This window comes from Actinomycetospora chiangmaiensis DSM 45062 (assembly GCF_000379625.1).
Classification (GTDB): Bacteria; Actinomycetota; Actinomycetes; order Mycobacteriales; family Pseudonocardiaceae; genus Actinomycetospora; species Actinomycetospora chiangmaiensis.
This window is the reverse complement of record NZ_KB903227.1, coordinates 1-55,923: the sequence shown is the minus strand read 5'-3', so window position 1 is coordinate 55,923 and position 55,923 is coordinate 1. Positions and strand designations below refer to the sequence as shown.

Here is a 55,923-nt window from a genome sequence, read left to right as displayed (position 1 = left end):
CACGGGAGCCTCGATGCTGCTGCTGGACACCGTCGTCTTCGGGACGACGGGTGCCGCCGACAACCACCGCCGCGCCTTCGGGTGGGCGGTGCGGCGGACACGCCACGCGGTCCTCCCGCCCCGGCTCGGACCGTGCAGCGTGTGCGGGACGGTCGACACGACGGGCCCGCGGGAGCCGACGGTGCTGTTCCTCGGCGCCCCCGGGGAGCGGAAGGGCTTCTCCGTCCTGGTGGCGGCGTGGGAGCGCAGCGGCGCCGCGGCGCGGGGCTGGCGCCTGCTGGTGGCCGACCCGGAGGGCGACCGCGAGCTGGGCGACCTCCCCGACGGGGTCTCGGTGCGGGTCGCGCTCCCACGGGCGGAGATCCACCGCCTGCTGCGCACCGCCGCCGTCGTCGCGATGCCGTCGGTCCGCCGCCCGGGATGGCGGGAGCAGATCGGGCTGCCGCTGGTCGAGGGGCTCGCGCACGGCTGCCGGGTGGTCACCACGACCGAGACCGGTCTCGCCCCGGACCTCGGCGACCACCCCCACGTCGTCCTCACCGCCCCCGGCGACGTCGACGACCTGGCCGCCGGGCTGCACCGTGCGATGGCGCCGTCCGGGCGGTCCGGGACGTCCGGGTACGTCGGCCACACCAAGCGCGACGTCGTGGCGTGGTGGCTCGCTCAGGTCGGCGGGTCGTCCGGACGCTCGCCGTCGTAGAGCCGGCGCAGGATCTCGTCGTCCTCGCGGACCGGCCGGTCACGGTCGAGCCGGCCGAGGACGACCTGCTGCCACACGGCCATCACCGCGTCGTGCGTCGCGGGGCGCAGGGCGTCCTCGACGGCGTCGGACAGCTCGGCCTCGGAACCGGTCGGTCCCGGGACGTCCCGCTCCGGGTCGGGTTCGTGGGTCACGGCCCACCTCCGTCGGTCTCGGACCGTCCAGCATGACCCCACCCCGGGCCGCCGTCGAACCGATCACCCAGCCGGCCGGTTCCGAGAGATAGTTGACGGTTGAACTATGTCGGCCTACCGTCGAGGACGTCGATCCCAGGAGGTCAGCATGAGCACCACCCAGCACCTCGCCGCCGACCGTGCCGCGCTGCGGGCGGAGTTCCTCGCCCCGGCCGACGAGCGGCCCGCCTCCAGCGCACGGGGACTGCACCACACCGCGCTGGTGTCCTCGGACGTGCGCCGGACGATCGAGTTCTACCAGGGGGTCCTCGGCTTCCCCCTGACCGAACTGATCGAGAACCGCGACTACCCCGGGTCGTCGCACTTCTTCTTCGACATCGGCAACCAGAACCTGCTCGCCTTCTTCGACTTCCCGGGGCTCGACCTCGGGCCGTACGCGGAGGTGCTGGGCGGGCTGCACCACGTCGCGATCTCGGTCGACCCCGACCGGTGGGAGCGGCTGCGCGAGGCCCTCACCGCGGCCGGCGTCGAGCACGTGGTGCACAGCGGCGTGTCGATCTACTTCCGCGACCCCGACGGTGCCCGCATCGAGCTCATCGCCGACCCGCTCGGCGAGATGTACGGCGAGGTCGTCCTCTAGACCGTCTCCGGCACCGTCACCGCCGCAGCGTGTCGCCGGGGGAGCCGCCGAAGGTCTGCCGGTAGTACACGGAGAACCGTCCGGGGTGGGCGAAGCCCCAGCGGGCGGCGATGGCGGCGACCGTGTCGCCCCGCGTCGGGTCCGCGCCCTCGAGCTCCCGGTGCGCGGCGTCGAGCCGGACCCGACGGAGGTACTCCAGCGGCGTCTGGTCGCGGTGCCGACGGAAGGCGGCCTGCAGGCCCCGCGGCGTGACGCGGGCGGCGGCCGCCACATCCGCCAGGCCGATGTCCTCGGCCGCGTGCTCCTCGATGTAGGCCACGGCGCGCCGGACCGTCGCGGGCTCGGGGGCCGCGGGAACGGGGGCGACGGGGTCGACCAGGCGGTCGAGGGCGGTGTTCGGGACGGCCAGCACGGTCGCGAGGGCCAGGCTGCGGAAGGCCTCGCCGCGGACCAGGGGTTCGTCGGCCAGGGCGTCGTCGGCCAGGACGTGCTCGGCGATCCAGCGTCGGGTGGCGTCCCAGTAGCGCACGCGCTCGGCCCGTGCCCGGCCCCGTGCCCGGGAGTGGAACCGCACCTGGTGCGGTTCGAGGTCGCTCATCTCCGCGGCGACCCGCGTCAGGGCGGACAGGTCGAGGCGGGCGAAGTCGAACCGCACGTCCTCGGTCAGCTGCTGCTGCGGCCGGTCCGGACGCACCCAGTACAGCTCGTCCGTCGCGAGCACGTGCTGGTACGACCCGTCGTCGTACGAGAGGGAGCCCGCGCGCATGAGGCCGACGAGCAGGGTGTCCTCGCGGAGCACGAACCGGTTCTCGATGAGCCCGCCGTAGTGCAGCGAGTCGAGCCCGAGGCCCCCGGCCTGGACCACCGTCGTCGTGAAGGCGAAGCGGTCGGGTTCGCCGTGCAGGATGGGCACGTGGTCCCCGTAGGCGCCGGCGAGCACGGCGCGGGCCTCCTCGAAGTCGCGCGTGCCGAACGATGCGCGCATCAGGGGAGCCGCCACCTGGGCCACGTCCGAACCTCCTCGCCACCGACCCCGACCGTGCACCGTGACCAGCGATGCTGTCCGAGCCACGTCCGCCCTGTCCAGCCCGCGCAGGGGTTGCCCCCGACATTCGGCGGGGTTCCCGGGCCGCCGGGGTTTCCGCCGGGCCCGGTGTCGGGCACAGGGCGGGCGTGCGTGACGAGGAGTACCGCGCCCTGTCCGAGTGGCTCGCCGAGAGCCCCGCAGGGGTCGGCGCGGAGACGGCCGAGGGGGAGCTGGCCGCCGACTGGCAGCGGTCGGTGACGGCGGCTCGGTGGGCCCGGCTCTCGCCGGCTGCCGGCGCCGCGGGTCGGCCCGCCGCCACCGGCTGAGCGGTCCGGTCGCGCGCGATCCCCTCCCGCGCGGCTCTGGCGCCGGGCCGGGCGGCCCGCGATCATGGGCGCGTGAAGTACGGGGTCGTGCTGTTCGCCACCGACGAGACCATCGCTCCTGCGGCCCTCGGGCCGGCCCTCGAGGAGCGGGGGTTCGAGTCGCTGTTCGTGCCGGAGCACTCGCACATCCCCGCCCGCCGCGAGAGCCCCGCGCCCGGCGGCGGCGACCTGCCGCGCCACTTCTCGCGCACCATCGACGTCTTCGTGACGTTGGCCGTGGTCGCCGCGACCACATCGCGGCTCACCCTGGCGACGGGCGTGGCCCTGCCGGCGGAGCGGGACGTGTTCCACACGGCCAAGCAGGTCGCGAGCCTCGACCTGGTCTCCGGCGGGCGGGCGCTGTTCGGCGTCGGCGCCGGCTGGAACCGCGAGGAGGCCGCCGACCACGGGATCGATCCCCGCAGGCGCGGCCGGATCCTCGACGAGAAGCTCGCCGCGATGGCCCGCATCTGGGCCGACGACGAGGCCGAGTTCCACGGCGAGTACGTCGACTTCGACCCGGTCTGGTGCTGGCCGAAGCCGGTGCAGACCCCGCCGCCGGTCTACGTCGGCGGCGACAGTGACGCCGCGCTGCGCCGGCTGCGCGACCACGGCCAGGGCTGGCTGCCCGACAGCGGTGACGTGGCGTCCTATCGCAAGGTCCGGGCGTGGCTCGACGACGAGGGCCGCCCGGACGTCCCGTTCACGGTCTTCGGTGCCGACGCCGACAGCCTCGACCCGTCCGGCCACGACGAGGTGGGCGTCGACCGGATCACCTTCTGGGTCGACCCGGGCCCCGAGCGCGAGGTGCTGGCCCGGCTCGACGCGATCGCGGAGCGCTGGATCCGCTGATCCCCGTCACCGCAGGAGGGGCGCCACCTGCGCGGCCACGGTGGTGAGGTCCTCGACCCACGTCGCCAGCCGGTCGCGCCGGAAGCGGGCGGTGGGCAGCGCGATCGACAGGGCGGCGCCGCTCGGACCCGGCACTGCGATGCCGATCGCGGTCAGCCCCGGCACCGTGCGCCCGTCGTTGACCGCGAACCCCTGGCGCCGGAAGCGCCGCAGGTCGCGCAGCAGGGCCTCGACGTCGGGCACGGGGGAGCCGGGGCGCCCGTAGCGCGCCCGCACCTCCTCCTCCGGCTGGCCCGCGAGCACTGCCCGGCCGCCCGCCGTCAGGTGCGCCGGCAGCACCTGGCCCGCGCGCCCGGTGACCATCAGCGGGTGCAGGGACTCGGCGGACGCCACGAACCGCACCTCGTCGCCGTCGCGCACCATGGCGTGGGTCGTCTCGGACACCCGCACGGCGAGCGCCTCCAGGTGCGGGAGGGTGGCTTCGCCCTGTGAGTACTTTTCCGTGTCCAAACACGGAAAAGTACTCACAGGGCGAAGCCACCTGGAGGCGCCATGCCGAGGACACGTGAACCCGCCGTCTCGACCCGGGACCGGATGGTCGACAGCGCCGCCGTGCTGCTGCGCGAGTACGGGACGGCGGCCACCACCATCGACGCCGTCCTCGCGCACAGCCACGCCCCGCGGGGCTCGGTCTACCACCATTTCCCCGGCGGCCGGCGTGAGCTGGTCGCGGCCGCGGTGACCCGCTCCGGCGACGCCATCACCGACCGGATCCGCGACTACGTGGCGACCGCGGACTCCCCGGCGGCGATCCTGCGGCGCTTCGCCTCGCTGTGGCGCTCCCGGCTCGTCGCGACGGGCTACCGCGAGGGCTGCGCGCTCGTCGCGGTCGCCGTCGACCACCCGGCCGACGAGCACGAGCTCGCCGAGCTCGTCCGCGGGATCCTCGACGGGTGGGCCGGGGAACTGCGCCGCGGGCTGGTCGCCCAGGGGGTCCCGGACGGGCGGGCCGCCGCGCTCGCGTCCGTCGTCCTCGCGTCGGTCGAGGGTGCGGTCGTCCTCTGCCGGGTGGAGGAGAGCGCGGCGCCGCTCGACGCGGTCGTCGCCGAACTCGAACCGCTCCTGGAGTCGGCGGCGCACCAGACATTGCGGTGAGCCCTGTCGGGTACAGCCGCTCCGGGCGCGGACCCACCGTGCCATTCCGGAGGGAGGACCATGGCAGGCATCGCGGACAAGGTCGACAAGGCCTGGGAGTCCAAGGACATCAACGAGATCGCCGACGCGCCGGTCGACGCGCTGCAGGGCGTCTCCGAGGCCGACGCGAAGCACCTGAAGGACGCGTTCAACATCAAGACCGTGCGGGACCTGGGCACGAACAAGTTCTTCCTCTGGGCCCAGGGGATCGCCAAGCTCGCGGAGTAGGCACGTTCCCGACGGCGGGTCGCGCGACCCGCCGTCGGGACCCGTCAGCTCTCGAGCGGCGTGAGCGCCGGCAGGTTGACCACGATGGCCTCCTGCGTGGTCCGGGAGATGACGACGACGGCGGGTTCGGCCGGGTCGGGGTTCTCCTCGCGGTGGGGCACCCACGGCGGGACGTAGACGTAGTCGCCCGGCGCGGTCTGCAGGATGACCTCCTGCTCACCGTCGTGGAAGACGAAGCGCGGGCGGCCGGAGACGACGTAGATCGAGGTCTCGGACTCGCCGTGGTGGTGGTCGGACGAGGCGGTGTCGGGCGCGACGTGCGTCTCGCCGGTCCAGAGGGCGGACGAGCCGACGGACTTGCCGCTGACGGCCTCGAGCCGGCGCATCCCGCCGGACTGCGCGGTGTCGCCGGTCAGGTCGGCGGACCGCACGAGGTGGACCCGGGTGTGGGCCGGACGGTCCGGGAGGTCGGGGTGGAACGGCTCGGACACGGGGCGGCTCCTGCGGTGCGGTGAGACCCTTCGACGTCGGTGAAGCTACGGCACGAGGCGGGCGTCACCGGGCCGGATCTCGTCAACACGCACCGCCGTCACACCCCGGCGGGCACCCTCGCCGGAGTCGTCGAGGACCGGAGGGGACCGCATGGAGGCCGCCGCGTGGCGCGACGCCGCGTCGCTGCGCACCGCCGCACGTCTGCTCCAGGAGCTGCAGGCGCGGACGCCCGGCGGTGAGTGGGAGGTCGCGGGGCTGCTCGCCTCGCGACCGGAGATCGTGGCCCGGCACGTCGACGGGACCTCCGAGCACGTCGCCGAGACCCGTGCCCGCACCTCGACGTGGATCGCGGCCCTGGCGCCGTCGCTGGCGGCACCGCTGGTGGCGTGGCTGCTGACGACGGCGGACGCGGTCGAGACGGGGCGGGCGTCCGCCGAGGTCGCCGACGCGGCCGCGACGTTCGCCGACGCCGTGACCGACCGGATCGGGCGGCGCTAGGCGGGCAGGACCCGCCGTCGGGATGGTCGTCGACGCGACCACCGCCCGCGGCTCTCGTACCGTGACGATCGTGGCCCGTGGACTCGCCGACCTGTGGAGGGCCGTGTCCGGGCCGCCGATGCGGGCCTGGGAACGGGTCCCGATCCGGGTGCAGGGGCGGATCACCGTCGGGCTGCCGCTGGTGGCGGTCGTGATCTCGGCCTGCCTGGCGCTCAACGGCAACCTGACGCGGGTCGCGATCGAGACCGACATCCAGCGCGAGTTCGAGATGACGGTGGCGCTCGGGAATCTGTCGTCCCTCATGGTGAACGCCGAGACCGGGATGCGGGGCTACCTGCTGACCGGGCAGCAGGAGTTCCTCGAGCCGTTCGCGCAGGCGACGCAGCAGCTGCCGGGGGCCTTCGGGGAGCTGACGGCGCTCGTGTCGGACGAGCCGGGGGAGCGGCCCCGGGACGAGATGTCCGCCCGCCTCCGGGAGCTGGAGTCGTCGGCCGGGCAGCAGATGGCCGACCTGTCGTTCCAGCAGCAGTTCGTCGCCGGCGGGCGCAGCCCCGACGACCCGGAGATCCGTCGGCACCTGGAGTACGGCAAGGGCCTCATGGACCGCATCCGCGCCGAGGTGGCGGACCTCCAGGGCCAGGAACGGGTCCTGCTCGACCGGCGGATCACCGACATCAACGACATCCGCATCCGCGACTACGTCTCGGTCGCCCTCGCGCTGGTCGCCGCGCTGGCCACCCGGTCCCTCGCCTGGTTCCTCTTCCGGCGCGGCATCCCGCGCCGCGTCGACCGGCTCACGACGTGCCTGCGGGGCCGTCGGGAGGGCTCGCCGTCGGAGCTGCCGGAGCCGACGAAGCGGGACCAGATGGGGCAGCTCGAGGTGCTCCGCTCGTGAGCACTCATGGGGGCTATAGGCCCATTGAGTGCTCACGAGCGCGGAGCGCACCCCGGCTTCGCCCCCGCCGTCGCCGACAGCTGCCGCAGCGCGTTGTCGACGACCTCGGTGAGGGCCGGGTGGATCCAGTACGGCCGCCCGGAGAGCGCGGCGGCGTCGATGTCGAAGGTCATGGCCAGGGCCAGCGGCTGGATCAGCGTCGGCGCCTCGGGGCCCATGATGTGCGCGCCCAGGATCCGGCCGGTGCCGCGCTCGGCGAGCACCTTGCAGAACCCGGTCTCGTCCTCCATGGCCCAGCCGTAGGCGACGTCGGCGAAGTCCACCTGCGCCACCTCGTAGTCCAGGCCCTCGTCGCGGCACTGGGCCTCGGTGCGCCCGACGGTGCCGATCTGCGGGCTGGTGAACACCGCGGCGGGGACGAGGCCGTGGTCGACCTCGCGCAGGTCGTCGGGGTGCAGGAGGTTGTGCGTGACGACCTCGGCCTCGCGGTTGGCGACGTGCTTGAGCTGCACCGGGGAGCTGACGTCCCCGAGCGCCCACACCCCGGGGACCGACGTGCGGCCGGCGGCGTCGACGGCCACGCGGCCGTCGTCGTGGGTCTCCAGGCCGGCGGCGTCGACGTCGAGCGAGTCGCCGTTCGGGGCGCGACCGACGACCACGAGCAGGGTGTCGGCCTCGATCGTCGTGTCGTCGTCGAGGACGAGCCGCAGGGCCCCGGGCCTGCCCTCCAGCGCGGTGACCTCGCGGCCGAGGTGGAGCTCGTAGCGCTCGCGCGCGATGTCGGTGAACGCGGCCGACACCGACTCGTCCTGCGGGCCGAGGAGCTGGTCGGCCATGTCGATCATGACGATCTCGCTGCCCGCGGAGTGGAAGACGTGGGCGAGCTCGGCCGCGATGTACCCGCCGCCCAGGACGGCGAGGCGCCGGGGCAGGGAGTCGATCCGCATGATCGTGTCGGAGGTGTGGAACGGCAGCCCCGACTGCTCGATCGGGGGCGGCACCACCGGCCGTGCGCCCGCCGCGATGACGATGCGCTCGGCCTCGATCGCGGCGGACCCGCCGTCGTGCAGGTCGACGACGAGGGTGCGCGGGCCGGTGAAGCGGGCCTCGCCCGCGTACACCGTGATGTTGTCGCTCTCCTCGCGGCCCTTCCGGCCGTCCGCGGCGATCGGGTCGAGGCGGCCGAACACGCGGTCGCGGAGGGCGGGCCAGGCGATGCGGTCGAGCTGCGCGTCGACGTCCCAGGTCGCGGAGTCGCGCACCGTGTCGGCGACCTCCGCGGTGTAGGCCAGCATCTTCGTCGGGATGCAGCCGCGGTTGAGGCAGGTGCCGCCGAACTCGGTGGCCTCGACGATCGCGACGTCGAGGTCCGCGAACTCGTCCGAGACCACCATGTTGCCCGAGCCCGAGCCGATCACCACGAGATCATGTCGCCGCACCGGGTCACCGTAAGTCGCGTTCCGTGAAGCCCGCGCGTTCAAGCCGGGATGTGCGGGACCGGCGGTCCCGGTTATCGTCCGACGGTGCCGTTCCCGCTGCTCGCGACGCCGTTGGAGATCGGACCGGTGCGATTGCGCCACCGGGTGCTCATGGGGTCGATGCACACCGGCTTCGAGGAGCGGCCGGGCGGGCACCGGCGCCTCGCCGAGCTCTACGCCGAGCGGGTGCGCGGCGGCGTCGACCTCATCGTCACCGGCGGGCTCGCCCCGGACGCGCGGGGCCGGCTGCACCCGCTCGCGGCGACCCTGACCCACCGCGCGCAGCTCCGCGGTCACCGGCGGGTGACCGACGCGGTCCACGACGAGGGCGGCCACGTCCTGCTGCAGCTCCTGCACGCGGGGCGCTACGCGTTCCACCCGCTCGCGGTCTCCGCGTCCCGCCGGAAGGCGCCGATCGCCCCGTTCGGGCCGTGGCGGCTCTCCCACCGCGGCGTCGTGCGGACCGTCGAGGCGTTCGCCCGGGCGGCCCGGCTGGCGCGCGAGGCGGGCTACGACGGCGTCGAGATCATGGGGTCCGAGGGCTACCTGATCAACCAGTTCCTCGCCCCCGCGACCAACGGGCGCGACGACGCCTGGGGCGGCTCACCCGCCGCGCGGCGCCGGTTCGCGCTCGCCGTCGTGTCCCGCGTGCGCGAGGAGCTCGGCCCCGACGCCGTGCTCTCCTACCGCATCTCGCTCGCCGACCTCGTCGCCGACGGGCAGACCTGGGACGAGGTGGTCGCCCTCGCCCGCGGGGTCGAGGCGGCGGGCGCGGACCTGCTGAACAGCGGGATCGGCTGGCACGAGTCCCGCGTGCCGACGATCGTCACGTCGGTGCCGCGCGCGGCGTTCACCGACCTCACCGGCCGGCTCCGCCCGCACGTCGGCGTGCCGGTGGTCGCGTCCAACCGCATCAGCACCCCGGCCGACGCGGAGGCCGTGCTGGCCCGCGGCGACGCCGACCTGGTGTCGATGGCGCGGCCGTTCCTCGCCGACCCGGAGTGGGTGGCCAAGGCCGCCGCCGACCGCGCCGACGAGATCAACGTCTGCATCGGCTGCAACCAGGCGTGCCTCGACCGCACCTTCGCGCTGCGCAGCGTCAGCTGCCTGGTCAACCCGCGGGCCGGCCGGGAGACCTCCCTGGTGCTCGCCCCGGCCCGTCGTCGACGCACGGTCGCCGTCGTCGGGGCCGGGCCGGCGGGGCTGGCGGCGGCCGCGGGCCTCGCCGAGCGCGGGCACCGGGTGACGCTCTTCGAGCGCCGCGACCACCTCGGCGGGCAGTTCGACCTCGCCCGACGCATCCCGGGCAAGGAGGAGTTCGCGGAGACGGTCCGGTACTTCGCCGGTCGACTCGAGCGCTCCGGGGTCGAGGTCCGGCTCACGACGAGCCCCGGCGCGGGGGAGCTGGCCGGGTTCGACGACGTCGTGCTCGCCACCGGGGTCCGCCCCCGGTTGCCCGCGATCCCCGGGATCGACCACCCGAGCGTCGTCACCTACGACGAGGCCCTGCGCGACGCCGGCCGCCTCGGCGACCGGGTCGCGGTGATCGGCGCGGGCGGCGTCGGGGTCGACGTGGCCACCTTCCTCACCCACCACGCCGCACCGGACCTCGATGCGTGGCGCGCGGAGTGGGGCGTGGCCGCGCCGTCGTCGTCGGCCCCGCGGGGTGGGCTCGTCGACGCCGCACCCGCGCCGCCGCTCCGGCGGGTCCACCTCGTCCAGCGGCGCCGCACCCGCGTCGGCAAGGACCTCGGCACGACGACGGGGTGGGTCCACCGCGCGGGGCTGCGCGCGAAGGACGTCGACACCGTGACCGGCGCGCGGTACGAGCGCATCGACGACGACGGGCTGCACCTGCGGGTCGGCGACCGCCCCCGCCTCCTGGCCGTCGACACCGTGGTGGTGTGCGCCGGGCAGGAGTCCGTCCGCGACCTGGTCGACGAGCTGTCCGACCGGCACGTCCGGCTGCACGTGATCGGCGGCGCCGACGAGGCCGCCGAGCTCGACGCGGAACGCGCGATCCGGCAGGGGACGGAGCTGGCGGCCGCCCTGTGAGCCGTGGTCACCGGCCGGGCGTCACTCCACCGCCACGAGCCCCCGCGCCCGGGCGGCGCGCGCGAAGGCGTCGACGGTCGCCCGGACGCTCGGGCGTTCCGTGGCGTGGGGGAGGTGGGCGAGCACGATCGTGCGCTTGAGCGGGCGCTTCAGCGGGACGACGTCGATCCCCGACGACGGGAGGAAGGCCCGGCCGAGGTCGCTGGCGAGCGTGACGCCGAGTCCGGCGGCGACCATCGCGAGGGCGGTGGCGAGCCCGTCGACGCGGTGCCGGACCTCGGGCTCGAACCCGGCCCGACGACACGCGGTGCGGACGGCGCGGCCGTAGTAGCTCTCGGCGCCGGAGATGATCCAGGTCTCGCCGGCCAGTTCGGCCAGGTCGATGCCGGGGCGGTACGCCGTGCCGGCGGGCGCCGCGAGGTGGATGCGGTCCTGGCCCAGCGGGACCATCGTGAGCCCGGGCGCCCACGGCTCCGGGGCGTCGGGGTAGTCGAGGATCAGCGCCAGGTCGAGGTGTCCGTGCCGGACGTCGAGCACCGCCTGGTCGGGGTCGGCCTCGAGGCTCTCCAGCGTGATCCCCGGGTGGTCGGCGGCGAGGTCGGCGATGACGGTGGGCAGGAGCGCGGCGGCCGCGGCCGGGAACATCCCGACCGACAACCGGGCCGAGAGGTGCCGGCGCGCGTCCTCCACCGCGGCGACCGCCCGGTGCTCGGCGGCCAGCAGCAGCTCCGCCTGCTCGACGAGGACGCGGCCGACCTCGGTGAGCCGCACCCCGCGGCCGACCCGTTCGAGGACCGGGGCCCCGACCTCGACCCCCAGCGCCTCGACCTGCTGCGACACCGCGGACGGCGAGTAGTGCAGCGCCGCCGCGGCCGCGTTGACCCCGCCGCGCCGCGCGACCTCCCGCAGGGTCCGCAGCCGGCGCAGGGACAGTTCCATGCAGCACATCCCAACAGTTCCGTGCGGGTTTGTCCGCTGGTGCCGAACGGTCGGCGCGGGTAGAGGTGGTGATCATGCGATCGACGCACGGCCAGGTCCTCGTCCCCGGCGGCACCTTCGCGATGGGCGACCACCACGGCGACGGCGACCCGGCCGACGGGGAACGGCCGGTGCACCCGGTCACGCTGTCGTCGTTCCACGTCGACGCCACCACCGTCACCAACGCCGCGTTCGCGCGCTTCGTCAAGGAGACCGGGTACGTCACGGACGCCGAGCGCTGGGGCTCGTCGGGGGTCTTCCACCTGGCCTTCACCGGCTCGCGCGAGGACGTCCTGACAAGCGTCGACGGTGCGCCGTGGTGGCTCGCCGTCCGTGGCGCCTGCTGGCGCCACCCCGAGGGTCCCGGCTCCTCGATCGGCGACCGGGCGAACCACCCCGTCGTCCACGTCTCCTGGCACGACGCCCAGGCGTACTGCGCGTGGGCGGACCGGCGGCTCCCGACGGAGGCGGAGTGGGAGTACGCCGCCCGCGGCGGGCTCGCGGGCGCCCGGTTCCCGTGGGGCGACGAGCTCGGCCGCCGGTGGGCCCTCAACATCTGGCAGGGCCGGTTCCCCACGGAGAACACCCGGGAGGACGGCTTCCTGACGACGGCGCCGGTCAAGACCTACCGCCCCAACGCCTATGGGCTCTGGCAGACCGTGGGGAACGTCTGGGAGTGGTGCGCCGACCGCTTCGCCGCCGACTGGTACGCCCGGTCGCCGGAGCGGGATCCGCAGGGGCCGGACGAGGGCGATGCGCGGGTGATGCGCGGCGGCTCATACCTCTGTCATGACTCCTACTGCAACCGCTACCGCGTCGCGGCCCGGACCTCGAACACCCCCGAGTCGAGCTCGGGCAACCTCGGGTTCCGGTGCGCTGCGCGCAGGTGAGCAGAAAGTGGGCGCATAGCCCCACTTTCTGCACACCAGGCGCAGCCACCTAGTGCGACGCCATGACCCGCCGGTGCAGCTCCGCGGGCTGGGGGTCCGCCGCGAGCGGCGCGAGGTCGACGCGCACGGTGTGCACGGTGCCGGTGAAGGCGTTGTCCCCGGCCGCGTAGTCCTCGGTGACGGGGGTCCCGAGGTCGACGCCGACGTCGAAGGTCTCGTCGAACGAGAAGTAGTACGGGATCGTCGCGGGCACCCGCACCGACCCGACGTCGTGGGAGTCGACGCGCAGCGTCGCCGTCCCGCCCCGGCCGACCCCGCCGCCGTCGTAGGCGAGGTCCATCCGCAGCTCGTGGCGCCCGGGCGCCAGCGGGAGCGGGGCGCGGACGGTGTGCCGCCGCAGGCCGAAGTAGTTGTAGACGTAGCAGGCGCGGCCGCCGCGCACGTAGAGCGACCAGCCGCCGAACCGCCCGCCCTGCGCGACGACGACGCCCTCGGCCCCGCCCGCCGAGACCTCGATCTCGGCGACGATCGCGTGCGAGCGGTTCTTGACGTTCGGCACCGTCTCCTCGATCAGCCGGCGCACCGAGCCCCGGTAGGTCACCGAGGTGCGGTCGCCGACGAGGTCGAACCGCCCCGCGAGCTGGGGGTTCTCCCGCTCGGTGACGCGGTCGTCGAGGGGCAGGACGTGGTGCTGCACCGCCTCGACGAAGAACATGTCCTGCAGCCGGGCGAGGGTGGCGGGGTGTGCGGCGGCGACGTCGTGGGCCTGGCTCGGGTCGGTGGTGGTGTCGTAGAGCTCCCAGACGTCGTCGTGGAAGCTCCTCGCCCCGGTCGGGACCATCTCCCACGGCGTCCCGTGACGGGTCACCGCGGTCCAGCCCTCGTGGTAGATCCCGCGGTTGCCGCACATCTCGAAGTACTGCGTGCGGCGGCGGTCCGGGGCGTCGGGCGCTCCGAAGGTGTAGCGCATGCTCGTGCCGTCGACCGGCTGCTGGACGACACCGTCGACGCTGGTCGGAGCCGTGATCCCGGCACAGTCGAGGATCGTCGGGAGCACGTCGATCACGTGGTGGAACTGGTGGCGCACCCCGCCGCCGTCGGCGATGCCGCGCGGCCAGTGCACCACCAGGCCGTCGCGGGTGCCGCCGAAGTGCGACGCCACCTGCTTGGTCCACTGGTAGGGCGTGTTCATCGCGAGCGCCCACCCCACCGGCGCGATCGGGTAGCTCGCCGGCCCCCCGATCTCGTCGAGGTGGGTGAGCATCTCGGCGGGGACGTCGACGAGCCCGTGCCCGAGCCGGTGTTCGACGTGCGTGCCCTCGATCCCGCCCTCGCCCGACGCGCCGTTGTCGCCGAGCAGGTAGAGGAACAGCGTGTCGTCGAGCTCGCCGAGCTCCTCGAGGGTCGCCACGAAGCGGCCGAGCTGCGCGTCCGCGTGCTCGGTGAACCCGGCGAAGGTCTCCATGAAGCGGGCGCCGAGGGCACGGCGGGTGTCGTCGAGGTCGTCCCAGTGCGGCACGGAGTCCGGCCACGGGGAGAGTTCGGCGTGTTCCGGCACCACGCCCAGCGCCTTCTGGCGGGCCAGCGTGGTCTCGCGGAGCCGGTCCCACCCGTCGTCGAACTCGCCGCGGTAGCGCTCGCGCCATTCGGGGGCGACGTGCAGCGGGGCGTGCGAGGCGCCGAAGGCGAGGTAGGTGAAGAACGGGCGGTCGGGCGTCAGGGTCCGCTGCGTGTGCACCCACTCGACGGCGTGGTCGACGAGGTCCTCGGACAGGTGGTAGCCGTCCTCGGGGCGGCGCGACGGCTCGACCGGGCGGGTGCCGTCGAAGAGCAGCGGATACCAGTGGTTCATCTCGCAGGCCATGAAGCCGTAGAAGTGGTCGAAGCCCTCGCCGGTCGGCCAGCGGTCGAACGGCCCGACCGGGCTGATCTCCGACGGCGGGGTCTGGTGCCACTTCCCGAACGCCGCGGTGCTGTACCCGTTGCCCTGCAGCACGCGTGCGAGCGTCGCCGCACTGCGGGGCCGGACACCGGTGTAGCCGGGGGCGGACGTCGCCATCTCCGTCGTCGCCCCCATCCCGACGGCGTGGTGGTTGCGTCCGGTCATCAGCGCCTGGCGGGTCGGGGAGCACAGGGCCGTGACGTGGAACCGGCTGTAGCGCAGCCCGCCGTCGGCGAGGCGCTCCGCCGTCGGCATCCGGCAGGGGCCGCCGTAGGCGCTGGAGCTGCCGAACCCGAGGTCGTCGAGCACCACGACGACGACGTTCGGGGCGCCGCGGGGCGGCCGGGTCGGGCGCACCGGCTCGAACGTCCCGTCGTGCTCGCCGGCCCCGACCGCGGTGACCACCGGCTTCGCGGGCTCCGGCTCCGGCAGCACCCGACGACCAGACACGAGGTGTCTCCTTCAGCGTGAGGGCACGCGACGACTCCACGTGCCCGGGGGGGACCCGCGCCGATCCGCGGAGCGACGATGCCCCGGGGCGCGGTGCCCCCAGGGTCGTCCGGCCGACCGTTCACGTCCACCGGACGTTCGCGCACGATGTCGTTCAGTGGACACGCACGGTCAGGACCGGGCCCGTCGCGGGCGCGCCGAGCGCGGCGGGGCTTCGCGCATGTGGTCGCGCACCGGGGTCAGCAGTGCCGTGAGGGTCCGGGCGTCGTCCTGCGAGAGCTGCGAGAACAGCAGTCGGTCCACCACCGCCTCGTGTCCGGGCATCACCGCGTCCACGAGGGCGCGCCCGGCGTCGGTGATCGCGATGGTGACCCCGCGCTCGTCGTCGGGCGAGGGGTTCCGCACGACGAGCCCGACCTTCTCGAGCAGCCCCGCCTGGTAGGTCAGGCCGCTGCGGCTGAACACGATCGCGTCGGCCAGGTCGGTCATGCGCTGACGGCCGGCGGGGGAGAGCTGCAACCGGCGGAGGATCTGGAACCGCACGAACGTCAGGTCGCCGTCGGCCTGCAGTTGCTGCTCGATGGCGTGGCGCAGCAGCCCGGACACCTCGATCAGCGCGAAGTAGGCGCGCAGTCGCACGGGGTCCACGGCGTGCGTCGGCTCGGTCACAGTCCCAGTGTCACCTTGCTTCGAGTTCGAAGCAAACCTAGTGTCGGCGATGCTTCGACTTCGAAGCATCGTGATGACGAGAGGCGAGGCGCGCCATGAAGGCAGTGCGGTTCCACGAGTACGGCGGACCCGAGGTGCTGCGTCACGAGGAGGTCGACCTCCCCGCGCCCGGCGCCGGCCAGGTGCGGCTGCGGGTCGCGGCGACCACGTTCAACCCGGTCGACGACGGCATCCGCGGCGGGTGGCTGCAAGGGCCCTTCCCCGTGGTCCTGCCGCACACCCCGGGCATCGACGTCGCCGGCACGGTCGACGCGCTCGGCGCGGGTGTGAGCGGGTGGCAGGTCGGTGACGAGGTGGTCGGCTTCCTGCCGATGCTCGAGGACGGGGCAGCGGCGGAGTACGTGCTCGCGCCGGCCGAGGTCCTGGCCACGGCGCCGCGCGGTGTCCCGCTGACCGATGCGGCCGCGTTGCCGTCCGTCGGGCTGACCGCGTGGCAGGCACTGGTCGACGACGCGAAGGTGACCGCGGGGCAGCGGGTGCTGGTCAACGGCGCCGGCGGTGCCGTGGGCGGGTTCGCGGTGCAGCTGGCGAAGAACGCGGGCGCGTACGTCATCGCGACGGGCAGCCCGCGCAGCCTCGAGCTGGTGCGCTCGCTGGGGGCCGACGAGGTCGTCGACCACACGAGCGTCGACGTCCTCACCGCCGTCGGCGCGCCGGTCGACGTGCTGCTCAACCTCGCGGGCATCGGCGCGGAGCGGCTGGCCGGGCTCGTGACCCTGGTGCGCGACGGCGGCGTCGTGGTGAACACCGTACCCGCCACCCCGGCGCCCCCGGACGAGCGGCGCGGGGTCCGGGCGGTCGACGTGTTCGTCCGCAGCGACGCGGGTCAGCTGGCGGAGCTCGTGGCCGCCGTCGACCGCGGCGAGCTGCGGGTGGAGGTCGCCCGTCGGGTGCCGCTCGCCGAGCTGCCCGCGGTCCACGCCGAGGCCGACGCGGGCACGCTGCGCGGCAAGGTCGTCGTCGTCCCGGAGTGAGCGCCTCCGTCACCCCCGGGACGGACGTCGTTCGCTGTACAGGTCTTCGTTCCGCGTCGTAGTCTGCCGACTCCGGTCCCCCCCCACGGCCTGGTGTCGGTGGGCGGGCCGGTGACGACGAGCCGGTGTTTGACCCCCCAGGCACCGGCCGTGAGCGGCGCTCGCGATCGGGCGTGTGAGGACCGGAAGACCGGGGGTGCACGTGGTCGAACGCGGCGATCTGTCGTGGCTGCAGGACGTCCTGACGGCGACCGCCGAGCAACTCGTCCGACGACGGAGCGGGACGACCACCGAGGGTTCGGAGGCGGAGCAGGCCCTGCGGCGGCTGACCGACGCCGCGGTGCAGCACGTGCCCGGCGCCGCCTACGCCGGGCTGACCGTGCGCGCCCCCGGCGGCGGGCTGACCTCGCGGGCCCCGAGCGACCCGGCGATCGAGGTGTTGGACCGGGCCCAGGCCGAGCTGGGCGAGGGACCGTGCGTCGACGCGCTCGAGGCCGGGGCGGGCAGTGTCACCGTGGTCGAGGACTTCGCGGCCGAGGCGCGCTGGCCGCGGTTCGTGCCCCTGGCGCGGGAGGCCGGGATCGGGTCGCTGATCTCGTTCGCCCTGGCCCCGCAGGACGCCGAGCCGGGCGCGCTCAACCTGTACGGGCGCCCCGGGACGGCGTTCGACCCCACGGCCCGGGCCGTCGCCGCCGCGTTCGCCACCCAGGCGTCGGTGGCCATGTACGGGGCGCGCCGGGTCGAGCAGCTGACGCACGCCATCGCCACGCGCGACGTCATCGGGCAGGCCAAGGGGATCCTGATGGAACGGTTCTCGCTCGACGAGCACCAGGCCTTCGACCTGCTGGTCCGCTCGAGCCAGGACGCCAACATCAAGCTCCTGGGGGTGTCGCGCTGGTTGGCCGACGAGGTCGCCGGGCGCGCCCGGGTGTGGAGCGGTGTGGACGGGAGCGCGCTCGGGCACGAGGCCTGACGGCGCGGGCCGTGGCCGGAGTGGTCGTTCGTTCCGCGGGTAGTCTCTTCGTCGAACGGTCGACATGCACGGCCGATGTCCGGTGGACGGCGGCCCGGGTTCGGCCGCCTGCCACGGCCGTGCCCGGCCCGCGACGACCTCCGATGGCCCGTCGCCGCCGGGGGGACGGCGGCCGGTGCCGAGCGAGGAGCAGCGTTGTCCGACGTCGATGACGATGTCCCGTTCCGGCTCGACGACTCCCTGCGCCTCGCCGCCCTCCGGCTGCGGCGCCCCGCCGAGCCCGGGTACGACGGCCTCGACGCGCTGCTCAGCGTCTGCGCGGACACCGTCCCGGGTGCGGACGCCGCGGCCATCTCCCACACCGGCCACGGCCGGGTCCACTCCACCCACTGCACCGACCCCGCCATCGCCGAGGTCGACGCGTGGCACGGCCGGTCGGGGCGCGGGCCGCTGCTCGACGAGGCACGCGCGGCGCCACCGTCGCTCGCGGTGCTGGTGGTCGACGACCTCGCCGTCGAGCTCGGCGACGGCGCGGTGAGCGTCCCGTTCCCCCCGCCGTTCCGGGCGCTGCACTCGACCACGTTGCGCGCCCGCGACGGCCGTCGGACCGCCCTGGACCTCTACGCGGCGGACCCCGACGTGCTGGGGCTCGACACGACGGTCCTGGCGGACATGTTCGCGCGCCGGGCACGCACCCTGCTCTACGGCCCGCACGAGCCCCTCGACGTCCGGTACCGCCTGGCCCTCATCCTCGTGCGCCGGGCGCTCGACCTGTCCCCGGGCGAGGCCGAGCACCTCCTGGTGCCGCACCTGCAGCGCCGCGGCGCCGACCCCGTGGACGTCGCCGAGTCCCTCGTCGACCGCCTGGACGGGGGGTGCGGCCGGATGTGACCCCGACGTCCGTCGGTCGATCCGTAGGCTGGCGCCGTGGTGAGCGGGACGCCGGTCGAGGGCGCGTGCGACGCGATCGCCTCGACGACCCGCGTCGAGGCGGTGGCCGCCACCGGCCTGCTCGACACCGAGCCCGAGGAGGCGTTCGACCGCCTCACCCGGCTCGCGTCGGCCCTGCTCGACGCCCCCATGGTGTTCGTGACGCTGGTGGACGAACGCCGGTCCTACTGGAAGAGCACCACCGGCTTCGACGCCGGCCCGCCGGAGCAGCGGCAGAACCACGTCGAGGAGTCGTTCTGCCAGTTCGTCGTCAGCGCCGGGGCCGAGCAGGTCATCCCCGACACCCGGGCCGACCACCGCACCCGCGGGATGGCGGCGGTGGACGCGCTCGACATCGGCGCGTGGGTGGGGCTGCCCATCCGCTCGGCCGACGGCGAGGTGCTCGGCACCTTCTGCGCCATGGACACCCGCCGGCGGGACTGGAGCGAGCAGGACCTCGAGGTCCTGCGGACGCTCGCGCAGGCGGCCGGCGGTGAGATCGCCCTGCGGGTCGCCCTGCGGCAGACCCAGCTCGCCTACGCCGAGGCCGCCCGGCACGCCGCCAACGCCGAGCACCACGCCGCAGAGGCCGAACGCAACGCCCGGCGCGCGGAGCAGAGCGCGGCCGAGGCCACCGAACTCGCCGAGACCCTGCAGCAGTCCCTGCTGCCCGCGGACGCCCCGCGCATCCCCGGTATGGAGGTCGCCGCGCGGTACCGGCCCGGCGGCCGCGGCGCGGAGGTGCTGGGCGACTTCTACGACGTCTTCCCCGTCACCGGCGGCTGGGGCGTGGTGATCGGCGACGTCTGCGGCAAGGGCGCCTGGGCGGCCCGCACGACCGCGCTCGCCCGCTCCACGGTGCGCGCGGTGGGGCACACCGAGGACAGCCCCGAGGCGGTGCTGACCGCCCTCAACGAGGTCCTGCACGTCTGGTTCAGCGAGCGGCGCAGCTTCGTCACCGCCACCTACGCGACGATCACCGCCCGCGAGGGTGCGGGGCTCGACGTCGTCGTGGTGACCGGTGGGCACCCGCCGTCGTTCGTGCTGCGCGCCGACGGCGAGGTGGTCCGGCTGCAGGAGGGCGGCCGGGCGCTGGGGATCCGGCCGGACGCACGGGTCGCCCGCGAGGAGACCGCGCTGTTCCCGGGCGACAGCCTGGTCTTCTACACCGACGGGATCACCGAGTCCCGGGTGGTGGGCGGCGAGCAGTTCGGCGAGGACGGCGTCGCCCGGGCCCTGGCGGAGCTGCCGCCCGGGCCGGGGGCGGAGACGGTCGCCGACGCGATCGCCAGCGCCGCCCTCGAACACGCCGGCGGCGCCGTGCTCGACGACACGGCCGTGATCGTCGTCCGCAGCCCCGCCGGCTGACGCGGGCACTCGGGACCTGACACACGCCCGTCCCCACCCCGCCGCCGGATCCGGCGTGTGGTCACCGAAATGTCAGGGGCACGAGGTGCCGCTGGGAGCACCTCGTGCCACTGACGTCGCGACATCGCCGAACGGGGCTTGCGCCGGGCGGGGTGGGTGACGTATCTCCGGGTCCGTGACTCAGCACGTGACGAAGTTGGAGCTCGACGACCTCGGCCTCGCCGAGGGCCTTCCCCGACCGTCGGGGAGCCAGGACCGCGTCGAGGACGTGCCGTACCGCGCGGTCGAGTTCTGCGACGACGAACTCCCGGCCGCCCTGGAGCGGTGCGCCGGCTGGCTGCGGGAGACGGAGACCTGGCTGGGCGAGGCCGTCGACGTCATCGCCATCCATCTCGACTACGACGACGCCCAGGGCTCGCCCTACTTCAAGGTCAAGGTCCTGTGCAACGAGGAGGACCTGGCCGGGGCGCCGCTCGCGGCCCGCGAGGACACGTCCCGGCGGACGGCCGGCTGACCGCTCGCGGTCGCCGGTGGGTGCGGCGGTCGGAGGACGGGCCGGATCTTCAGCAACGGCGGGCCGGAAGGTCCTTGCCCGCCGCGTCGGCTGCTCGCATCCTCTGCGGGTGGGCGGGTCCGTTCGCCGCTTCACGGAATGATCACATTGGTCCGAGCGCGTCTCACCAGGAGCACGACCGGACCAACTTCGGGCGGATCGGTAACCACCCAGTACCGCCGGACGAGGGACCTCGTTGTCCGGCCAGGTCAGGAACACGACCGTGTTCCGACCCGTCACTGCGCCCCTCCAGGAGGCACCATGATCATCCTCGGCATCATCCTCATCGTCATCGGCTACATCGCCCCCGTGCCGGCCTTCGTCGCCACGATCGGCTGGATCCTGCTCGTGGTCGGCCTGATCCTCACCATCCTCGGCGCCGTCGGGCGCGGGGTCGGTGGGCGCAAGACGTACTTCTGATCGACCCCCGCCCGGCCGGCCGGCGACGGTCCGGCCGGCCGTGGCGGGCCGATTCTTACCCCGCTCCGACCCGGAGCACGTCCCCGCTTCACCGCCCGCGATGATCGTGGGTCCGGCCGGTCGCCCGACCGTGCCGAGGACGACCGCGAGGGACGACCGCATGACTGCGACCGGGACGACCGCCCGTGTCTCCACCCTGACGAGCAAGGTCCCGGAGATCACCCTGATGTTCTGGGTGGCGAAGCTGCTGACCACCGGCATGGGCGAGACCACCTGGGACGCGCTGGACATCGCGTTCGACCAGGGCATCGCGGTGGCGATCACCGGCACGCTCTTCGTCGCCTCGATGGTCATCCAGTTCGCGCGGCGGTCCTACGGCGCCTGGTCCTACTGGTTCGCGATCGTCATGGTCTCGGTGTTCGGCACGACGGTCGCCGACCTGGTGCACAACGACTTCGGCGTGCCCTACACGGTGTCGACCTCGGTGCTGTTCGTGCTGGTCCTCGCGGTGTTCGCGCTGTGGTACCGGGTGGAGGGGACGCTGTCGATCCACTCGATCACCACCCGTCGTCGTGAGGTCTTCTACTGGGCGGCCGTGCTGCTGACCTTCGCGCTGGGTACGGCGGCGGGGGACTGGACGGCCTCGACGCTGCACCTGGGCTACCTGCCGTCGGGCATCCTGTTCGGCGTCCTGTTCCTGCTGCCGGCGCTCGCGTACCGGTTCCTCGGGGCGAACGCCATCGCCTGCTTCTGGCTCTCCTACGTGCTCACCCGGCCGTTCGGTGCGTCGTTCGCGGACTGGTTCGGCGGCCCGCCCGGGCGCGGTGGGCTCGCCCTCGGCATGGACCGCACCGCGATCGTCCTGACCGTCCTCATCGTCGCCGTGATCGCGTACTTCGCCGTCACCAAGGTCGACCGTCCGCGTGCGGTCGCGGGGGCGAGCGGGGACCCGGTCCGGTGACCACCGCCGCCACGACCCGCTCCGCCCCGGCGTTCGTCACAGGGCTGCGTGGGCACGGCGACCGGACCGCGGTCATCACCGCGGACGGCGCGCTGACCTACGCGGAGCTGGCCGACCGGGTCGACGAGGCGGCGGCCGCCCTCGCGGGGGACCGGCGGCTCGTGCTGGTCGCGATGGCCGCGACGGTGCCCGCCCTGGTCGCCTACCTGGGCGCGCTGCGGGCCGGCCACGTCGTGCTGCTCGCCCCGGCCGCCGACCCGGCGACGACGGCCGAGCTGACGCGGGCGTGGCGCCCGGACGTCGTCGTCGACGGTGCCCTCACGACGACGGGTGCCGCCGGCCCCGTGCTGCACGAGGACCTGACGCTGCTCCTCGCGACGTCGGGCTCGACCGGCTCGCCCCGCCTCGTGCGGCTCACGGCGTCCGCGCTGGACGCCAACGCCGCGGCCATCGCCGACTTCCTCGACGTCCGGCCCACCGACCGCGCGGCCACCACGCTGCCGCTGCACTACTGCTACGGCCTCTCGGTCGTCCACGCGAACCTGCTCGGCGGGGCCGCGCTGCTGCTCACCGACGCCTCCGTCACCGCCCCGGCGTTCTGGGACGCGGTGCGCGAGCACGCCGTGACGAGCCTGCACGGTGTGCCGCACACGTTCGCGCTGCTCGAGCGGGCCGGGATCGACCTCGACCTGCCGCACCTGCGCTACGTCACCCAGGCCGGCGGGCGGCTCGCGCCGGACGAGGTCCGCCGATGGGCGGCCCGGGGCGCCGCCCACGGGTGGCGGTTCGTGGTGATGTACGGCCAGACCGAGGCCACCGCACGCATGGCCTGGCTGCCCCCTGAGCTCGCCGCGTCGGCCCCGGAGGCCATCGGCCGGCCCATCCCGGGCGGAGCGCTGCGCATCGACGACCCGGACGCCGACGGAGTCGGGGAGATCGTCTACTCCGGCCCCAACGTCATGCTCGGCTACGCGGAGACCAGCGCCGACCTCGCGCTCGGGCGCACCGTGACCGAGCTGCGCACCGGTGATCTCGGCCGCCGCCGCCCCGACGGGCTGTTCGAGGTGACGGGCCGCCGGTCCCGGTTCGTCAAGCCGTTCGGGGTGCGCGTCGACCTCGACGCCGTCGAGTCGTTCCTCGCCGCCCGCGGACACGTGGCCGCCGTCACCGGCGACGACACGGGCCTCGTCGTGGCGGTCGAGGGCAGGGCGACGACGGCGGTGCACGGCGCGGTCACCGCCCGCCTGCACCTGCCCGACACGCTGGTGAGCGTCGTCGGCGTCGACGCGCTCCCGCGCCGGGCCAACGGCAAGCTCGATCATCCCGCGGTGGCCGCGCTCGCCCGTCGTCCGGAGCCGTCCCGACGACGGGTCCCCGCGGTCCGCGAGGTCTTCGCCCGGACCTTCCCGGGACAGGTCCTCGACGACGACGCGACCTTCGTCGACCTCGGCGGCGACTCGCTGACCTACGTCCAGGTCTCGGCCGACCTCGAGCGGGCCCTCGGACACCTGCCCGACCGGTGGGACACCACGCCGCTCGGGGAGCTCGCCGCGCGGACCCCGGTGCGCCGGTCCCGGTGGGCCGACGTGGAGTCGGCCGTGGTGCTGCGGGCGCTGGCGATCGTGCTGGTCGTCGGCGAGCACGACCACCTCTGGACCTGGCTCGGCGGCGCCCACCTCCTGCTCGCGATCGCCGGTTGGACGTTCGCACGCTTCGTGCTGTCCGGCGGGGACGGCGTGACCGCGCGCGTGCTGCGCTCCGCCGCCCTCGTCGCCGTACCGAGCTCGCTGTGGATCCTCGGGCGGTCGTTCGTGACCGGCTCCGTCCAGCACCAGGACGCCCTGCTGCTCGGCGGGGTGTTCCACCCGCTCGTGCAGGGCTACTGGTTCGTCGACGCGCTGGTGCAGATCCTGGTCGGCGCCGCCCTGCTGCTCGCCGTGCCCGCCGTGCGGCGGTTCGAGCGCCGGCGGCCGTTCGCGTTCCCCGCGATCGTGCTCGCGGCCTCCCTCGCGCTGTGGGCGGTCCCGAGCGCCGACCCGACCGTGCCCGGCGACCTCTACAGCACCCACCTCGTGCTCTGGCTGTTCGTCCTCGGCTGGATGCTGCAGCGCGCCTCGACGCCCGCCCAGCGGTGGGCCACCGCTCTCGTGACGATCGTGCTGGTGACGGCCTTCTTCGGGGTGGAGTACGAGCGCGCGGCCGTCGTCGCGGGCGGGCTGCTGGTGCTGCTGTGCGTGGCCCGCGTCCGCATCCCGCGGCCGCTCGTCGGGCCGGTCACGGCGATCGCCGGGGCGTCGTTGGGCATCTACCTCACCCACTTCGCGCTGCTCGGGCTGGCCGACGTGGGCGTGCCGCCGGCCGCCCTGGTGGTGCTGGGCCTCGTCGTCGGGATCGTGACGTGGCGGCTGGGCCTCGCGGCCGTCCGTCTCGGCGTCCGGGCGCCGACGATCCGCCGGGTGCCGTCCCGGCGGTGACGGTTTCGCCGGGGTTTACACGCCGGGCCTATCCGTGATCCCCCGCGCTTCCTAGCGTGCTCGCCATCGCCGGCGGTCGGTCGGCCCGACGGAGGTGAGCCGGGGATGACGTCGACAGCGACCGGCGAGGCGCCCCGGTGACCCGGCGGACCACGCTGTCCGGGCACACCTACGAGTTCGCCGACCTGAAGGCGCTGCTCGCCGCGGCGACCCCCGAGCGCTCCGGCGACGCGCTGGCCGGGGTCGCGGCCGCCTCGGAGCAGGAGCGGGTCGCGGCGCAGTGGCTGCTGGCCGACCTGCCGCTCGCGACGTTCCTCGAGGAGCAGGTCGTGCCCTACGAGGACGACGAGGTCACCCGCCTGATCGTCGACACCCACGACGCGGCCGCCTTCGCGCCCGTCGCGGGGATGACCGTGGGCGAGTTCCGTGAGCACCTCCTGCGCCCCGAGACCGACACGACCGCCCTGCGCGACGGCCTCACCCCCGAGATGGCGGCGGCGACGAGCAAGCTCATGCGCGTCCAGGACCTCGTCTCGGTCGCGCGGCGCACGCCCGTCGTCACCGCGTTCCGGTCGACGATCGGGCGGCCCGGCACGCTCGCGACGCGCCTGCAGCCCAACGACCCGACCGACGACCCCCTCGGCGTCAGCGCGGCCATCGTCGACGGCCTGCTGCACGGCTGCGGGGACGCCGTCATCGGCATCAACCCGGCCACCGACTCCCCGCAGCGCACCATCGACCTGCTCGGCCTCATCGACGACGTCCGGCAGCGCTACGAGATCCCGACGCAGAGCTGCGTCCTCGCCCACGTCACCACCACGCTGCAGATCCTCGAGCGCGGCGCTCCCGTCGACCTGGTCTTCCAGTCGATCGCCGGCACCGAGGCCGCCAACGACGGCTTCGGCGTCACCCTCGACCTGCTGCGCGAGGCCCACGAGGGCGCGCTGGCGCTCGGCCGCGGCACCGTCGGCACACAGTGCATGTACTTCGAGACGGGCCAGGGCTCGGCGCTGTCCGCGAACGCCCACCACGGGGTCGACCAGCAGACGCTCGAGGCCCGGGCCTACGCGGTGGCGCGGGCGTTCGACCCGTTGCTGGTCAACACCGTCGTCGGGTTCATCGGGCCGGAGTACCTCTTCGACGGCAAGCAGATCATCCGGGCGGGCCTCGAGGACCACTTCTGCGGCAAGCTCCTGGGCCTGCCGATGGGCGTCGACGTCTGCTACACGAACCACGCCGAGGCCGACGCGGACGACACCGACGTCCTGCTCACCCTCCTCGGCGCCGCCGGCTGCCCGTTCGTCATCTGCGTGCCCGGCGGCGACGACGTGATGCTGCACTACCAGTCGCTCTCGTTCCACGACGCGCTCTACGCCCGGCAGACGCTCGGTCTGCGACCCGCGCCCGAGTTCGCCGACTGGCTGGCCCGGATGGACATGATCACCGACGACGGCCGCGTCCGGGACCTCCCCGCCGACGCCTCCAGCCTGCGGGCCCTGACGGCGGGTGTCCGGTGAGCGACCCCCTCGACGCGCTGCGGCACGCCACCCGCGCCCGGGTCGCGCTCGGCCGGGCGGGCGACGCGATGCCGACCGGTCATCTCCTGACGCTGCGCCAGGCGCACGCCGCGGCCCGCGACGCCGTGCACGACCCGCTCGACGCTCCCGCTCTCGCCCAGGAGATCGAGGGGGCGCTCGGCGTCGAGGTCCGCTGCGTGCAGAGCGCCGCGCCGGACCGGTCGCGCTACCTGCAACGCCCCGACCAGGGGCGACGCCTCGCCGAGGGAAGCGACCTGCCCCACGGCGAGCACGACCTCGTCGTCGTCGTCGGCGACGGACTCTCACCCCTGGCGATCCACCGCCACGCCGTCCCGATGCTCCGGGAGATGCTCGCCCGCCTCGAGGGATGGCGGGTGGCGCCGGTGGTCGTCGCGACGCAGGCGCGGGTCGCGCTCGGCGACGAGATCGCGACGGCGGTCGGCGCGCGCAGCGTCCTCGTGCTCATCGGGGAGCGACCCGGCATGAGCTCGACCGACAGCCTCGGCGCCTACTTCACCTACGACGCGCGCCGCGGCCGCCGCGACTCCGAGCGCAACTGCCTGTCCAACATCCGCCCGCCCTACGGCGTCGACTACGCCCCGGCGGCGGACACCCTCGCGATGCTCATGGCCGAGGCCCGCCGGCTGAAGCTCTCGGGCACCGCCCTCAAGGCCGACCCCGCGCTCGTCGCCGCGCCGGAGGAGCCGTCCTGACGGCGGGTCAGCGCGCGTAGCGCTCGCGGGCACGCTCCCGGGCCTTGGCCGCCTCGATGTCACGGTCCTTCGGCGGGGCGGTGGTGACCAGCTCGTCGAGCAGGACGCGGGTGCTCGCGGTGATCTCGGCGACCGCCCGGGCGAAGGCGTCCTCGTTCGCCTTCGAGGGGCGTGCCGATCCGCTGATCTTGCGCACGAACTGCAGCGCGGCCTCGTGCACCTCGTCCTCGGTGGCCGGGGGCTCGAAGTTGTGCAGGACCCGGATGTTGCGGCACATGGGTCGATGGTGCCCCAGACGTGCCCCGATCCGGCAGGGCTGCGACCCGCCGTGACCCGTCTTCCTCCCGGCCCGTCACCCGGAGGAAGCAGCGTCGTTGCACCGGTCACTGGTATGCGACGCGGCACCCGCGCCGCAGGAGTGGGAGGCCCGGCCACATGTCCGTCCCGGCACGCGGGATCGCCCGCAACCTCGTCATCGCGGGCTCCGTCACGGCGGGCCTGCTCGGTGGCGGCGCCGCTGCCCTCGCCGCCCCGGCCGCACCGGCGGCTCCGGCGGGTCAGGTCATCCCGGCGGCGTGCGGCGACACCGTCACCGCCTCCCCGGGCGACCAGGTCCGCATCACGTCGCGGACGGGCAAGCCCTACACCGTGAACGTCACCCAGTCCTCGCCGTCGACGCAGGTCTGGTCGGCCGGTCCGCTCTGCCAGGTGCGCGTCGACGCCGTGCAGCGCCCGGTCGCCGCCCCGATGTACGTGGCCCCGCCGGTGGCTCCGATTGCCCCTGTGGCGCCCGCCGGGACTGCTCCGGCCGGTGCGTTCGCGCCCGCCCCGGTCGCCCCCGTCGCCCCGGTCGCCACCGTTCCGCGCGCCACCGCGCCCGCCCCCTCGCTGCTCGGCCCGGCCGTCGCCGGCGCGCCGCTCGCCACCGCGCCGGGCCTCCCGTTCGGCGCGATGCCGCCCGTGGCGTCCGCGCCGCTGCCCCCGATCGCCCAGGACCCGACGGCCGCCGTCAGCCGCACCGCCGAGGGCCGCCCGGACACCGGCGACGGCCCCTCGGACGTCCCGCTCGTGCTCGGCGCCATCGCGGTCGGCGCCGTGGCCGCCGGGGCGATCCGCTACCGGATGCTCCACAAGCAGATGACCGCGGAGCAGCCCGCCGGGCCGGCCCCCGAGCCCGCCGGTCGGCACGCTGCCCCCGCCGACGAGGTCGCGCCAGTCCCGCCCGTCGAGGAGGAGGCGACGCAGTTCGCCCCCGCGCCGATGGCGTACGAGCCGACCGCGTTCGACCCGACCGTCGCCCAGCGGACGCCCTTCGAGGACGCGGCCTTCGGCGCCGCCCCCTTCGCCGCGGCCTTCGATCGTGCGCCCCACGACGACGACCTCATGGAGACCGCCTACGTCGAGCGGGTCGCGGCCGTGCGGCCGTACTTCGCGGCCGACGTGGACCCCTACGGATACGACGACGACCCCTCCGCCGACACCACCGTCGTCGAGCGGATCCCGGCCGCACGGGTCTGACCCGCCGCGTGCAGGGGCATCGGTTGCCCCTGCGCGTCGCGCGCACAGTTCTGCGTTGGTGCGCCTGGGTGCTGTCGACCCCTGCGCGTCGCGCACGCAGTTCTGCTCGCGTGGGCGTGGGTTCGGTCGACTCCTGCGCGTCGCGCACACAGTTCTCGGCCCGTACGCCTGAGTGCTGCCGACCTCTGCGCGCCGCGCACACCATTGCGGCGCGCGAGGCGAGGACGTGCTGACGCCCTCGAGCGCATCGCGTCGCGGTCGGCTTTCCGACTTCGGTGGCATCGGGTGCCCGGTGGCGACCCCGGTGCCACGGACATCCGAGCCCGCACTCGAGCGCGCCCACGTTGCGGCCCGCTTCGCCGATTTGAGTGGCATCGGGTGCCCGGTGGCGACCCCGGTGCCACTGACGTCCGAGCGGGCCGTCCAGGGCCCGGTCCCCAGGCGACGTGCGGCCGCGGGAGCGCTCACGACCGGTGCCTGTGCAGGCAGGCCCACTCCGCGCCGCCACGCATACGAGTCCGTGCCTCGGAGACCGTCCCCGGCGGATTGTGCGCGTGACGCGCAGCGGTCAGGAGTCGGAAGGTCGGGATCGTGTGCGTGACGCGCAGGACGAGCAGCACCCGCCGTCGGGAACGAGACCCGGCTCAGGGGGACGACGTCTCCCCGTCGGCGAGCACCTCCTCGAGCCGGCTGAGGGCGGTGACGGCGGCCGGCCAGCCCGCGTAGAACGCGAGGTGGGTGATGGCCTCCACGATCTCGTCGCGGGAGAGGCCGTTCTCCATCGCGCGGTTGAGGTGGAACGGCAGCTGTTCGATGCGGTAGAGCGAGACCAGCGACGCGACGGTGATGAGGCTGCGGTCGCGCTTCGAGAGGCCGGGGCGCTCCCAGACGTCGCCGAAGAGGACGTCGTTGGTGATCTCGGTGAGCTTCGGGGCGAGCGGGTTCGTCACCAGGGACCGATACCCCGCCGGTCGACGTCGATCACCCGGGTACGGGGAACCCCGAACGCGGGGCGGGTGGGAGACGCCGGCGGTGGTGCGGCTCGTCCTGGCCGACGGGATCGGCCTCGAGCTGCAGCAGTTCGGGCCGACCGAGGGGCGGGACGGGCTACCGGTGACCCGCACGCCGGGCGTGTCCCACCTCTGCGTGCAGGACCCCGACGTCGCCGGGCTGGCGGACCGGATCGTCGCCCACGGGGGCCGGCTGCTCACCGGGCACCGCGAGTTCTTCCCCGGCCGCAAGCCGTTCTCGCTGGTCTACTGCGCCGACCCGTTCGGCAACCTCATCGAGATCGACAGCCACAGCTTCGAGACGACGTACTCACCCGTGTCCTATCCCGAGGACGTCTGACCCGGGCCCCTCACGCGAGCCGGCGCTCGACCTCGGCGGCGAGGGCGAGCAGCAGCGCGTCGCCGTCGGGGCCGGCCTCGAGGGACAGCCCGACCGGCAGCCCGGCGCCCGTCGTCCCGGCCGGGAGGCTGATCGCCGGCATCCCGGCCGTGGACCCGGGGGCGGTGTTGCGGATGGTCGTGACGAAGGTCGGCACCGCGCGGCCGTCGAGCTCGGTCGTCTCGTCGTCCCCGAGCGGGGGAGCGGGCAGCGGGACGGTCGGGTACACGAGCGCGTCGACGTCGCGCAGCGCGGTCGCATAGGCGGCGCGCAGCCGGTCGCGGGTCGCGAGCGCCTCCCGGTAGACCTCGTCGGTGACGCTGCCGGAGGCGGCGAACTCGCACGCGCCACGGACGTCGGGCGAGGCGATCCGCGCGAGGACGTCGGCGAACGTGAGTTCCCGCTCGGGTCCGGGCAACGTCGCGAGGTAGGCGGGCAGGTCCCGGACGATCTCGTGGAAGACGATCGGGAAGCCGCACGCGGCGTCGAGCTCGTGGGCGTCCGGGACCGTCGTCTCCACGAGTTCGACGCCCGCGTCCGCGAGCTTGTCGAGGGCACGACCGACCACCGACGCGACCTCCGGGTGCAGGTCGTCGAAGAACCCGGCCCGGGGCACACCGAGGCGGGGCGCGCGTCCGGGCAGCGTTGCCACCGCCGTCCCGGTGACGAGTCCGTCGACGAGGGCGACGTCGGCGACGGTGCTCGCGAGGACGCCGGCGGTGTCGCGGGTGTGCGAGATCGGGACCGCGCGGTCGTCACCCCACCGGCCGACCGTCGGCCGGAAGCCCACGATCCCGCAGTGCGCGGCCGGGACGCGCAGGGAACCGCCCGTGTCGGTGCCGAGGGCGATCGGGACGATCCCGGTGGCCACCGCGACGGCGGAGCCGCCGGACGACCCGCCGGGCGAACGGCTCGGGTCGTGGGGGTTGCGGACCGGGCCGAACGCCGCGTTGTTGGACGTGATTCCAAGGGCGAGCTCGTGCAGGTTCGTCTTGCCGATCACAGTGGCGCCGGCGGCCCGCAGCCGCTCGACGGCGTGGTGGTCGCGACCGGGACGCGATGCCCGCAGCGCGGGGGTACCACCCGTCGTCGGGAAGTCGTGGGTGTCGAGGTTGTCCTTGACCGCCACGGGGACGCCCGCGAGCGGCCCGTCGGCGCCGGGCGTGACGTCCTCGGCGACGGCCAGGAACACCCCGAGGTCGTGGCTCCCCCGCGCCGCAGCGAGCGCCTCGGCGAGGACGGCCTCGGGGGAGGACCCGGCGAGGCGGCGGCGGACCTGGTCGAGCGACGTCGGCGTGGACACGGGGACATGTCCTACCCACCGGCGCCCGCGTCCGCCAGGGTCCGCCCGTCGAGCCTAGGTGAACAGGCGCGGCAACAGGTCCCGCGCGTTCGCCCGCAGGTCGTCGACCGCCGCGTCGGATCCGTCGAGATGCCGCGCGAGCGCCTGCCCGAACACCCCGTCGAACAGGGCGTACGCGAACGACGGCGAGACCGTCGGCGCGCGGCCGGTCAGCTCGGCGTAGCCGCTCACCACACGCCAGATCATGGCCTGCAGTGCGTCGTCGATCTCGGCGACCTCGGCGCGGAAGGCGGGCTCGAACAACGCCTGCGAGCGCAGGTCGTACCAGAGCCGGTGCAGCAGCGCGTCCTCGCGCAGCGTTGCGGCGAGGCCCTCGCCGCAGGCCGTCGCGAGGCCCTCGGCGGTGTCGGCGGCCGAGACGACGCCGTCGTAGCGCTGCACGCAGGCGGCCTTGTAGCGCTGCACGCAGTAGGTGATCAGCTCGACCTTGTCGCGGAAGTAGTAGTGCAGGACGCCGTGCGAGAACGACGTGTTCTCCGCGATCGTGCGCAGGCTCGTCCGGGCGTAGCCGAGGTCGGCGAGGGTGACCAGCGCGGCGTCCGCCAGCTCACGGCGACGGTCCTCGAACTTGTCCGCCGGGGACCGCCGGGCGTGCGCGGGAGAGCTGGTCACGGCGGCCACCCTACGGGCGTCACTCGCGCTTCTGACCAGTCGTCCAGGAATTCCTTGACAGTCGTCCAGGGTCGCGCCATGGTCGTGATCCGGCGCACAGTGGCGCCGCCGAACGGAGGTACGGCGCGGGGATGAGCCTGAGCTTCTACCTGGACAAGGGCGCCTCGCTCGACCCCGACGCGCCGTGCCTCACCCTCGACGGGGACACCCGCACCTACGGCGAGGTCGTCGAGCTCTCGCAGGCGGTGGCCCGGGCGCTGCGCCGCTCGGGGGTGGCTCCCGGCGACAAGGTCGGCATCCTCTCGGCCAACGACCCGACCGCGTTCACCTGCGTGTTCGGCATCGCCCGCGTGGGCGCGGTGTGGTGCCCGATCAACCCGCGCAACGCCGCCGCGGAGACCGCGGACCTGCTCGACCTCTTCGACTGCTCCGTGCTGATCCACCAGCCGGCGTTCGACGACCTGGTGGCGACGATCGCGCCGGACCTGCCCACGCTGCGGACGGTGGTGCGGTTCGGCCCCGCCGACGGCCGCGCGCAGGCGTTCGACGCGTGGCTCGACGCCGCCCGCGACGACCCGCTCGACGAGGCCGCCCCCGTCGTCGCCCTCGTGGGCACCGGCGGCACCACCGGGCGGCCCAAGGGCGTGATGCTGACCGACCGGAACCTCGAGGTGATGTCGGCGATCACGCTGATGAGCTACCCCTTCGAGGGGCGCCCGGTCTACCTCGCCCTCGCGCCGCTCACCCACGCGGCGGGCGTGCTGTGCTTCCCGGTCCTCGCGCGCGGCGGCGAGGTCGTGATCATGGCGAAGCCCGACGTCGGGCGGTTCCTGACGCTCATCGCGGCGCACCGGGTCACGCACACGTTCCTGCCGCCCACCCTGATCTACATGGTGCTCGGCCACGCGGATCTACCGGGCACGGACCTCTCCTCGCTGCAGTGCTTCTGGTACGGCGCGGCCCCGATGTCGCCGACGCGGCTGGCGGAGGCACTCGAGCGCATCGGACCGATGGCCCAGCTCTTCGGGCAGTCGGAGGCGCCGATGATGATCTCGACGATGGCACCGGCCGACCACCGGCGTCCCGACGGTTCGATCCACACCGAGCGGCTCTCCTCGGCCGGGAGGCCCTCGCCGCTGGTCACCGTCGCGATCCTCGGGCCCGACGGGCAGCCGGTGCCCCGCGGCGAGCGGGGCGAGATCGTCGTGCGCAGTGCCCTCGTCATGGCCGGCTACTACCGCGACCCGGCGGCCACCGCCGAGGTCTCGGCCCACGGCTGGCACCACACCGGCGACATCGGGTTCCTCGACGACGAGGGTTTCCTCTTCATCGTCGACCGCGCGAAGGACATGGTCATCACGGGCGGGTTCAACGTGTACTCCGCCGAGGTGGAGCGGGCGTTGATGGCCCACGACGGGGTCCGGGACTGCGCGGTGGTCGGCCTGCCCGACGAGAAGTGGGGCGAACGCGTCGTCGCGGTGATCCAGCCCCAGCCCGACACCACCCTCGATCCCGCCGAGCTGCTGGGCTTCGTCAAGGCCCGGGTCGGCAGCGTGAAGACCCCCAAGCAGGTCGAGTTCTGGCCCGACCTCCCGCGCTCGACCGTCGGCAAGGTCCTCAAGGCCGACATCCGCACCACGCTCGCTCGGCAGCCCTGACGGCACCGAGCCCCTGATCCGGGGTCCCGCGCGGGCGGGACCTCCCACACCGACGTGAGGAACGAAGGATGACCGAACTGGCAGGCAAGCGCGTCTTCGTCACCGGCTCCGGCGCGGGCATCGGCAAGGCGATCGCCGCCCTGTTCACCCAGAACGGCGCCCGGGTGGTGGTCAGCGACCTCGACCCGGCCGCCAGCAAGAGCGCCGCCGACGAGGTCGGCGCGGCCGGCGTCGCCGACTGCGACGTCACCGACGAGGCCCAGGTCCAGGCGGCCATCGGGAAGGCGGTGGAGATCCTCGGCGGGCTCGACGTCCTGGTGAACAACGCCGGCATCGAGATCTCCTCGCCACTGCTGCAGCAGTCGACCGAGAGCTTCGACAAGATCTGGGCCGTCAACGTGCGCGGCCCGTTCGTGGCGATGAAGGCGGCGATCCCGCACCTCATCGAGTCCAAGGGCAACATCGTCAACATCGCCTCGGTGGCCGGGGTCGGCGGCAGCCCGCTGCTCGGCTCCTACTGCGCCACGAAGGCGGCCGTCATCCAGCTCACCCGCGTCACTGCCGTGGAGATGCGCCCGACCGGCGTCCGCGTCAACGCGGTCTGCCCGGGCTTCGCCGACACGGCGATGGTGGAGCGGCTCGTCCCCGACTTCGAGGCGGCCACGCAGATGCCCTTCGCCGACCTCGTCGCGATGAAGCAGGGCCGGCTGGGGACGCCGCAGGACATCGCCGAGGTGGCGTCTTTCCTCGCCTCCGACCGCGCCTCCTGGGTGACCGGCAGCCACTACGTCCTCGACGGCGGCCTCACCGCGTCGCTCGTCTGAGCGCACGCCCGACCGGGCCCCCGACAACGCACTCCGGGGGCCCGGCCGACGCGGCGTCAGGGCGCCTCGAGGAGCGCCCGGATCTCCTCGACGACCGCGTCCGGGCGGTCGAGGGCGACCAGGTGCCCGGCGTCGTCGAGCAGGCGGGGCGGGGGAGCGCCGAGCGCGGCCGCCAGGTCCCCCTGGCCGGCGACCCACCGTGCCCGGCCACGACCGGAGCCGGCCGCGCCGACCAGCACGCGGACGGGGACGCCGGGGGCGCCGCGCTCGCGCTGCCACGCGCGCACCGCGGCCTGCAGCGCCGCGTGCCCGAACCAGGCGTCGACCGTGGTCCGGGCCCAGCCCCGCGACCCGTAGACCTCGCGCACCACGGCCGCGGACAGCCGGTCCCGACGACGGGTGGAGGTGGCCCGGACGCCCAGCCGGCGGACCACCGGCCCGAGCACGGCGGCGATGCCGGTGGCGAGGACCAGGTCCGCGAGGAGCCGCCCGACCCGGACGAGCCCGGCGGGGGCGAGGCGGACCGAGCGCTCGTGGGACGCGTCGACCAGGACGGCGCCCGCGACGCCGGTGTCGGGGTCGTGGTCGCGGCCGCGGTACAGCATGGCCTGCACGTGGAGCCCGCCCGAGGAGTGGCCGACGAGCAGGAGCGGCCGGGCCGCGCCCTCGAGGCGCCGGGCGAGCCGGTCCGCGACCGCGTCGGGCGTCCAGTCCGCCCGGGTGCGCAGCGGGGGAGCGTCCGCGGGGTCGACGACGAGGACCGTGACCTCGGCGGACAGGGCGTCGACCACCGCGTCCCACTCACCCGGCGCCGACCCGAGCCCCGGCACGACGACGACGGTGCGCGCCCTCACCGCCGGCTCCAGTGCGACCCGCCGAGGACCACCAGCCCGATCGTGACCAGCACCGCGGACAGGGCGAGCACCTGGACCCGCTGCACCCACCCGACGACGTCGTGCAGGCCCAGCCCGACGGTCTCCTGCAGGACGACGACGAGCCCCGGCGCGGCGACCAGCACCAGCCCGACGAGCAGCGCCCCCTCGCACGGGGACGCGCGTTGGTCGGCGCCCCGGTCGGCGGACCGGGCGGTCACGAGCAGCGCCACCGCGACGAGCGCGGCCGCATCTGCCACGACGCTGGTCACCTCGTGGACCCCGAAGGCCAGCGCCGACCGGGACGCCTCCGCGGCGGCGCACGCGGCGTCCGCGGAGGGGGCGCACGCCATCGGGGCGGCGACGTCGAGGAAGGTCGCCACGCCGAACAGGCCGAGCGCGCCACCGGCCCAGCGGACCGCGACGAGGCGGCTGCCGCGGACCACGTGGATGCCGGACACCACGACGACGATCCCGACGACGGCGTCCACCACGCGGAACGCCGCCCCGTGCGGCTGGTCCAGCGCGGCGAGCTCGCTGACGTAGGACCGGCCGGGGTCGAGGTCCGTGTCGAGGAGCGGGGCCACGAGGAACGCGGAGTAGACGACCCCGGCCGCCACGGTGGCCGCGCCGACGACCCGGTCGGTGTCGCCCGCCCGCTCGTGGGTGGTCATAACTCCTCCTCCCGCGCCCCGACCCCCCTCGACCGCTCAGATACCCACCCGTGTCCCCCGATCGACGCGGACATCTAGGCTGCCCGACGACAAGCGCTCGACCCCGGAGGCGCGACATCGCGCCGCGCGGAGGAGGGGCAGTGGCGACCACCCTCGACGGCGCTGCGGCGCCGCTCTCCGTGCTGCTGGTCGAGGACGACGACGCGGACGCGCTCCTGGTCGCCGAGCACCTCGCCGACGCCGAGGTCGCAGGCGGTTTCCAGGTCTCCCTGCACCGGGCGCGGTCGCTCGCCGAGGCCGACCGGTACCTCGACCGCGTCGAGTGCGTCCTGCTGGATCTCGCGCTGCCCGACGGCGAGGGACTCGACGCCCTGAAGCGGGTCCTGCGCGACCACGGCGGACCGGCCGTCGTCGTCCTGACCGGCCGGCACGATTCCGAGCTCGGCACCCGCGCCGTCGCCGCCGGGGCCCAGGACTACCTGCTCAAGCACCACGTGGACGGCGCGTCGCTGGAGCGGTCGCTGCGCTACGCCGTCGAGCGGGTCCGCGGCGAGCGGGTCCGCCAGCAGCTGTGGGACGCCCAGTCCCGCGCCGAGGAGAACGTCCGCCTCGAGCGCGGGCTGCTCCCGAACCCGTTGGTCTCCGACCCCGACGTCGCCATCGCCGTGCGCTACGAGCCCGGCGGTGGACGGCGGTTGCTCGGAGGCGACTTCTACGACGCCGTGGAGGGGGCGGACGGGACCCTGCACGTGGTGATCGGCGACGTCTGCGGGCACGGCCCCGACGAGGCGGCCCTCGGGGTGAACCTCCGGATCGCGTGGCGGACGGTCGTCCTCGCCGAGACCTCGGGCACGCAGATGCTGCCGACCCTCGGGCGCCTGCTCGTGCACGAGCGGGCGCGCACCGGCATCTTCGCGACGTTGGCCGTGCTCACCGTCGACCCCGACCGGCGGCGGGCGCGCCTGCGCCTCGCCGGGCACCCGCCACCCGTCCTGATGCAGCTCGACGGAGGGGTGCGGCCGCTGCCCGTGAGCCGGCTCGGGCGCCCGATCGGGATCGTCGCCGACGACCGGTGGGAGGACCTGGAGATCGAGCTCCCGCACCGGTGGGGGCTGCTGCTCTACACCGACGGGCTGGTGGAGGGCCGCCCGGTGCCGTCGTCGGTGGCCGAGGGGGAGGACGTGCTCGGGACCGACGGCCTGCTCGCGGTCGTCGAGCGGTGCCTGCGCGAGGAGACGGACGAGGGGTTCGAGGCGGAGCGGATGCTGGAGCGGGTCATGACGCAGGTCCGGGCACTCACCATCGAGCGGATCGACGACGTCGCCGCCGTGCTGGTGGTGTCGGGCCGGTGAGCGCCGGGGTGTCGGTCGGCGCCGCGGTGTCGGAGCGCGATCCGCTGGCCCGCCGGTCGCTGCACCGCCTGCTGGTCACCGCCGGGGCGGTCGGCGCCGCCCTCCTCGTCGTGATCGGCGTGGTGAACGGGCTGGCGCTCGTCGCGCTGGCGCGGGAACGGGCGGCCCTGCGGGACGTGGTCGGAGCGGCCGCGCTGGAGCGGGCGAGCGCGGCGGCGCGCACCGTCGACGTCGTCGGGCTGATGGCCCTGGTGGTCCTCTTCGTCGGGCTGGTCGGGCTGCTGCTCTGGCTGCGGCGGGCCGTCGTCCGCCCGACCGAGCAGCTCGCCGCCGAGGTGCGCGACGTCGCCTCCGGGGACCTGCAGCGCCCGATCGGGGTCCGCGGGCCCCGCGAGATCACGTCGTTGAGCCGCGACGTCGACGCGATGCGGCGCTCGCTCCTCACCGAGATGGCGGCGATCGAGCAGGCCCGGGCCGAACTCGACGCCCGCGGCCGGGAGCTGGAGCGGTCGAACTCCGACCTCGAGCAGTTCGCGTACGTCGCGTCCCACGACCTGCAGGAGCCCCTGCGCAAGGTCACGAGCTTCTGCCAGCTCCTGGCGCGCCGCTACGGCGGGCAGCTCGACGAGCGCGCCGACCAGTACATCGAGTTCGCCGTCGACGGCGCGAAGCGCATGCAGGTGCTCATCAACGACCTGCTCGCCTTCTCCCGGGTGGGCCGCGCGGACGGCCCGGTGGAGGTGATCGACAGCGGCGAGCTGCTCGACCGCGCCGCCCGCAACCTCGCCGGCGCCCTCGAGGAGACCGGGGGCGAGATCACCCACGACGACGGGCTGCCCCGGGTGCAGGCCGAACCGGCCCTGCTGGCCACCGTCTTCCAGAACCTGCTCGGCAACGCGCTCAAGTTCCACGGCGAGGAACCGCCGCGGGTCCACGTGGCCGCCGGGCGGGACGGCGACCGTTGGCTCCTGCGGTTCACCGACAACGGCATCGGCATCGAGCCGGAGTACGGCGAGCAGATCTTCACGATCTTCCAGCGCCTGCACGGCAAGTCCGCCTACCCGGGGACCGGCATCGGCCTCGCGATGTGCCGCAAGATCGTCGAGCACCACGGCGGCGCCATCTGGCTGGAGCCCACCCCGGGCCCCGGCAGCACCTTCGTCGTCGCCCTGCCGGTGCTCGACGACCCCGACGACCCCGACGAACCCGACGACCCGCTGGAGGACACCCATGACGCCGCCTGACGAGATCGACGTGCTGCTGGTCGAGGACGACGAGGGCGACGTCCTCATGACCCGCGAGGCGTTCGAGCACCACAAGCTCCGCAACACCCTGCACGTCGTCCCCGACGGGGTGGCAGCCCTGGAGTTCCTGCGCCGCGAGGGGTCCCACGCCGACGCGCCCCGACCGGGTCTGATCCTGCTCGACCTCAACCTGCCGCGGAAGGACGGCCGGCAGGTCCTGGAGGAGATCAAGTCCGACGAGAGCCTGCGCGCCATCCCGGTGGTCGTCCTGACCACCTCGCAGGCCGAGGAGGACATCCTGCGCAGCTACGACCTGCACGCCAACGCCTACGTCGCGAAGCCCGTCGACTTCGAGCGCTTCATCGACATCATCCGGCAGATCGACGACTTCTTCGTGTCGGTGGTGAAGCTGCCCCGCTGAGGGCTGCGGCAGGATGTCCGCGCCGTCGTTCCGTTGTCCTCCCGGAGGTGCCCGTGCCGCAGCCCGTCGACTTCACGAACGTCTCCACGGAGGGCCTCGAGTCCTCCCCGGTGGCGCAGGCCCTGGCCGGTCTGCGCGCGAACGAGGCGCGGTACTTCTCGACCAAGTACGGCCACGTCTTCACCGTCGACCCGGCCGCCGAGGTGCCCGAGGTCGTCGACTGGGTGACGACGATCCTCGCCGAGGAGCGGGACATCGTCATCGCCTCCCCGCCGCTCGAGGCGACGGGCTTCGAGGCGGGCGGCATCCGGTTCGCCTACGTGTTCTACGAGTCGGGCCTCTCGATCAACGTGATGTACGGCCTCGAGGAGGGTTCGAAGCGCGCCGTCGGGTTCAAGCTCTCGGAGGGCATGGAGGTCCCCGAGGAGCTGGCCACGCGGTTCAAGTTCGCGCGCCAGCGCTCGAAGCTGGCCGGGACCATCCGCGGCAGCTTCTTCGTCATCAAGGGCGAGCACTAGACGCACCGGGCACGAGACGCACCGGGCACTAGCCCCGTGCGCGGTACGCCTCCTGGAAGGCCGGCACGGCGTCCGCGCCGCGCACCGCGTCGGCGCTGAGCACCTCGTCGACCGGACGGCCGCGCAGCACCTGCTTGACGGGGCGCTCCAGCTTCTTACCGGTGAGCGTGCGGGGGACCGCGGGGACGGCGGCGATGAGGTCGGGGACGTGTCGCGGCGACAGGTGCCGCCGGATGTCGCGGACGATGCGTCCGCGCAGGTCGTCGTCGAGCTCGGCGTCGGGAACGAGCTCGACGAACAGCAGGAGCTCCCCGGAGCCGCCCTGGTCGTCCTCGAGGTGCACGACGAGGGAGTCGGCCACCTCCGGCATGTCCTCGACGACGTCGTAGAACTCGGCCGTCCCGAGGCGCACGCCGCCGCGGTTGAGCGTGGCGTCCGAGCGCCCGGTGATCACGCAGGTGCCGCGCTCGGTGAAGCGGACCCAGTCCCCGTGGCGCCAGATGCCGGGGTAGGTGTCGAAGTAGGCGTCGCGGTAGCGCTCGCCGTCGGGGTCGTTCCAGAACGAGACCGGCATGGAGGGCATCGGGGCCCGCACCACGAGCTCGCCGAGCTGCTCGACGACGACGTGGCCCGCCTCGTCGAAGGCGGCGACGTCCAGGCCGACGCCCGCCCCGGACATCTCGCCGCGGTAGACCGGCTGCCACGGACCACCCCCGACGAAGCCGCTGCACACGTCGGTGCCGCCGCTGAACGGGTTGAGGATGACGTCCGGGCCGAGGTGCTCGTAGACGTAGTCGAAGGCCTCCGCGGGCAGCGGTGCCCCGGTGGTGCCGATCTGGCGCAGCTCCGGCCACCGTGGAGGGACGACGCCGGTCTTGCGGCACGACATCAGGTAGCCGGGGCTGGTGCCGAACAGGACGACGCGCTCGTCCGCGGCGAGCCGCCACTGGGTCTCGAGGTCGGGCCAGAGGGGGTTGCCGTCGAGCAGCACGATGGTGCCGCGGTGGAGCAGCACCGAGATCGTGATGTTCCACATCGCCCACGCGGTCGTGGTGAACCACAGCGTCCGGTCGCCGGGGTGGATGTCGAAGTGCAGCCCGAACAGGCGCAGGTGCTCGAGCAGGATCCCGCCGTGCCCGTGGACGATCGCCTTCGGCAGGCCCGTCGTGCCGGAGGAGAACAGCACGTAGAGCGGGTGGTCGAACGGCACCGGCTCGAACTCGAGCGGGCCCGGCTCCGCGAGCAGCTCGTCCCAGGTCATCGCGTCGGGCACCGCATGGGCGCCGTAGTCCAGGCCGACGACGTGCCGGACCGTCGGCAGGCCGGCGCGGATGCTGGCCAGCTCGTCGCGCTGGTCGATGTCCTTCGTGCCGTAGCGGTACGAGGCGACGGCGATGAGCACGCTCGGCTCGACCTGCCCCAGGCGGTCGACGACGCTGCGGGCGCCGAACTCCGGCGCGCACGCCGCCCAGATCGCGCCGAGGCTCGCGGCGGCCAGGAACACGACGATGGTCTCGGGGACGTGGGGCAGGTACCCGACGACACGGTCGCCCCGCCCGACGCCGAGCCGCACCAGCCCCGCGCGGGCGCGCGCGACCTGGTCCCGCAGCTCGCCGAACGTGAGCTCGGAGTCCCCCCGCGTCTGCGAGCGGCCGACGATCGCCGGCAGGTCGGCGTCGGCCTCGGTGCCCACCATGTGCTCGGCGTAGTTCAGCTGCGCGCCCGGGAACCACCGCGCCCCGGGCATCTCGGTCGACCCGAGCACCGCCTCGTAGCTCCCGGCCACCCCGAAGTGGTCCCAGATCGACGCCCAGAACGCCTCCGGCTCGGCCACCGACCAGCGCCACAGGTCGCGGTAGTCGTCGAACGTCAGCCCGCGCGTCGACGACAGGTATTCCAGGTAGTCGCCCAGTCCGGTGCCGTCGGGGGACCCCGCCGGGCGCAGCAACGTCGGTTCCTCCGCAGCGCTCATGGGAGATGATCGTGCCGTGACCGGCGTCTCATGACGAGAGGACCCGGCCGATCGACCGGGTCGGCGTTCGCCCGGTCGGCGGCTCCCGGTCGGGCGGTGGAGCGCGTCGTCCCGAGTCCGGCAGCGAGGCCCCGACCAGGACGGCCGGGGCCTCGCACCGGGGCTCAGGACACCGTGATCTCGACCCGGCGGCTCGCAGCCGTGCTGGGCCGCGGGTCGGTGTCGGCGGCACCGCGGGTCTGGATGCGGCTCCCGTCGATCCCGCCGCTCGTGAGGCGCTGCGCCACGGCGGCGGCCCGCTGGTCGGAGAGCTGCTGCGCGGCCGGGCCGACACCGCGGCTGACGGGGGCGGCGTAACCGGTCACGACGACCCGCGCGGCCGGGGCTCCGGCCAGCTCCCGGGCGACCTCGTCGACCGCACGGGCTCCGCTCGCGGTGAGGGCGGGGCTGTCGGGTGCGAACGTCACCGGGGTCGCCGCGAGGGTCTGCTGTACCCGTGCGGCGACGGCGACGGCGGCGACGTCGCCTCCGGCGCCGGCTGCGCCTGCGCCGGCTGCACCGGCGCTGCCGGGGGCCGGCGACGACCCCGGCGCGGCCGGGTTGCCGGGAGCAGCGGTGCCGCCGGGAGCGGCCGCTCCGGGAGCCGGCTGTCCGGGAGCGGTCGGCTGACCGGCTCCGGCGCCACCGGGTGCCCCGGCGGGAGGTGCGGCCGGTGCGCCGGAGGACGGCCCGGCGGCACCGGCGGCACCGGGCTGCTGGTCGGAGCCCGACCCGCACCGCGACGCCAGCAGCAGGATCAGCAGCACGACGACCACGGCCAGCAGCACCCAGGCCCACCAGGGTCGTCGAGGGCGTGGGCCACCGGCGCCCACACCGCCGGTGCCGCCGGTGCCGCCGGCGGGTCCTCCGGGGCGGCCGACGCGGTTGGCTCCGGACGCGCCGGCCGGGACGGCGCCGGCACCCGCGGGGACGTCCCTGCGGTCATGGTCGGGGTTGCTCATGGAGTGAACTCCTCGGGGTGGTCGCGACGCCGTCCCGTGCCGTGGGCGGCCGGGGACGTCGCGGCTCGCTCCCCGCGGTGGGCGGGGAGTGCGGACGTCGGGGGCGGGTCAGCGCGGGTCGGTGCCCGGGACCGGGATGCCGTGCGGGTCGGTGGGCTCGGTGCGCAGCGTCGGGTCGTCCCCGGGCGTCGCGGGCGTCGCGGGCGTCGCGGCCGGGCCGGCCTGGCCGGGCGCGTACTGCCGGGTCTCGGTCTGGCCGGGCGCGTACTGCTGGGCCTCGGCCCGGCCGCGCTGGTAGCCGGTCTGCAGGTCGGCGCGGACCTGGTCGCTGTTCTGCTGGGCCTTGCGGTACCCGGAGTTGATCAGGTCGGCGGCGGCGTCGCGGCCACCGAGCCCGAAGGCCAGCGCGGCGCCGAGGGCCAGCGCCCCGATCAGGGCGATGAAGGTCGCGTTGACGATGACCTCGGCGATGCCGAGCTGGTTGAGGATCATGAACACCGCGATGACCATCACCAGGGTGGGGGCGGCGGAGCGGGCGACGCGGCCGGTGGGGGTGTCACCCATGGTGCGGTGCACCAGCCCGCCGACGGCGGCGGCGATCGCGGCGGCGACCAGGAAGATCAGCAGCGCGGCGATGACGTTGGGCAGGTAGGACAGCACCAGGTCGACGAACCCGGTGACCGCGGGGATGTTCAGGGTGCCGACCGCGGAGACGATGACGAAGACGAGCAGCACCCACTGCACGACCAGCCCGACGAGCTTGGCGGGGCTGCCGTCGGGGGAGAAGCGGGTGACGTACTCGCCGCCGGAGCCGTGGGTCAGGCGCTGGTCGAGCCGGACGCGTTGGAGCAGTCGGGTGATCGCGGCGCGTAGCAGGCGGGCGATGAGGTAGCCGATGAGCAGGACCAGCAGGGCCCCGATCACGTTGGGGATGTAGTTCAGCAGGGTGGTGAACGCGTTCTGCAGCGACTGCAGCGCGTTGAAACCGTCGTTGGGCATCGTCGCTCCTCGCTCGGTGTCGGATGCCCGCGTTTCCCGGGCGGCGCTTCACACGAAACCGACTTGTCGCGGCCGGGCGACATATCGGCCGGATCGTTCGAACGGAGACAGGAAGCGACCGGAATTGCTCCGGATGCGTCGGCGATCGGGGATTGCGTCGCGCGGACATCGGCCATCCCTCGGTCCGCGTGGGCGGGCCACCGCCCCCGGCGAGGACATCTGACGTCCCGCCGCTCGTCGAATCCAGGCGAACCGCGCTCGTGACGACACCGTCCGTCCCCCCGTGCAGCCCACGGGGGGAGCGGCGGCAATTCCGACGACCCCTGGAGGCGTCCACTCATGGCCGTCAACACCGACCGTCCCCAAGACCTGTACGACGCGACCGTCATCGGTGAGAACGGGGAGAAGCTCGGCAAGGTCGACGCCGTCTTCCTCGACAACCGCACCAGGCGGCCCGAGTGGGCCGCCGTGAAAACCGGCCTGTTCGGCATCCATGTCTCGCTGGTCCCGCTGGCGAGGGCATCCTCCGACCACGGCGCCCTGCGCGTGCCGTACAGCAAGGACGAGGTCCAGAAGGCTCCGCACCACGACCCGGACCGGGAGCTCTCGGTCGAGGAGGAGAAGCAGCTGTTCGACCACTACGGCGTCGAGTACGGCGGCGACACCGCCACCGCACGCACCCCCGACGACGCGAGGGGGAAGGACGAGGCCGCCGGGACCCGGCGCGGCGCCGTCGGGCACGACACGTCCGGCCCGACCACCGACGAGGCGATGACCCGGTCCGAGGAGGAGCTCCACGTCGGCACCGAGACCCGCGAGCGGGGACGGGCGCGACTGCGCAAGTACGTGGTCACCGAGACCGTGACCGAGACCGTCCCGGTCTCCCGCGAGGAGGTCCGCGTCGAGCGGGAGCCGATCACCGAGGAGAACGCCGCGGCCGCCCACGACGGGCCGGCGATCTCCGAGGAGGAGCACGAGGTCGTCCTGCACGAGGAGCGGCCCGTCGTCGGCAAGGAGACCGTGGCCAAGGAGCGGGTCCGTCTCGGCACGGAGACCCAGCGGGACCACGAGCAGGTGTCCGAGGAGGTCCGCAAGGAGCACATCGAGACCCCCGACGAGGCGGCCGACACCGGACGGTCCGGGCGGCGGTGAGCCCGACGACGGGTGGGTCCTGCTCGGCAGGACCCACCCGTCGTCGTGCCGACGGCTCTACCGTGGCCGGGTGACGTCGCCCGACGAGCCTGCGGGATCGTCGGGCCTCGTGCGGCTCGGTGTGGCCGGGAGCCGGTTCGAGGCATGGCGGGGGCGTCCGTCCGGCGGGCCGTGGGTGCCCGCGATGGTGCTCTTCGGCGACGGGTTGGCGCGCGCCGTCGAGGAGGTCGCGGACCGACGCGGTGCGGCCGTCCCGGTCGCCGGCGCCCTGCTGTTCGAGGGCTACGCGCAGCGGATCGTGCCCCCGGTGATCGGGGGATGGATCGTCGACGGGGGCGTCCCGGCCTGCGGGTTGGCCGACGTCGCCGTCGAGTGGGCCGGAGGACGGACGGTCCGGATCGCCTGTGCCGACGGCCCCGACAGCGGGCCGGACCGGTTGCTGGACGCCAACCTGGTCCCGGCGCTCGAGGCGGTGCACGCCGCGACCGGGGTCGGACGGCGGGTGCTGCGGGGCGCGGTGGCGCACGCCGTGTGCGTCGCGTTCCTGCATCTCTCGTGGCCGAAGCCGGACCCGGCCGACGACGTGATACGGCTCCGCGAGGTCCTCGAGCGGTTCGGGCTCGACAGCCTCGTGCACCACGAGGCCCTCCTCGTGGGGGACCGGCCGTGGTTGTACGCGGAGCGCCGCAGTTGCTGCCTCGCGTTCCGCGCGGCCGACCACCGGGGCGCGACCGTCCCGTTCTGCGCCACGTGTCCCGTGGTGCCGGAGGCCGACCGGCGCCGGTCGTTCGAGGCGGCCGTGGCGGCGTTCGTGCAACGCACGGTGCCGCCGAGCTGACCCGAGACGTCGAGACCGGTGCGACCTCCGCGCCGGCGCCGATCACACTGGGGTCGTGGATCTCGGGTTCCGTGATGCGGTCGGGGCGGTGGCGGCCTGATGCGGCTGCGGGTGGCGACGTGGAACGTGTGGTGGCGCTTCGGGGACCCCGACCGGCGGCGGGACGCGATCGTGGCCGTGCTGCGCGAGCTCGACGCCGACGTCGTGGCGCTGCAGGAGGTGTGGTGGCACGGCGAGGGCAGCTTCGCCGACGACCTGGCCGCAGAGCTCGGGATGCAGGTCGCGCTGCGTCCCTCGCGGGACCCGGCGTCGTGGGTGTCCTCGCTGCCCGGGGCGGAGGCCTACGGGATCGGCAACGCGGTGCTGGCCCGCGGCACGCTCGGCGAGCCCGTGGTGGCGCCGCTGCCGGCGCCGCCGCGAGAGGGCGCGACCCGGATGGTGCTCGACGTCGTGGTCGACACCCCGGCCGGCTCGTGCCGGGTGGTGACCGTGCACCTGACCTCGACCCCGTCCTCGCGGCTGCGCTGCGAGCAGGTCCGGGCGCTCGCGGCGCACGTCGCCGCGGCGCCGTCCACCGACCTGCCCCCGGTCGTGCTCGGCGACTTCAACGCCGAGCCCGACTCCGACGAGATGCGGATGCTGGAGGGGCTGCTCACCGAGCCCGCCGCCCCCGGCCTGCTCCTGGCCAACGTCCGCCGGTGGGCGCTCGACCCCGCGGAGGCGACGTTCACCCCGGCCAACCCGCACGTCGTGGCCACCGCGGCACCCCCGGTGCGGATCGACCACGTGCTCGTCGGGCTGGGCCGCGGCACCGTCCCCGTGCGGATCGCACGCTCCGCGGTGTTCGGCGCCGCCCCGGTCGCCGGGGTGTGGCCGTCGGACCACGCGGGCGTCGTCACCGACCTCGACGTCGGGCCGCCGTGACGGCCGCGCTCCGGGCCGGCCCTCGGGTCACGGGCGCATCCCGAGCTCGTGGAGCAGTGCCTCGACCCGGCGTCCGGCGACGCTCCCCGGTGACGGGAAGTCGCGCAGCTTCGTGACGGCACCGGTGAACGCGCGCTCGTCCGGGGTGAGCAGGTGCTGGTACCGGTCGTCGAGCAGGAAGGACGCGTCGTCTGTGGCGTGGTGCGCGACGAGGTCGAGGAAGATCTCCATCCGGCGGGCCGCGTCCGCGACCACCGCGTCGGTGCGCGCCGGGTCGTCGGGGCGCTCGGCGAAGGCCTGGTAGCGCAGCTCGCCCTCCCACATCCGGCGGCGCAGCGGCTCGTCGAGCAGGGCCAGTGCGGTGCCCAGCACCCGGTCGTCCTCCCGGACGCGGCGGACCTCGTCGGCCAGGTGCAGGAAGTTCTCGTCGGCCAGGGAGAACCCGGCGAACAGCACGTGGCGGGTCATGAGCAGGCCCTGCACCACCCCGGCCAGGGCGCCCTGCGCGCCCTCGAAGCGCAGGTAGTGGTCGCGGGTCAGGACGACGTTGCGCCGACGCGCGAGATCCCCGTGCAGCTTGAGCAGATAGGGCCGGTCGGCGCGCACCGGTTCGAACGGCAGGACCGCGGGAGCCCGCCCGACCGCGGCCAGCGCGCGCTCGAACAGGTCGTCGTAGTTCGTCGTCGCCGCCTCCCACATGGGCAGCGCCGCCAGTAAGGCGTGGGAGAGGCCGTACCGGTGGGTGGACAGCACCGCGGCCAGGGCGTCCTCGAGCGGTTCGCGGAGCAGGCGCTCGATGAGCATCGCCGCGTCCTGGGCCGGCAGCAGGCGGAGCTCCGCGACGTCCGCCGCCGGGATCTCCGCGCGACGGGCCAGCTGGTCGAGCAGCATCGACCACGACGGGAGACCGGCGCTCATGCTCACCCCGGCGCCGAGGAACAGCGCGAGCTCGTTGACCCGGGCCCGCTGCGCGAGGTCCTCGGCCGTGGCGACCTCGGCCGGGGTGAGCCGGTGCTGCGACCGACCGCGCCGCACGTGCTGGGCCGCGGCGTGGTCGCGTGCCGAGCGGAGCACCAGAGCGACGTCGTGCCCGGCGTCGGCGTGCGCCTCGAGGACCTCGAGGACGGCCGCGATGACGTCGCCCCGACGCGATCCCGCGTCCCCTCGCCCCGCACCCACCAGCGGCACGGCGGTGAGGTGGCGCGACCGGCCCCGGCGGGGCGGTCGACCGCGTTGGTCCGCGGCGACGGCGTCGAGGACGTCGCGGACGGCGGCGGTGTAGGACGAGGCCGCCCACGGCGACCCGGACCCGGCGTCGAGCGGCCAGATCCCCTCGCCCCAGGGCTCTCGGTCCCGAGGGACGAGACGGTGCCAGTTCGGGCTGACCTGGCCCGCGGAGTCCGTCGGGACGACGACGTCGTCGCACGCCAGCTGGGTCAGGTCGCCGTGCACCACGAAGACGTGCCCACGCGTCATCCGACGGGCTCCCTGGGGGATGGGCGCCGGCCCACGCCGGCGCGGCGGTTCGGCTGCGACCGACGGACGCGCGGCCTCAGGGAGGCGGAGCGCCGAAGTCGTCGAGGACGCGCTCCAGCGGCGCGGGATGGACCGCGACCCCACCGGCGAACGGGTGGTCGATGGCGACGGCGACGAACAGCAGCACCCCGATGAGCGCCGCGAGGCTGGCGGTCATCACCGTGTGCAGCACCGCGCTGCCCAGCCCGAAGATCATGGTGAAGCCGATCGTCACGGCGGCGCCCACGATCAGCGCCAGCCACAGCACGCCGGGGACGCCCTGGGTCACGTAGTCCAGGCGCGCCGAGCGGGCCGTGACCAGGTCGTTCAGGCGATCGGCCTCGACCTGCTTGTACTGCAGCTCGTCCGGGGTGGTCGCGGGCATGGTGGCCAGGTACTCGGAGATGTCGTCGAGCGCGTGGGCCGTCTCGGGCGAGCCCGGCTCGCCGCGGGCCATCGCCGGCCAGTCGCTCTCGACCGCGGCGGCCGCGTAGGTCCGCACCTCGCCGTGGACCCGTTCGCGGACGGGCGGCGGGAAGGCGGCGCTGTCGCGGTAGATCGTGCGCAGCGCGCTGGCCTCCTGCCCCACCACGTGCTCGGCCTGGCTGAAGTTCTCCCAGCTCACGATCACCACGAAGCCCAGCAGGACTGCATAGATCACCCCGACGACCGCGATGATGAAGCCGGCCACCTCGTTGTGGTCGCCGTCGCGCAGCGCGGGCCAGGCCCGCCGCAGTCCGCCCTGGCCGACGACGACCAGCGCCGGCATGCCCACGACCAGCAGGAGGCCGAGGAGCCAGATCGGCCAGCCCGACATGTCAGCCGGGCAGCTCGGCGCCGACCCGGACGGCCGCCGGACGCAGCGCGCGGGCCTGCTCGACCCCCAGCACCGGCAGCCCCGCCGGGTCGAGCAACCCGATCTGGACCAGCAACGACGCCTGGTCCCAGTAGAGGTGCTCGTAGTCGACCAGGCCGTCGCGGAACCCGATGATGCCCACGACCAGCAGTTCCACCGGCCGGCCCGTGGGCGCCACCCCGGGCAGGAAGGCGTCGATCACGCGGTCGTGGGTGAACGTCATGAACATCTCGTCCACCACCCGCTCCGCGTCGACGGTGCGCGACAGCCGGGTGATGACCGTGTCGTCCGGCCACTGCCCGATGAAGTGGTCGGTGTAGAACGCCGCCACGGCCTCCTGCCCGGAGCCGCCGGCGCCGCTCGGCACGTGCAGCACGGTCGGCTCGGGCGTCATCGTGGCCATCGTCGCGGCCACGTCCTGCACGACGAACTCGTCGGCGACGTGCTCGTCGAACACCGCTCCGAGGTCGGGCCCCGTCCGGTCCTCCGTGGTCATCGTTCCCCCCTGTGCCTCCGCCTTCCCGTTCGCGACCAGCCTGCTCCCGGGGACGGACCCGCACGACGGGCATCCGGACGAACTCAGCGCGCCGACCTGCGTCGGACGTCCGTTTCGGACCCGTCCGTCCGCCCGGAGGGAGCGGCGGGGTACACAAGATGCAGACACGACGAAGGCCCTGACCGCACCGGTCAGGGCCTTCATGTCGGGGTGCGCCGTCAGGGACTCGAACCCCGAACCCAGTGGACTGGGTTCACGGTCGCCACCGTGGGCTGTGGTGAGCATCGGCGCTGGTCAGTGACGGTGCCCCACGGAGTCGATCATCAGTCGTACGGCGTTGTGACGGTCGATCTTGTGACGTAAGCGGACTGCTAAGCGGTCGCTTGATGTCGATCACCACGCTGGCGAGGCCGGGGCGCAGTGTCGGGCTCCCAAGGCCGATCGGTCAGCTACTACGCTGTGCCCGTGATCACGGGGGAGCTGCGGAACAAGATCGACGGGGTCTGGAACGCCTTCTGGTCGGGCGGCATCTCCAACCCGCTGGAGGTGATCGAGCAGATCACCAACCTGCTCTTCATCCAGCGCCTCGACCACGAGCAGCGCCTCAAGGAGCGCACGGCTCGCGTCACCAAGGAGCCCGTCAAGGACCCGATCTTCGCTCCCGACGAGCAGGGCCTCCGGTGGACCGAGTTCAAGATGCTCGACCCCGAGACGATGTACCAGCGGGTGGCCGATGAGGTGTACCCCTTTGTACGCCGGCTCGGTGGAGACGGCTCGACCTACTCGGAGTTCATGGGCGACGCCCGGTTCACCATCCAGAGCCCTGCGTTGCTGGACAAGGTTGTCGGCCTGCTCGATGCGATTCCGCGCGACAAGCCGGACACAAACGGTGACCTCTACGAGTACCTGCTCTCCAAGCTCTCGACGTCTGGCGTCAACGGCCAGTTCCGTACCCCGCGGCACATCATCGACCTCATGGTGCGGATGACGGCGCCACAAGTGGGCGACACGATCTGCGACCCGGCGTGCGGAACGGCTGGCTTCCTCGTCTCCGCCGCCGAGTACGTCCGTGACAAGTACCCGTCGGTCGGCACCGATGCTGGCCAACGGCAGCACTTCCATCACCGGATGTTTCACGGGTTCGACTTCGACTCGACCATGCTGCGCATCGGAAGCATGAACATGCTCCAGCATGGGGTCGCCGCGCCCGACATCCGATACCGCGACTCGCTGTCCGAGGGCGCTAGCGAGGAGACCGGCCGCTACACGCTGATCCTGGCCAACCCGCCCTTCGCCGGCTCGCTCGATTACGAGTCAACGGCGAAGGACCTCCAGCAGGTCGTCAAGACCAAGAAGACAGAGCTGCTCTTCCTTGCGCTGTTCCTCCGCCTACTGGAGCCGGGTGGTCAGGCGGCAGTTATCGTCCCGGACGGCGTACTGTTCACGGCCTCAAAGGCGCACAAGGAGATTCGTCGCATCCTAGTGGAGGATCAGAAGCTTGATGCCGTTGTGAAGCTTCCTGCTGGCGTGTTTCGCCCTTACGCAGGGGTCTCAACAGCTATCCTCTTCTTCACAAAGACCGATAATGGCGGCACTGACGATGTCTGGTTCTACGATGTTCGCGCCGATGGCTTCTCGCTCGACGACAAGCGTAATCCAATCGAGTCTGACGATCTGCCAGACGTTCTGGATCGATGGTCCGAGCGGAACGGCCTAGAACGTGAGCGTGACCGCACGGAACAGTCGTTCGTAGTAGCGAAGTCTAGCATCGCTGAGCAAGACTATGACCTATCACTCAGTCGCTATCGAGAGGTCAAAGACAGTAATATCAACCATCGTCCGCCGCTCCAAATTATCGCCGATCTCGAAACGCTCGAGGAGGAGAGCGCGAAGGCGTTAGCCGAGCTCAGGGCGCTGCTTTCATGATGGTCGAACATGTTGCCTTTATGGACGCCGTTGAGGACGTCTCCCGCGGAAATAGGAAGGTCCCGAAATCGGATCTTCAAACTTCAGGGCCTCTGGCAGTTGTCGACCAGGGGCGCCAGCTCGTCGCGGGATTCACTCACGATATGAGCTGTCAGGTCGCAACTCCCGGGGCGCTTATCGTGTTCGGTGACCATACTAGAATATTGAAGCTTGTTGATTTTCCCTTCGCCATGGGCGCTGATGGTGTAAAGGTCCTACGCGCGAAGAGTGGGTTTCGGACGAAGTTCATTTATCATTTCTTGAGATCGCGAAATCTATCAAGTGAAGGCTACGCTCGCCACTTCAAGTTCCTGAAGAGGATTGATATTCCACGCATGAGTCTCGAGGAGCAAGATCGAATCGTCGAGATTCTAGACCGGTCGGAAGTCGTCCTTGCTCGAAGGGGTGAAGTCGTCCAAAACCTTGAACACCTCGTGCTTTCCATTTTTCGAGAGATGTTCGGGCCGAGAAGCTCCCGTGCTGTTACCGATCGCAAGGCGGATCCTACCTCTCAGGGTTGGTCGTGGACTCGCCTCGATGAGGTCGCTGAGTTGGCGACAGGGCACACCCCGGATCGCGGACGACCCGAATACTGGCAAGGTGATATTCCTTGGGTCTCGTTGCCGGAGATTCGCCGACTTGACGGCAAGACGGTTAACGACACCGAAATTCGGGTCACCAGAGCGGGTATCGATAATTCCTCCGCCGTTCTGTTGCCGGAGGGCACGGTTTGCTTTTCTCGAACCGCGTCGGTCGGATTTGTGACCAAGTTAGGTCGACCGATGGCCACTTCTCAGGATTTTCACAACTGGGTACCGGGTCCGGAGATCGATTCAACGTACCTGATGACGGCCCTTCGGGCGTCTCGGTCGCACCTGCTCAGCTTGAGCGACGGGTCGATTCACAAAACCATCTATCAGCGCGTAGCGAGGAGGTTCCGGGTGTTAATTCCGCCGCTGGACCTGCAGCAAGAGTTCGCGCGGCGAGCGAATATGATCGACATGCGGTTAGTCGCTGCATATAGAGGGTTGGATATGGGCGAGGCGCTTCATTCCTCGCTGGAGGTGCGGGCGTTCCGAGGGGAACTCTAATGGGCAACTTTGACTTCGTCGAGGCGACGCTGCCGTCGATGGCCGGTGATTGCCGTCGGGCGGAGTCGTACATGGCGAGCGACCCGAGCGCGGCCTGCTTCTACAGCCGTCGCGCCGTTGAGGTGCTCGTCGGGCACCTCTACCGAGTGCTGAACCTGCCGACGCCGTACAAGGACGACCTGGCGGCGCGGATCAATCAGGGTGCCTTCACCGCGGAGGCTGGCCAAAGCATCACTCAGAAGCTCAACCTGATCCGCAAGGTCGGCAACACTGCGGTGCACGAGAACAGGTCGATGCCGCCGCGCGTCGCCCAGGATGTCCTGCGCGAGCTCCACCACGTGATGGTGTGGGCGGCGTTCCGGTACTCGACCGATCCGGACGCGGTTCCGACGCGGGCGCAGTTCGACCCGGCGCTCGCGGCGAAGGCCGCGCCGCTCAGCCGCGACGACGTCGCTAAGTTGGCCGCTAAGTTCGCTGCCCAGGACGCGGCGCACGCCAAGGCCCTCGCCGAGAAGGACGATGTCGCCCAGGCGCAGGCTGCCGAGATCGCCGAGCTGCGCGCCCAGATTCAGGCTGCGCAGGCGACGAAGAAGACCACGGTCGACGAACACGACTACACCGAGGCCGAGACCCGCGACCTGTTCATCGACGTCCTCCTCGCCGAGGCGGGCTGGCCGCTGGCCAACCCGCACGACCGCGAGTACGAGGTCACAGGGATGCCCAACGAGAGCGGTAAGGGCCTCGTCGACTACGTCCTGTGGGGCGAGGACGGGCTCCCGCTCGCGGTGGTCGAGGCCAAGCGCACGACGAAGAGCGCCCACGAGGGGCGTCACCAGGCTGACCTCTACGCCGACTGCCTGGAGGCGAGGTTCGGCCGCCGCCCCGTCGTGTTCTTCACCAACGGGTATGAGCACTGGCTCTGGGATGACGTCGGTGGCTACCCGCCGCGCAAGATTCAGGGGTTCTTCACCCGTGACGAGCTGGAGCTGATGATTCGGCGCCGCACGACGAGGGGGCCGCTCGTCGGTGCGCCGATCGACGGCGCGATCGTCGAGCGTCCCTACCAGCGCAAGGCCATCGCGGCCGTCGGGCAGGCCCTCGACGAGAAGCAGCGCGACGCGCTGCTGGTCATGGCCACCGGATCGGGCAAGACCCGGACGGTGATTGCCCTGGTCGACCAGCTGCTCAAGGCGAACTGGGTGCGGCGGGTGCTCTTCCTCGCGGATCGGCTCGCTCTGGTGAACCAGGCCGTCAACGCATTCAAGACCCACCTGCCGGCGGCCACGACGGTCAACCTCGTCACCGAGAAGGTCACCGACGGCCGGGTGTTCGTGGCGACTTACCCCACGATGCTCAACGTCATCAATGCCACTGACGGCGGGCTCCGACGATTCGGCCCGGGCTACTTCGATCTTGTCGTGATCGATGAGGCGCACCGGTCGGTCTACCAGAAGTACGGGGCGATCTTCGAGTGGTTCGACGCGCTGCTCGTGGGGCTGACGGCGACCCCGAAGGACGAGGTCGACCACAACACCTACCACCTGTTCCACCTCGAGGACGGAGTCCCCACCGACGCTTACGACCTCCAGCAGGCCGTCGACGACGGGTACCTCGTGCCGCCACGAGGCGTCGCCATCGGCACGAAGTTCCTGCGCCACGGCATCACCTACGCCGGGTTGAGCGAGGCAGAGAAGGAGCAATGGGACGCGCTCGACTGGGGCGAGGACGATCCTCCCGACGAGATCGGTGCCGAGGAGATCAACAAGTTCCTGTTCAACGAGGACACGGTCGACAAGGTCCTCGCCGAGGTCATGGAGAGGGGCTACAAGGTCGCCGGCGGTGACCGGCTTGGCAAGACGATCGTGTTCGCTAAGAATCAGGCACACGCCGAGTTCATCCAGCAGCGCTTCGACCTGCAGTGGCCGCAGTACGCGGGCGAGTTCGCCGCCGTGATCACCCACGGGACGCCGTACGCCCAGCACCTGATCGACTCCTTCTCGAACCCCGTGAAGGGCCCGCACCTCGCGATCTCGGTCGACATGCTCGATACCGGGATCGACGTGCCCGAGGTCGTCAACCTCGTCTTCTTCAAGGCCGTCCGCTCGAAGAGCAAGTTCTGGCAGATGATCGGTCGGGGCACGCGGTTGCGGCCTGACCTGTTCGGTCCCGGCCAGGACAAGACCGACTTCCTGGTCTTCGACTTCTGCGGCAACCTCGAGTACTTCAACCAGAACCTGCCCGGCGTCGAGGGCTCGGTGCAGAAGTCGCTGACCCAGCGGCTCGTCGAGCACCGCGTCGGGCTGGTCCGCGCACTCGACGCCACCAAGGCCGATGGCGCGCTGCGGGAGAGCACGGCGACGACGCTGCACGAGTTCGTCGTCGGGATGAGCCTCGACAACGTCCTCGTCCGACCTCATCGCGCGTGGGTGGAGAAGTTCGCGCAGCGCGACGCCTGGAGCGCGCTGTCCGACGACGACGCACGTGCCGTCGTCGAGCAGCTCGCTGGCCTGCCGTCGTCCGCGACGAAGGACGAGGAGGACGCAAAGCGCTTCGACCTCCTGGTGCTGCGCCGACAGCTCGCTCAGCTCGAGGGCGATGCGGTCGCCGTCGAGCGCCTCCGCGAGTCGATCCAGGGGATCTGCTCGGCGCTGTTGGGCAAGACGACGATCCCGTCGGTCGCGCAGCAGCAGGAGTTGCTCGAGGACGTCGCGGGCGACCAGTGGTGGGTCGACGTGACCCTGCCGATGCTCGAGCAGGTCCGGGTGAAGGTCCGAGGCCTGGTCCGGCTCGTCGACAAGATCCGCCGTGATCCCGTCTACAGCGACTTCACCGACGAGCTCGGGCAGTCCGTCGAGGTCAGCCTCCCCGGCACCACACCGGGCACGAATCCCGAGCGGTTCCGGGCCAAGGCGACCGCCTACCTACGCGCTCACGAGGACCATGCGGCCCTCCAGCGTCTGCGCCGGAACCTTCAGCTGACGCCTTTGGACCTCGAGCAGCTGGAGGCGATGCTGGTGGCCAGCGGTGCGGGGGAGCAGACCGACATTGACACGGCCGTCGAACAAGCGCACGGCCTTGGCCGCTTCATCCGGTCGCTCGTCGGACTCGACCGAAGCGCGGCAGTCGAGGCCTTCGCCACCTACCTCGACGACACCCGGTTCACCCTCGACCAGATCCGATTCGTCAACATGATCGTCGACGAACTCACAGCAAGCGGGCTCATGGAGCCCGGTCGACTGTTCGAAACCCCATACATCGATCAGGGCGCCGACGGGATCGACAGCTTCTTCCCCGAGAACGACGTCGAGGTGATCGTCGACATCCTCCACGACATCACCAAGCACGCCCAGCCCGTCGACGCCGCCTGAGCGCCGTACGGCCGTCATCGTTGGGATCGACATCGCAGCGCAGGGCCCGCGGACGTCCATCTGCGAGCTCACCTGGCACGCCCGGTCGGGCATCTGCTGAGTTCGGAACAGGCACCGATCCGGCCGTTCTCGCTGCGCTCCGGGGCGCGGACCGCGTTGGCGTCGACTGCCCGTTCGGATGGCCCGACTCGTTTGTGCGAGCGGTCACCGCAAACAGGACAGAGCGATGGCCGGAGGCCTACGACGCCGCGGGCGACGATCTGCTGTTTCCGCCGCACCGAGCTGGCGATTCGGCGTGACCCGGGCCTCCGGCCCCAGCCAGTCAAGGGGAGCCTGATGGGCCAGGTCGCCGTGCGGTGGGCGCGGCTGATGTGTGCGGTCTCGGGACATGGTTGACGGATTGTCGTCAGGACATGCTTGTCGTGGGAGCGTGTGACCATGCCTTGAAGCGGGTGAGGGGCTTGCTGGGGTCGCGGGCGAAGCTGCTGAGTTCGCGGTCTCCGTCGAGGACGCGGAAGCTGGTGTCCTCGGCGATGACGGTGATGGTCTTGCCGGCGTGCGCTCGGCCGATGCGCAGCCGTTGGCGGGCGACCATGACGACGCCGTNGGCGCCGACGACGCGCTGGGCGCGCGGAGCGTGAGCGGGCCTCGGGGCGGGCAAGACGCCGTCGGTGCGGCGGGCGCCGCGCAGCCTCAGACGCCGCTCGAGGTCGATGGTGTGGGGCCAGGAGCCGAGCAGCATCGTCCCGGCATGGGCGTGGATGAGGTGGCCGTCGAGGCGCAGCGCGAC

The 55,923-nt window shown here is 73.2% G+C and carries 54 protein-coding genes (1 of these 54 only partly in view); 34 read left to right on the top strand and 20 right to left on the bottom strand.

Features of this window, described 5'->3' with window-relative positions:
- A protein-coding gene (locus tag A3CO_RS31960) for a glycosyltransferase family 4 protein (RefSeq protein WP_051085938.1) crosses the window boundary here: on the top strand, positions 1–700 show its 3' portion. 392 nt of this gene lie to the left of the window's left edge; only the last 700 of its 1,092 coding nucleotides appear in the window; its start codon lies off the left edge, out of view; the stop codon is at positions 698–700.
- Here the strand turns inward: A3CO_RS31960 and A3CO_RS0112945 are convergent.
- Positions 664–894 (bottom strand): hypothetical protein, encoded by a 231-nt coding sequence (locus tag A3CO_RS0112945; protein ID WP_018332680.1) that lies wholly within the window; start codon positions 892–894, stop codon positions 664–666. The two genes, A3CO_RS31960 and A3CO_RS0112945, sit on opposite strands and share 37 nt — an antisense overlap.
- A gap of 148 nt (positions 895–1,042) precedes the next feature.
- Here A3CO_RS0112945 and A3CO_RS0112940 point away from each other — a divergent pair, with 148 nt between their 5' ends.
- The gene (locus A3CO_RS0112940; RefSeq protein WP_018332679.1) at positions 1,043–1,534 is read left to right on the top strand and encodes a VOC family protein; all 492 of its coding nucleotides are present in this window, start codon (positions 1,043–1,045) and stop codon (positions 1,532–1,534) included.
- 16 nt (positions 1,535–1,550) lie between these two features.
- On the opposite strand, the gene A3CO_RS35800 is transcribed toward A3CO_RS0112940, so the two are convergent.
- On the bottom strand, positions 1,551–2,519 hold the full coding sequence (locus A3CO_RS35800) for a helix-turn-helix transcriptional regulator (protein WP_157647511.1): 969 nt from the start codon (positions 2,517–2,519) through the stop codon (positions 1,551–1,553).
- A 188-nt stretch (positions 2,520–2,707) separates the two neighbouring features.
- Between A3CO_RS35800 and A3CO_RS0112930 the strand changes: the two genes are divergently transcribed.
- The gene (locus A3CO_RS0112930; protein WP_018332677.1) at positions 2,708–2,887 is read left to right on the top strand and encodes a hypothetical protein; all 180 of its coding nucleotides are present in this window, start codon (positions 2,708–2,710) and stop codon (positions 2,885–2,887) included.
- Positions 2,888–2,959: 72 nt separating this feature from the next.
- The gene (locus A3CO_RS0112925) at positions 2,960–3,778 is read left to right on the top strand and encodes an LLM class F420-dependent oxidoreductase (RefSeq protein WP_018332676.1); all 819 of its coding nucleotides are present in this window, start codon (positions 2,960–2,962) and stop codon (positions 3,776–3,778) included.
- Between the two features lie 6 nt (positions 3,779–3,784).
- Here the strand turns inward: A3CO_RS0112925 and A3CO_RS36805 are convergent, their stop codons facing one another.
- Entirely contained in the window at positions 3,785–4,288 is a 504-nt protein-coding gene (locus A3CO_RS36805; RefSeq protein WP_157647509.1) for an IclR family transcriptional regulator, read from the bottom strand.
- Between the two features lie 42 nt (positions 4,289–4,330).
- Here A3CO_RS36805 and A3CO_RS0112915 point away from each other — a divergent pair, with 42 nt between their 5' ends.
- Positions 4,331–4,933, top strand: coding sequence for a TetR/AcrR family transcriptional regulator (locus tag A3CO_RS0112915; RefSeq protein ID WP_026204560.1), 603 nt, complete (start codon positions 4,331–4,333; stop codon positions 4,931–4,933).
- Between the two features lie 60 nt (positions 4,934–4,993).
- A complete protein-coding gene (locus A3CO_RS0112910; protein ID WP_018332673.1) occupies positions 4,994–5,200 on the top strand; it encodes a hypothetical protein in 207 nt (68 codons plus the stop codon).
- Between the two features lie 44 nt (positions 5,201–5,244).
- Here A3CO_RS0112910 and A3CO_RS0112905 read toward each other — a convergent pair whose 3' ends face one another.
- Entirely contained in the window at positions 5,245–5,691 is a 447-nt protein-coding gene (locus tag A3CO_RS0112905) for a cupin domain-containing protein (RefSeq protein ID WP_018332672.1), read from the bottom strand.
- 151 nt (positions 5,692–5,842) lie between these two features.
- Here A3CO_RS0112905 and A3CO_RS31945 point away from each other — a divergent pair, with 151 nt between their 5' ends.
- A complete protein-coding gene (locus A3CO_RS31945; protein ID WP_018332671.1) occupies positions 5,843–6,190 on the top strand; it encodes a hypothetical protein in 348 nt (115 codons plus the stop codon).
- Positions 6,191–6,260: 70 nt separating this feature from the next.
- A complete protein-coding gene (locus tag A3CO_RS0112895) occupies positions 6,261–7,085 on the top strand; it encodes a CHASE3 domain-containing protein (RefSeq protein WP_157647507.1) in 825 nt (274 codons plus the stop codon).
- 32 nt (positions 7,086–7,117) lie between these two features.
- Here the strand turns inward: A3CO_RS0112895 and A3CO_RS31940 are convergent, their stop codons facing one another.
- Entirely contained in the window at positions 7,118–8,524 is a 1,407-nt protein-coding gene (locus tag A3CO_RS31940; RefSeq protein WP_051085937.1) for a mycothione reductase, read from the bottom strand.
- Between the two features lie 84 nt (positions 8,525–8,608).
- Between A3CO_RS31940 and A3CO_RS0112885 the strand changes: the two genes are divergently transcribed.
- Positions 8,609–10,618: an FAD-dependent oxidoreductase gene (locus tag A3CO_RS0112885; protein ID WP_018332668.1), complete on the top strand. Its 2,010-nt coding sequence runs from the start codon at positions 8,609–8,611 to the stop codon at positions 10,616–10,618.
- Between the two features lie 21 nt (positions 10,619–10,639).
- Here A3CO_RS0112885 and A3CO_RS0112880 read toward each other — a convergent pair whose 3' ends face one another.
- Positions 10,640–11,557 carry a LysR family transcriptional regulator gene (locus A3CO_RS0112880; protein WP_018332667.1) on the bottom strand — a complete coding sequence of 306 codons (918 nt, stop codon included), beginning with the start codon at positions 11,555–11,557 and terminating at the stop codon, positions 10,640–10,642.
- Positions 11,558–11,631: 74 nt separating this feature from the next.
- Between A3CO_RS0112880 and A3CO_RS0112875 the strand changes: the two genes are divergently transcribed.
- The gene (locus tag A3CO_RS0112875) at positions 11,632–12,486 is read left to right on the top strand and encodes a formylglycine-generating enzyme family protein (RefSeq protein ID WP_051085940.1); all 855 of its coding nucleotides are present in this window, start codon (positions 11,632–11,634) and stop codon (positions 12,484–12,486) included.
- 49 nt (positions 12,487–12,535) lie between these two features.
- Here A3CO_RS0112875 and A3CO_RS31935 read toward each other — a convergent pair whose 3' ends face one another.
- Together A3CO_RS31935 and A3CO_RS0112865 are read right to left on the bottom strand one after the other, a co-directional pair.
- The gene (locus A3CO_RS31935) at positions 12,536–14,878 is read right to left on the bottom strand and encodes an arylsulfatase (RefSeq protein WP_157647505.1); all 2,343 of its coding nucleotides are present in this window, start codon (positions 14,876–14,878) and stop codon (positions 12,536–12,538) included.
- A 171-nt stretch (positions 14,879–15,049) separates the two neighbouring features.
- Positions 15,050–15,547: a MarR family winged helix-turn-helix transcriptional regulator gene (locus A3CO_RS0112865; protein ID WP_018332664.1), complete on the bottom strand. Its 498-nt coding sequence runs from the start codon at positions 15,545–15,547 to the stop codon at positions 15,050–15,052.
- Positions 15,548–15,642: 95 nt separating this feature from the next.
- On the opposite strand from A3CO_RS0112865, the gene A3CO_RS0112860 reads away from it, so the two are divergent.
- The 10 genes from A3CO_RS0112860 to eutC all read left to right on the top strand — a co-directional run bounded on the left by A3CO_RS0112860 (position 15,643) and on the right by eutC (position 26,511).
- Complete coding sequence (locus A3CO_RS0112860; protein WP_026204559.1) at positions 15,643–16,581, top strand: NADP-dependent oxidoreductase; 939 nt, start codon at positions 15,643–15,645, stop codon at positions 16,579–16,581.
- 202 nt (positions 16,582–16,783) lie between these two features.
- Positions 16,784–17,554: a GAF and ANTAR domain-containing protein gene (locus tag A3CO_RS31930; RefSeq protein ID WP_157647503.1), complete on the top strand. Its 771-nt coding sequence runs from the start codon at positions 16,784–16,786 to the stop codon at positions 17,552–17,554.
- 195 nt (positions 17,555–17,749) lie between these two features.
- Entirely contained in the window at positions 17,750–18,445 is a 696-nt protein-coding gene (locus tag A3CO_RS0112850; protein ID WP_018332661.1) for a hypothetical protein, read from the top strand.
- A gap of 36 nt (positions 18,446–18,481) precedes the next feature.
- Complete coding sequence (locus A3CO_RS31925) at positions 18,482–19,852, top strand: PP2C family protein-serine/threonine phosphatase (protein ID WP_018332660.1); 1,371 nt, start codon at positions 18,482–18,484, stop codon at positions 19,850–19,852.
- A gap of 187 nt (positions 19,853–20,039) precedes the next feature.
- Positions 20,040–20,366, top strand: a complete 327-nt coding sequence (locus tag A3CO_RS0112840) for a hypothetical protein (protein ID WP_018332659.1) — start codon at positions 20,040–20,042, stop codon at positions 20,364–20,366.
- Positions 20,367–20,666: 300 nt separating this feature from the next.
- On the top strand, positions 20,667–20,825 hold the full coding sequence (locus tag A3CO_RS38685) for a DUF6131 family protein (protein ID WP_018332658.1): 159 nt from the start codon (positions 20,667–20,669) through the stop codon (positions 20,823–20,825).
- Between the two features lie 160 nt (positions 20,826–20,985).
- Positions 20,986–21,786 (top strand): COG4705 family protein, encoded by an 801-nt coding sequence (locus A3CO_RS0112830; protein WP_051085939.1) that lies wholly within the window; start codon positions 20,986–20,988, stop codon positions 21,784–21,786.
- Positions 21,783–24,260, top strand: a complete 2,478-nt coding sequence (locus tag A3CO_RS31920) for an AMP-binding protein (RefSeq protein WP_018332656.1) — start codon at positions 21,783–21,785, stop codon at positions 24,258–24,260. Before A3CO_RS0112830 ends, A3CO_RS31920 begins: the two co-directional genes overlap by 4 nt.
- Before the next feature lie 137 nt (positions 24,261–24,397).
- Positions 24,398–25,777, top strand: coding sequence for an ethanolamine ammonia-lyase subunit EutB (locus tag A3CO_RS0112820; RefSeq protein ID WP_018332655.1), 1,380 nt, complete (start codon positions 24,398–24,400; stop codon positions 25,775–25,777).
- Entirely contained in the window at positions 25,774–26,511 is a 738-nt protein-coding gene (gene eutC / locus A3CO_RS0112815) for an ethanolamine ammonia-lyase subunit EutC (RefSeq protein ID WP_018332654.1), read from the top strand. Before A3CO_RS0112820 ends, eutC begins: the two co-directional genes overlap by 4 nt.
- Before the next feature lie 7 nt (positions 26,512–26,518).
- Here eutC and A3CO_RS0112810 read toward each other — a convergent pair whose 3' ends face one another.
- Positions 26,519–26,788 (bottom strand): DUF2277 domain-containing protein, encoded by a 270-nt coding sequence (locus tag A3CO_RS0112810; RefSeq protein ID WP_018332653.1) that lies wholly within the window; start codon positions 26,786–26,788, stop codon positions 26,519–26,521.
- Between the two features lie 158 nt (positions 26,789–26,946).
- Between A3CO_RS0112810 and A3CO_RS38070 the strand changes: the two genes are divergently transcribed.
- Entirely contained in the window at positions 26,947–28,029 is a 1,083-nt protein-coding gene (locus A3CO_RS38070; protein WP_026204556.1) for a hypothetical protein, read from the top strand.
- 644 nt (positions 28,030–28,673) lie between these two features.
- Here A3CO_RS38070 and A3CO_RS0112800 read toward each other — a convergent pair.
- Positions 28,674–28,979 carry a carboxymuconolactone decarboxylase family protein gene (locus A3CO_RS0112800; RefSeq protein WP_018332652.1) on the bottom strand — a complete coding sequence of 102 codons (306 nt, stop codon included), beginning with the start codon at positions 28,977–28,979 and terminating at the stop codon, positions 28,674–28,676.
- Between A3CO_RS0112800 and A3CO_RS40220 the strand changes: the two genes are divergently transcribed.
- Positions 28,876–29,379 carry a VOC family protein gene (locus A3CO_RS40220; RefSeq protein WP_084681799.1) on the top strand — a complete coding sequence of 168 codons (504 nt, stop codon included), beginning with the start codon at positions 28,876–28,878 and terminating at the stop codon, positions 29,377–29,379. The two genes, A3CO_RS0112800 and A3CO_RS40220, sit on opposite strands and share 104 nt — an antisense overlap.
- A gap of 10 nt (positions 29,380–29,389) precedes the next feature.
- Here A3CO_RS40220 and A3CO_RS31905 read toward each other — a convergent pair whose 3' ends face one another.
- The gene (locus A3CO_RS31905) at positions 29,390–30,721 is read right to left on the bottom strand and encodes an amidase family protein (RefSeq protein WP_018332650.1); all 1,332 of its coding nucleotides are present in this window, start codon (positions 30,719–30,721) and stop codon (positions 29,390–29,392) included.
- 54 nt (positions 30,722–30,775) lie between these two features.
- Positions 30,776–31,393: a TetR/AcrR family transcriptional regulator gene (locus A3CO_RS0112785; RefSeq protein WP_026204555.1), complete on the bottom strand. Its 618-nt coding sequence runs from the start codon at positions 31,391–31,393 to the stop codon at positions 30,776–30,778.
- 131 nt (positions 31,394–31,524) lie between these two features.
- Here A3CO_RS0112785 and A3CO_RS0112780 point away from each other — a divergent pair, with 131 nt between their 5' ends.
- Both A3CO_RS0112780 and A3CO_RS0112775 read left to right on the top strand, forming a co-directional pair.
- Positions 31,525–33,051, top strand: coding sequence for an acyl-CoA synthetase (locus A3CO_RS0112780; RefSeq protein ID WP_018332648.1), 1,527 nt, complete (start codon positions 31,525–31,527; stop codon positions 33,049–33,051).
- 68 nt (positions 33,052–33,119) lie between these two features.
- Complete coding sequence (locus A3CO_RS0112775) at positions 33,120–33,875, top strand: SDR family NAD(P)-dependent oxidoreductase (RefSeq protein ID WP_018332647.1); 756 nt, start codon at positions 33,120–33,122, stop codon at positions 33,873–33,875.
- A 56-nt stretch (positions 33,876–33,931) separates the two neighbouring features.
- Here the strand turns inward: A3CO_RS0112775 and A3CO_RS0112770 are convergent, their stop codons facing one another.
- Together A3CO_RS0112770 and A3CO_RS35790 are read right to left on the bottom strand one after the other, a co-directional pair.
- The gene (locus A3CO_RS0112770) at positions 33,932–34,729 is read right to left on the bottom strand and encodes an alpha/beta fold hydrolase (RefSeq protein WP_018332646.1); all 798 of its coding nucleotides are present in this window, start codon (positions 34,727–34,729) and stop codon (positions 33,932–33,934) included.
- Positions 34,726–35,421, bottom strand: coding sequence for a DUF998 domain-containing protein (locus A3CO_RS35790; RefSeq protein WP_018332645.1), 696 nt, complete (start codon positions 35,419–35,421; stop codon positions 34,726–34,728). The genes A3CO_RS0112770 and A3CO_RS35790 overlap by 4 nt, the downstream gene beginning before the upstream one ends.
- A gap of 140 nt (positions 35,422–35,561) precedes the next feature.
- Between A3CO_RS35790 and A3CO_RS31895 the strand changes: the two genes are divergently transcribed.
- Genes A3CO_RS31895 through A3CO_RS0112745 form a run of 4 tightly spaced genes read left to right on the top strand, consistent with a single transcriptional unit; the run spans position 35,562 to position 38,956 of the window.
- Complete coding sequence (locus A3CO_RS31895; protein ID WP_018332644.1) at positions 35,562–36,773, top strand: PP2C family protein-serine/threonine phosphatase; 1,212 nt, start codon at positions 35,562–35,564, stop codon at positions 36,771–36,773.
- Positions 36,770–38,017, top strand: coding sequence for a sensor histidine kinase (locus A3CO_RS31890; RefSeq protein WP_018332643.1), 1,248 nt, complete (start codon positions 36,770–36,772; stop codon positions 38,015–38,017). The genes A3CO_RS31895 and A3CO_RS31890 overlap by 4 nt, the downstream gene beginning before the upstream one ends.
- The gene (locus A3CO_RS0112750) at positions 38,004–38,438 is read left to right on the top strand and encodes a response regulator (protein ID WP_018332642.1); all 435 of its coding nucleotides are present in this window, start codon (positions 38,004–38,006) and stop codon (positions 38,436–38,438) included. The genes A3CO_RS31890 and A3CO_RS0112750 overlap by 14 nt, the downstream gene beginning before the upstream one ends.
- 53 nt (positions 38,439–38,491) lie before the next feature.
- A complete protein-coding gene (locus A3CO_RS0112745; RefSeq protein WP_026204554.1) occupies positions 38,492–38,956 on the top strand; it encodes a hypothetical protein in 465 nt (154 codons plus the stop codon).
- Positions 38,957–38,984: 28 nt separating this feature from the next.
- Here the strand turns inward: A3CO_RS0112745 and A3CO_RS0112740 are convergent, their stop codons facing one another.
- The 3 genes from A3CO_RS0112740 to A3CO_RS31880 form a co-directional block, all read right to left on the bottom strand.
- Entirely contained in the window at positions 38,985–40,928 is a 1,944-nt protein-coding gene (locus tag A3CO_RS0112740; RefSeq protein WP_018332640.1) for an acetoacetate--CoA ligase, read from the bottom strand.
- A 164-nt stretch (positions 40,929–41,092) separates the two neighbouring features.
- Positions 41,093–41,929, bottom strand: a complete 837-nt coding sequence (locus A3CO_RS40005) for an OmpA family protein (protein WP_084681795.1) — start codon at positions 41,927–41,929, stop codon at positions 41,093–41,095.
- Positions 41,930–42,037: 108 nt separating this feature from the next.
- A complete protein-coding gene (locus A3CO_RS31880) occupies positions 42,038–42,928 on the bottom strand; it encodes a mechanosensitive ion channel family protein (protein ID WP_018332639.1) in 891 nt (296 codons plus the stop codon).
- Positions 42,929–43,267: 339 nt separating this feature from the next.
- On the opposite strand from A3CO_RS31880, the gene A3CO_RS0112725 reads away from it, so the two are divergent.
- The 3 genes from A3CO_RS0112725 to A3CO_RS0112715 all read left to right on the top strand — a co-directional run bounded on the left by A3CO_RS0112725 (position 43,268) and on the right by A3CO_RS0112715 (position 45,842).
- Positions 43,268–44,080 carry a DUF2382 domain-containing protein gene (locus A3CO_RS0112725; protein WP_018332638.1) on the top strand — a complete coding sequence of 271 codons (813 nt, stop codon included), beginning with the start codon at positions 43,268–43,270 and terminating at the stop codon, positions 44,078–44,080.
- 70 nt (positions 44,081–44,150) lie between these two features.
- A complete protein-coding gene (locus A3CO_RS0112720; RefSeq protein WP_018332637.1) occupies positions 44,151–44,918 on the top strand; it encodes a hypothetical protein in 768 nt (255 codons plus the stop codon).
- Between the two features lie 99 nt (positions 44,919–45,017).
- Complete coding sequence (locus A3CO_RS0112715) at positions 45,018–45,842, top strand: endonuclease/exonuclease/phosphatase family protein (RefSeq protein WP_018332636.1); 825 nt, start codon at positions 45,018–45,020, stop codon at positions 45,840–45,842.
- A gap of 27 nt (positions 45,843–45,869) precedes the next feature.
- Here the strand turns inward: A3CO_RS0112715 and A3CO_RS31875 are convergent, their stop codons facing one another.
- The 3 genes from A3CO_RS31875 to A3CO_RS31870 all read right to left on the bottom strand — a co-directional run bounded on the left by A3CO_RS31875 (position 45,870) and on the right by A3CO_RS31870 (position 48,709).
- Entirely contained in the window at positions 45,870–47,318 is a 1,449-nt protein-coding gene (locus tag A3CO_RS31875; protein ID WP_018332635.1) for an SIR2 family NAD-dependent protein deacylase, read from the bottom strand.
- A 76-nt stretch (positions 47,319–47,394) separates the two neighbouring features.
- A complete protein-coding gene (locus A3CO_RS0112705; RefSeq protein WP_018332634.1) occupies positions 47,395–48,174 on the bottom strand; it encodes a bestrophin-like domain in 780 nt (259 codons plus the stop codon).
- 1 nt (position 48,175) lies between these two features.
- A complete protein-coding gene (locus tag A3CO_RS31870) occupies positions 48,176–48,709 on the bottom strand; it encodes a nuclear transport factor 2 family protein (protein WP_018332633.1) in 534 nt (177 codons plus the stop codon).
- Positions 48,710–49,174: 465 nt separating this feature from the next.
- Between A3CO_RS31870 and A3CO_RS0112695 the strand changes: the two genes are divergently transcribed.
- From A3CO_RS0112695 to A3CO_RS0112685, 3 genes are read left to right on the top strand one after another with little or no spacing between them, the layout of a single operon-like run.
- Positions 49,175–50,635: a type I restriction-modification system subunit M gene (locus tag A3CO_RS0112695; RefSeq protein ID WP_026204550.1), complete on the top strand. Its 1,461-nt coding sequence runs from the start codon at positions 49,175–49,177 to the stop codon at positions 50,633–50,635.
- Positions 50,632–51,765, top strand: a complete 1,134-nt coding sequence (locus tag A3CO_RS36795) for a restriction endonuclease subunit S (protein ID WP_084681793.1) — start codon at positions 50,632–50,634, stop codon at positions 51,763–51,765. Before A3CO_RS0112695 ends, A3CO_RS36795 begins: the two co-directional genes overlap by 4 nt.
- Complete coding sequence (locus A3CO_RS0112685) at positions 51,765–55,133, top strand: DEAD/DEAH box helicase family protein (RefSeq protein ID WP_018332630.1); 3,369 nt, start codon at positions 51,765–51,767, stop codon at positions 55,131–55,133. Before A3CO_RS36795 ends, A3CO_RS0112685 begins: the two co-directional genes overlap by 1 nt.
- Positions 55,134–55,923: the final 790 nt, after the last annotated feature.

Bases quoted from the DNA above. Each gene is read 5' to 3' on its own strand.
- A3CO_RS0112940 (WP_018332679.1), top strand. From the start codon at position 1,043: ATGAGCACCACCCAGCACCTCGCCGCCGACCGTGCCGCGCTGCGGGCG.
- A3CO_RS35800 (WP_157647511.1), bottom strand. From the start codon at position 2,519: ATGCGCGCATCGTTCGGCACGCGCGACTTCGAGGAGGCCCGCGCCGTG.
- A3CO_RS0112915 (WP_026204560.1), top strand. From the start codon at position 4,331: ATGCCGAGGACACGTGAACCCGCCGTCTCGACCCGGGACCGGATGGTC.
- A3CO_RS0112910 (WP_018332673.1), top strand. From the start codon at position 4,994: ATGGCAGGCATCGCGGACAAGGTCGACAAGGCCTGGGAGTCCAAGGAC.
- A3CO_RS31945 (WP_018332671.1), top strand. From the start codon at position 5,843: ATGGAGGCCGCCGCGTGGCGCGACGCCGCGTCGCTGCGCACCGCCGCA.
- A3CO_RS0112880 (WP_018332667.1), bottom strand. From the start codon at position 11,557: ATGGAACTGTCCCTGCGCCGGCTGCGGACCCTGCGGGAGGTCGCGCGG.
- A3CO_RS0112875 (WP_051085940.1), top strand. From the start codon at position 11,632: ATGCGATCGACGCACGGCCAGGTCCTCGTCCCCGGCGGCACCTTCGCG.
- A3CO_RS0112860 (WP_026204559.1), top strand. From the start codon at position 15,643: ATGAAGGCAGTGCGGTTCCACGAGTACGGCGGACCCGAGGTGCTGCGT.
- A3CO_RS38685 (WP_018332658.1), top strand. From the start codon at position 20,667: ATGATCATCCTCGGCATCATCCTCATCGTCATCGGCTACATCGCCCCC.
- A3CO_RS0112830 (WP_051085939.1), top strand. From the start codon at position 20,986: ATGACTGCGACCGGGACGACCGCCCGTGTCTCCACCCTGACGAGCAAG.
- A3CO_RS0112810 (WP_018332653.1), bottom strand. From the start codon at position 26,788: ATGTGCCGCAACATCCGGGTCCTGCACAACTTCGAGCCCCCGGCCACC.
- A3CO_RS38070 (WP_026204556.1), top strand. From the start codon at position 26,947: ATGTCCGTCCCGGCACGCGGGATCGCCCGCAACCTCGTCATCGCGGGC.
- A3CO_RS40220 (WP_084681799.1), top strand. From the start codon at position 28,876: ATGAGGCTGCGGTCGCGCTTCGAGAGGCCGGGGCGCTCCCAGACGTCG.
- A3CO_RS0112780 (WP_018332648.1), top strand. From the start codon at position 31,525: ATGAGCCTGAGCTTCTACCTGGACAAGGGCGCCTCGCTCGACCCCGAC.
- A3CO_RS0112775 (WP_018332647.1), top strand. From the start codon at position 33,120: ATGACCGAACTGGCAGGCAAGCGCGTCTTCGTCACCGGCTCCGGCGCG.
- A3CO_RS35790 (WP_018332645.1), bottom strand. From the start codon at position 35,421: ATGACCACCCACGAGCGGGCGGGCGACACCGACCGGGTCGTCGGCGCG.
- A3CO_RS0112750 (WP_018332642.1), top strand. From the start codon at position 38,004: ATGACGCCGCCTGACGAGATCGACGTGCTGCTGGTCGAGGACGACGAG.
- A3CO_RS0112740 (WP_018332640.1), bottom strand. From the start codon at position 40,928: ATGAGCGCTGCGGAGGAACCGACGTTGCTGCGCCCGGCGGGGTCCCCC.
- A3CO_RS40005 (WP_084681795.1), bottom strand. From the start codon at position 41,929: ATGAGCAACCCCGACCATGACCGCAGGGACGTCCCCGCGGGTGCCGGC.
- A3CO_RS31880 (WP_018332639.1), bottom strand. From the start codon at position 42,928: ATGCCCAACGACGGTTTCAACGCGCTGCAGTCGCTGCAGAACGCGTTC.
- A3CO_RS0112725 (WP_018332638.1), top strand. From the start codon at position 43,268: ATGGCCGTCAACACCGACCGTCCCCAAGACCTGTACGACGCGACCGTC.
- A3CO_RS0112715 (WP_018332636.1), top strand. From the start codon at position 45,018: ATGCGGCTGCGGGTGGCGACGTGGAACGTGTGGTGGCGCTTCGGGGAC.
- A3CO_RS31875 (WP_018332635.1), bottom strand. From the start codon at position 47,318: ATGACGCGTGGGCACGTCTTCGTGGTGCACGGCGACCTGACCCAGCTG.
- A3CO_RS0112705 (WP_018332634.1), bottom strand. From the start codon at position 48,174: ATGTCGGGCTGGCCGATCTGGCTCCTCGGCCTCCTGCTGGTCGTGGGC.
- A3CO_RS31870 (WP_018332633.1), bottom strand. From the start codon at position 48,709: ATGACCACGGAGGACCGGACGGGGCCCGACCTCGGAGCGGTGTTCGAC.
- A3CO_RS36795 (WP_084681793.1), top strand. From the start codon at position 50,632: ATGATGGTCGAACATGTTGCCTTTATGGACGCCGTTGAGGACGTCTCC.
- A3CO_RS0112685 (WP_018332630.1), top strand. From the start codon at position 51,765: ATGGGCAACTTTGACTTCGTCGAGGCGACGCTGCCGTCGATGGCCGGT.